The sequence below is a fragment of the Butyrivibrio sp. WCE2006 genome, from assembly GCF_000701985.1.
Classification (GTDB): Bacteria; Bacillota; Clostridia; order Lachnospirales; family Lachnospiraceae; genus Butyrivibrio.
Genome location: NZ_JNKH01000002.1, coordinates 1 through 57,671, shown reverse-complemented (window position 1 = coordinate 57,671; position 57,671 = coordinate 1). Strand labels below are relative to the sequence as shown.

Below are 57,671 nucleotides of genomic sequence, written 5' to 3'. Positions count from 1 at the left end.
ATCCTTGCTGTATGACATTACGGAAGGGTCAGTGCACTGCATCAGAATTTCAGAAGGAACCGCAACTTTTTCGCCAAACTTCTTTTTCATAATATCCGATGCATAGAATATGTAATCAGCCTGCATCAGTTCTGTCTCCCTGATATCTGCAGGATGTGAGATTGTCCAGTAAACAAGTCTTTGTCCGTCGCTTAAAGCTTTCCTGTAATATCCGTGCTTACCGCGAAGTACAATAACTGTCCTTGCAGTACTCTCCTTGTACCAGTCGTCGATTGGAAGCACATTTACCTTATATCCCAGTTTTTCCAACGCACCCTTTAAGGCATATGCAAAATGATAGTCTCCCCAGAATTTCCCATCGTCATTTCCGGGCATGGATGCACAGATGTCAATCTCGTTGTTGTCAGGCTTTGGCCTTGTTCCCTGATTTCCACCGCTCCGCCATCTGCCAGGCAGTATTGGCCTTCCGTAATTATTTGCTTTCCTTATTTCTTTATCTCTGAAAACAGAAACCAGGCAGTAATCCGCCAGATAATTATCTTTACCATATGCCTTGGACATAAGACACAGATCCGCCAGTGCAAAGTCCCAGGAATTATTCACATATAAACTGCAAAGACCGCCTATCTTTTTATAATAATCAGCCTTGATCATAATGATATTGATGGAAGGAATATCCGTCCCGGCTATACCAAAATTTTCCTCCTCTGTCTTCACATCGGCATCGAGAAGCTTACACAAAGTCCCGCGGTTTGCAGTGGAATAGGGAAGGTACTTTACTCCCTTAAATCTGATCTTCAATGCTTTTCCTTTTCTCATCTTCATTGAGTAATAGGTTGAACCACCGACGATTCCGACATTGTCATTTCTTACAAAGGCTTCTGCAAGAAAATCAAGCCAGCCATCATGTACTTCATCCACATTGTTCACAAAAACAAGGTACTCACCCCTGGCATCAGCTGCATTTTCAACTATTTCGTATTTTATATTTGTTTTGGATTTTTTTATTGATTCTTCGAATCTCTTCCTTACCCCCGGATTATCATTAGGAAGATAGACAACAGAAACAGACATACCGGAAAAATCCTGTATGCCCTTGAAATGCTCCCTGATTCTGAACCTGTCAGCACCTCTTGCCGCAGAGTTTCCTATAAACAAAAATCCTTTTTTTATCTTATTGAACATTAAAATAATCCTTTGATAATTATCAATACAGGCATAGATAATACTTTGCCCATTTGGTACAATATACTATGATTTCCCAAACAATAACAAGGATAAATTGTGTGGGAATCATTGATTTTACCTGCCTTTGCAGAAAAAATCAGAATTACTATTTTAACGAGGCAAAAATGAACGAACCAAAAATTTCAGTTATTATTCCGGTTTATAACGCCCAGAAATATATCAGAAAATGTCTGGGCAGTATTCTCAAACAGCATTTTCCTCTTGAGGTTATTTGCGTGGATGACTGTTCTACAGATTCCACTCCGGAGATTCTTAAGGAATACGCAGAAAAATATTCCAACGTCACTGTCCTTAGGAATGAAAAAAACATGTATGCAGGCCCTTCAAGAAACAGAGGTCTTGAAATCGCAAAGGGCGAGTATGTCCACTTTATGGATTCCGATGACTTTGTAGCTCCGGGTTCTTACGCCTACATGTATAAAAAAGCCAAAAAGAATTATCTGGATATGCTGAAAACCCGTTGCGTTGCCATCAATGAAAAAACAGGTTTTCCCATAAAAAAGCAGTATCGATTCCCCAGATTTAAGAAGGAGCTTTACAATACTGTACTTGATTTTCATAACAGACCTGAAGATCTGTACTGTATCAATGTTGTTCCATGGAATGGCATTTACAGACGTGAATTTCTCTTGGAGAACAATATCCGATTCAACGATCTTTTCTGTGCAAACGACCGCTCCTTTTATGTAAATGTCTGCATCATCGCCAAAAGGGTTATGATCACCAGACGCACCTTTGTCTTCCACAGAAAAAACATCGGTGACTCTCTCGTGGGAAAACGCGCCACACACTTCGATTGTGATCTTGAGTCCTTCAAAATCTGTGAAAATATGTGCAATGACAATAATGTCAACGACAAGGTTCGCTTTGAAATTCTTGAACACGAGCTTCGCAATGTCTTTGGATGGTACAAGATTTTTAATGACAAGAAAACCGTTAGCCCCGCCCACAAACAGGCAATAAATGAGCTCTTTTCCGATAGTCGAAGAAGCTACTTCGATTCCTATGGGGAAAAGAGCAAATGGTCAGTCTTTAAAAAACTTATTTAATCATAAAGCCTGTAGGCTTTCATATCATGTGTCTTCCTCTTGTCCTCAGGAGGAAGCTGCATGTAATCTCCAAACAGGTTGTGGAGATATTCGTTCCAGTATGAGCATGCTTTAAACATATGCCCTTCAAATTCCACTTCTATCCACTTCTCATAAGCTTCTCTCGGAATAGCTTCCCTTACGCCGTACAGGCCTTCAGTTACAATTCCAACATTTTTCGCTTTTTCATAGGGATAGGCGCAGCTCTCGCTTATTAGCTTATCATTATACCTGTCAGTATTTACAATATTTGCTATAAGAAAAAGAAGAGGCTTTACCAGCTTTTTGGATAAGCTCTTACCTTCAAAAGGTCTTATGTGCTTCATCTGTACATATTTTCTATAGGTAGTAACCCTCCTATACAGATCTGCAACTTCTTCCTCTTTATCCGGAAGTCCATCCACCGGAAGAAGATCAATCCACAGATTGTCGTATTCCTCTTCTCTGAAGTAGTCATTAAACACCACTGTTCGCTTATCAAGAACCTTTATAAAAGGGAATCTGGACGTGCCGTTGTCATAGCAGACTATCTTTAGCCAGTCGGGAGACTTGAGTTCATCATTTTTTACAAGCCTGCAGAGCCTGTCATATTCCGGTCTTGCCATGCAGATGTCTATGTCATCATCCCAGGGTATAAAGCCCTTGTGTCTTACTGCCCCCAGAAGGCTTCCTCCGCAGAGGTAAAAAGTAAGTCCGTTCTCATCACAAATCTTCTCAAATTCAAGAAGAATATTCAGCTGAGTATCTTTTATTTCCTGTAGGGAAAGTCGTTTCCCCTTAACATCCGATTCTCTCACTTTAACCAGTTATCCTTATCAGATTTAAGATATGCCTTGAACATCTCAAGGTCGTCCTTTGTAGTAAGCTTGATATTCTTATCAGAACCTGCTGCAAAGTATAGTTTCTCTCCCAGATCAACCATCATAGTATTGGTATAAGCACTGCCCTTAATTCCGATGCCTTTTTCAAAAGCCTCATGATATGCCCAGTCGAGCTTACCGAATTTATAAGCCTGCGGTGTTGAAACTCTTCTTAAGGTCTCTCTTGGAATATATTTTTTTGTCGTGCCCTCTTCCTCATCATTTACAACAAAGATCTGTTCATTATAAGGAAGGGATGTCACAGCATTTCCATGCTTTTTACATACTACGATTACATCGGAAAGAACCATCTCATCCACAAGAGGTCTTATTCCATCGTGAATGATTATTATATCATCATCCTCAGCCTTACCTTCAAGATTGAACACACCATTTCTAATGGATTCCTGTCCGCTCTCTCCGCCGGGAACTATCCATTTTAATTTCGTAATATTGAACTGCTTGGCATAAGCCCAAACCATATCCTGCCAGCCGTCGATACATACAAGCTCTATCGCATCAATCTGAGGATGCTTTTGAAATCCCTCCAGAGTGTACATCAGTACAGGCTTATCATACACATTGATAAACTGTTTAGGAATATCCTGCTGCATACGATGTCCTGATCCACCTGCAATTATGATTGCTATGTTAGCCATTAGGTCTCCTCCTCTTTGTGTATTGGCACGATTACTTCGTAATCCTGCCCTATCGGTCGGAACCATTCCGAATCATGACTTCGTCATGATGGTTCCTCCTCGTAAACATAATTTTTCACAAAACTTACGGTTATTTATCAAAATACAAAGCTACCGCCGAGTGAATCTCTCGGTCCTCTTCCTTGGGAATCTGCATATAGTCCGGTCCGTAAAGAATCTCCATATAGGTCTTTGTTCCCTTGGGAATCCTTACATCTAACCCTTCAAAAACTGCATTCTTTGATTGGCACATATCTTCTCTTTTGTACATTTCACCAAAATAATGCTTTCGTCCGCTGGGTATGCAGACCAGCCTGGAATCCTCCAAACCACAGTAAGAATACCAATAAATAACACATTTGGCAACTTTATCGAGGCTCAGCCATTTAAAGAGTTTTCCAAATTTCATCTTCTTTTCAAAGGCCTCTCTTAATACCTCATTGACCGAGAGATATGGCTTTAATGCCTCCCAGTCCTCCGCTGTTTTCCTGCAGGTCAGAATATATCCAAGAGCAAGACAGAGCATACCGTGTATCTTTCTTTTTACCGGATTGTCATAGGTGTTTTCCAGGATAAATATATCTATGAAAATACCTGTGTCCTTCATTGTAAGTTCATTGAAAGCCTTATAGGTAGTTCTCTTTTTCTTGATCTGAACATGGGACATTCCATAGCCTCGTCCACATTCTGGTCCGCAAAGGACATACTTATCCCCAAGCCTTTTGTGGAAAACTTCTTTTAAATGTTCAAAATCCTTCCTGGGCATGTTTAAATCAATGTCATCATCCCAGGGTATAAAGCCCTTATGTCTTATGGCTCCCAGCACGGAACCACCGCTCAGGGTATAGAATATTTTTTCCTCTTCAAAGACCTTTATGAAATCCTTAAGCATCTCCAGAAGAGTCTTCTGCAACTCCTTAAGCTGCTCATCACTTAGTTCAAAGGTCCCCGGTGCTCCCCTGAAGCCGGTCTTAAAAAAGTGTCTCCTGTCACCGGCTCCTATAGCTTTTTTATTACCCATTTATTCAAGTTCCTCTTTTATTTTATCAAAATCCACCACATCACTGTAAAAACCATCTACTCCGAGCTTGATAAATTCCTTCATCTCATCGGCACTATTTACAGTATGTGTAAACAGCGGAATTCCAGTAGCCTTGATATCAGCTACAAACTCCTCATTTATAAAAGCTTTTTTGGCAGTAAAGGCAACAAAGTCATGCTTTGATGCAGCGTCCAGAATGGCAGCCGCTGTCCGCTCCTCTTCCTCTGTTCTATAGAGCGTAAAAATAATATTGTTAAATCCAAGCTCCTCCATGACCGTTGCTTCTTCCTCATGGTAAACCTGAATTATAAATCTGTCCTTAAGGTCAGGGCAATACTCCGCGATCATCTTCGCGCCCTCTGCGTTATAGTCCTGTTTTATATCTGTTACGATATATAAGTCATCGTGGCTTCTCAAGAAATCCACAAGACTTCCAAGCCAGAGGGGTGTAAATTCGTCCTCCATCCTGCAGGAAAGTGCATCCTCCAGTGATACCGCCTCTTCCAGGGGCTCACCATCTTTATAGAGCTGCTTCCATGCATGGGCGCATACGAGCTTTTTATCCGTTGTCATCAAAAAATCCAGCTCGCAGAATTTGTTACCCTTGGAATAGCAGTTATTCAGCGCTTCCACGCTGCTGGTGTAATTTATCTGCTCACCGCCTGCCGATTCGATATATCCTCCTGCATGAACTATATGCTTTTCCGCCACAAGGTCATTTCTTATTTGGGCTGTTTCCTGCGGATTACTCAATGAAAACTCATAAAAATCATCCACCCTTGTCTTTTTATCAAACAGATGGTTGTATACAAGTCTTCTGTATTGCTCCATACGTTCATAATATGGCGAAGTACTGTCATCTGTGTTATAGAAATTCCCGTCAGCCCCAATATACCCATTGGAAGTAACTATAGGAACCTCCTTCATCACATCAAGAAGATATTTATTGTATCCACTCATCTTCATTCCTGCCGCATCCAGCATAAGTGATTGAAGGTAATTGACGCTTATTCCGTTTTTTCCGGAATAATCCGCCTCGGGTATGTCATAATTTGCCCATATAAGGAACTTCGTGTGATACAGATTCAAAAGCTCCTCTCCCTCAAGGTTATTCTTATTTCCGCCAACCAGCTTATTATAAAAACTGTTTCCCACTCCGGGTTCATGATCCCCAAAGAAAACTATAACCGTCGGCTCATCAACTTTTTCAAAGTACTTAACAAGCTTCTCCAAAGCCTTATCACTCTCGTGTATAAGATTAAGATAATCCTGAACACCCTCCATGTTCAGCTCTTCATCTGTTACTTTCACTTCATCAGGCACATTTTCCATATCATTTGAAAAAGGTCCGTGGTTCTGCATGGTCACGTTAAATATATAAAATGGTTCATCACTGTCTTTCCTTGACTTTTCATATTCCTCTATGATTCTGTCATAATCCGCATTATCAGTGATGTGCTCAGACATAGTCTCCACATCCTCAGGGAAATCCGAAGCCGAAATAAACTGATCGAAGCCCAGAGCAGGATATACGTTATTACGATTGTATCCATTCGGTTTGTAAGGATGCAATGCTATCGCCCTGCAATAATTATCAAGGAGAAGATTCCCTGTAAGGGTGGGCATAAAATCCTTGATATAAAGCTGATACGGTGTTGTTCCCGCAGGTAAAAACGCCATGGAATCATTGGATAAAAACTCGTACTCGCTGCTGGCTGTCTGGCCACCAAATACCGACACATAGCTCCATCCCTTTATGGTATTTTCCGTAAGACTGTCATAAAAAGGCATAACCGGTATGTTGGTATTTAAATCCCCCACATCCTGAAGATCAGAAAATGCCTCGTTCATAATAGCGATCACATTGGGTCTTACTTTATCATCAGATATGGAATCAGAGTTATATGTCTCCATAAGCTCTTCTATCTCTTTCGGATCATATTCTTCAGGCTTATCAACTACCATATTCCTGATGCTTCTGGCAAAAGTCAGAAGTCCGCCCTTTTGTCTGTAGGTTTTAATAGGTATCCATACATGAACTGATATACCCTGATTTTCCAAAAAATCACTAAAAGCTATTGTTCTTGCAGCAAATAAAAATACTACTACCGCTATGGCTGCAACTGAAACCCTTTTTAACAGGCCGGGCTTCTTTTCCCTTTTCACTCTGAAAAACAGAGCAAAAGCCAGCGTTGCCAAAAGGAACTGTATTGCCATGAACTGACGCATTCCCATTTCATAGCTGTAATGTCCTGCCACATTCATCGCCGTTCCTGCTGTTGCCACATCACCGGCTAGAATAGGAACCTGTCTGTATAAAACCGTGAAATAATTTGCGAGTCCAAAAGAAATAAAGAGCAGTCCGCTAATAAAAAACGAAATGCCGTAAGATAGGGTTAACGCGAAAATGAACCATACGATAAGTGCATACAGTCCATAATTGCCCAGAATAATTTTTAATCCATTCCCTGGGAAATCAAATCCTGTCTCCAGTGCAGCTTCAGTAAAATAGAAGCACAGGAGCGGATAAAGAATGAGTCCTGCTATATAAAGTGCTTTCGGTGCCTCCCGCTTCACTTTACCCGGCAAAAAGGGTGAAGAAGCCGCAAACACAAACAGAAAAGCACTTATGATAATATATCTTTTTCCTGTAAAATCAGTTATGTGCTTAAAACTAATAGCTGAAACAAATAATATAAATAATAAATAAACAATGCCGACAACAGCACTTTTTCCTGATTTTCTTTCCACTTTACAATTCCCACTAATTCCTTATGATCAAAAACTATGATCATATTTTTTATGGAAGAGCTTGGCTGCAAGGAATGCTCCTCCCTTTTTTAACCAATTAATCGTCTCTATATGTACACATGGCAGCTCCTGAATCTGGTATCTGGGAATCGCTCCTGTTGTAACCTGATAATCAAGCCACACATTAAATATGAGCTCTGCTATTCTTCCAATGTAACGCCCCTGATAAGCGCTCAAATTCTTCTCGGGATATCTGTTCTCAACCTCCGCGAGAATACTGAACAGCCACTCACAATACTTATCAAGTACATCCCTGCGCATTATAAACATGTTAAACATATGTCCTGAAGTCTGAGTCATCACTCTCTCAAATGATTCCATGTAATCAGGATAAAGGTCCTTTATGACCTTACCGGTCTCATCAAGCTGTTCCACATAATGAGTGTGCGCATAATGCGATTGAAGAGTCTCTATATAATACTTTCTCTTTTTAGGTACTATAATACAATTTTTAGCCAAAAGACGCTTAATCTCTTCACCGCCCATGATCCTGTTAAAGGGATCATCCTCTCCCCTGGTCTCGGGTGAAGCAAAATATCTTCTGTAATGAACAAGTCCAATATAATCTGCTTTAAGGTTTTTCCAGGCCCAGTACAAACCTGTAAGCTCACAGTAACTGCTGTTTTTAAGCGAAATATTATCCCCAGTATTGTCCTTTTCATAAGGTGTAGAAGCTGCCTTCTTCTGACCTGCTCCCACCTGTAAAGGCATATACACCGGATCACTTGGCATTCTATATTTTTTTGTTGTTGCTATAATGATCTTTATATCGGGCATCTGCCGTTTCCTTCTTCATACATAATCGCCAATTTCATATGAGCAAGTCACGTCGGCTTCCATGTCTCACTGAAATCTGTACTAAAATTCTATTTTACATTACATTGCCATCTTTGTCCACGAGCACCCATGAGGGCCAGTATTCATGCATAAGCTGCGGTGTGACAGGCTGGTTATTTCGCATTGTAAGCGTCCTGACAAGTTTCCTGTCAGGCCTTTTATTTAACCTTGCTCCCCAAAATGAGAACGTGGAATTGGCACATATATTCCCCATGCAATGACTCATTAACTGAATATCAAGCAGTGAGTACTTTCCTGTGTTATGATCCACGATGGTGTACCTTTTGGGATCAGAATACTTCTGCCTTGCATATTCAGGGTCATTGGTAAAAATATAAAAATGCGTATCAGGGTTAAGAGCTCTGAAGTAATCCATGGCACTCTCATAGTATCTCTCAGTAGCGATATTTCCAAAGAGCGCTGCATTTTCAGGATCGAGATAATCGCCCCTTCTTATATGGACACTTACACTGGGAACGTTTTCCATCTCATTCATAAGATCCATATTTTTTATATTGATCTCCTGATCCGGATGTGTAGGGAAAATGAACAGTTCCCTAAGTTCATCCATGATGTCGTCATAGTATTTCTGACACGCAAAATACCCTTCTATATATTTGTCCTTGAGCTCAAATATCTCCGGATGATACATACAGCTTTCCGTAAATCTTTTACTTGCAGCAGGGATCAGCTTCTCAACAGCCTTCCTGAATACACTTCTGTCTTGAAAATATGCCCGTTCCTCATCTGTGCAGACAGGCAGAGGAAGATTCTGAAAATAGGAAAGCTCAAGCTGTCTCTTAGCCAGTACTCCACTTTGATTTTTTGAATCAAACCAGGATGTATCAAGTTTTATATCTTTGTCAGCTCCGGCTCTTTTCAGCTTTCTGTATATAGCGTACTGCTGCATCTGATTTCCGAGCCCGCCGGCAATCTGTATTATAAGCATTTAGAAAAGCTCCTTTATGTATCTCACGTTTAAATCCGCACGGGATATGTATTCCGGCATTATCGTATTTAACCTGTCCCTGATGGAATCTTCATTTTCAAGTATATAGTCAAAAGCCTTCACCAGATCCTCCTCGGTAGCAAGCTTTTGTACCGGCACCACATAGTTTTCATCAGTTCCAAAAAGGTCTCTTGCAATTCCTCTCGACTTTACGGAATATCCAAGAACAAGCGTAGGCACACAGGTTGAATAGGCTGCAATCGTGGAGTGCGTTCTTGCACCTATGAAAATCCTGCAGGCGCTGATTATTCCCTTAAGCTCCTTGGCTGAGGCATCCTCCACAAGTATAACCCTTCCGGTGTCCTTAAACTCATTATAGAGCTCAGTAAGCGGCCCTCTGTCATCATTACTCTTCCACACTACATGAGGAATAAGAGCAACGCATAAATCTCTCTTATCTTCCAGAATATGTCTTATAAGATTCCTGTAGTTTTCCATGGTAATTCCGGGCTTTGACTCTTTTCCCTGAACCATGGGACTTACATTTAATCCTATAGTCTTACCTTCGACAAAGCCTTCAGGAAGCTTTTTATTTTTAACAGGAAGCATAAATGCCGGATCCGGGCATAATTTCACCTTATCCTTTGGGATTCCTCCTGCAATCATTCCATCATAGGATATGGACTCTCTTACGGTTATGAGATCAAATTTCATAAGATCATCCTTTAGCGCAGGAACCGTATCAGGTTCAACAGAGCAGCCCATAAGAACCGAGGACATGCCTTTTTCCAAAAAGGCTTCATGAGCAAGCTTTAAATCATTCACCATCTCAGGATAACAATAATTATCCCCGCCTATTGAAACTGCAATGGGTCGCTTATAGGAACCTGCCTTTTTCAGAACGTCCTTAAACTGGTACCTGAGAAATGAAACCGCATCTCCTGTGAGTTTTCTATATACATAATAATAAATATGAGGTATAAGGTCCTCTGAAATAAGTCTCTCCTGCACAATTGAGCACTGGTTCTTTGAAACCCTGTCACCCAGACCGTATTTCAAGTCCTGCTCTTTGCTGTTTGAGATTATGATCGGAGGTATGCTTTCTTCACCCCCACATACCTTGTCAAAAGCTTCCAGCGTAGCATCTGCTATGGCTTCGCAGCCATGATTTCCGCTGCCTGCATGCATATAAAATAAAAGCTGCCTATCCATATCACTCCTCCTCCCAGGCATCAGGATCTAATCCCAATACTGTCTGGAAGCCATAATATCTTGCAATCATCTGATTATTCCAGTTCTGCCAGTCCTCTGTCACATCGGATTCAAAAGCTGCTGAATACTTATTGTCAAACTGACTGTGAAGCATTGGTATCTCTGCGTCAACCGCGCCTTCTTGGGCCTTCTCCTCAAGATATGCAAAGCGCTTATTCTCATCGCGATATATTCTCGCAAGATTTGCAGCATTCTCAATATAAGTAAAGGTCATAAAGATCAGCAAAGCTGCTACACTTCCAAGCTTAAGAGTCTTCATGAGCTCAGAAACATCACCCTTTTCATCCATGGTATTTACATTTGAAAATCCCTGGACTATGGCTACTATAAGAAAAATCCCGGCGCCAAAGTACGCTCTCACCTGAGGCGTAACCGTAAGAATCAGGCTGTATGATGTGGCAAAGAATATAAAAGCAAAAAGCCACATCTCTTTTAATGCTTCAAAATTCCTTCCCTGCACCACCAGCAATATAAAAAGAACTGCAAGTACGATCAGAAGAACCATGAATTCTTCCTTTAATGTAAGAGTTATTTTCAGGAATCTCGCCGCAATTGCCAAAAGACCTGTGTTTGACTCCTCCATATACTGAACTCTTATCTTATTCCCGGGGGCAAGCACCATAAATAATAGCCCGACAAAGGTTCCGGATATGGCGGTAATTGTCCAGGGAAAAATCTTTTTATAGTACATAACAATTATCAGCATAAGCAGGAGCAGTCCACCACTTGTGTTCTCATTACACCAGCCTGCTATGATACCCAGGATGAAAAAGCCGACACTTCTGATCAAAAGGTCACTTCCGGTACTTTTCCTTCCGGAAATACTGTCTCTGTAGGCTCTCCTGTAGAGAGTGATCATTGTCATTATGATCGTTGTGGTAAAAAGGTAGTTGCAGGCACCGGTCTCCCAGAGCACGGTTTCTCCAAAGGATATGCCTGTCATCCATATAAGCAATACTGATAAAAGATAATTATTTATGTTATATCGTACATTACTATCCACATTAAGATATATAAGTAAAGTAAGTGCTGTAAAGACCGCTGCCGAAAGGAAATTAAAAAAGACTCTTCCCCCAAAGGTGTGCAGGTCTATGAACATGCAGATTCTCAGCATTATATGGGCCACAGATCTCCCGGTCCAGGTCAGATACTGATTGTGTTCCTGCCCAAAAAGTTTAAGAAAATTACCTGCCTCCTCCACTTCTCTACCATAGGACATGTCATCCATAAGTCTGGGAGTCAGCATCTCATATATCAAAATGGTAATAAAGCACATTATTACTGATAAGATGAACAGTTTTTTTCTTGTGTTTTCTTCCTTTATCATCTCTTTTTCCATTGTCCGTATAATTTTATATATAAATCAGGACTGAATCTAAAAATCGCAACTTTTATCTTATAACCTGCTGAAAGCCGGTTATAGGAGCCTTTTATCCGCAGAGCTTTGCTAATAACCTGAGAAGCACTACCTATAACCTTATCCTTCATGACTTCTGCGGATATTTTATCTATATTCTCTCTCATATTATTTGATTTAGCAAATTTAGAAACCACTAACAGCGCTGCCATTATTCTAATGACTGCAAATTTCAAACGAGCTTTATCAGAGAGCTTATACTCAATTTTATTTAATCTTTCATCAGCTATATCCCAGCATTTTATCTGGTCAAAATAGGATGGCTTAAACTCTGTCAGCATAGCACCGCTGTCATTAAAGTTATACCTATAGCCGCTTCCGGTTATCATGCTGATGCACTTTTTACTACCTGCTTTTATAAGTATATCCAGCAGGAAAAGCATATCCTCACCAATGGTAATTCCCTCAGGGAATCTGATTTTTCCATCTTCTTCCAGAAGACTTCTTATGAAAAGCTTCCCCCATACGTGTGTATCCTCACTAAGGATCCCATCTTCAATATATCTGTATCCGGAAATCAGTTCATCCGTTTTGATCTTTCCGTCCATGATGACGATGTCTGCATTATTTTGCGCAGCACTCCTTAGAAGATCAGAAATATAGCTTTCTTCAACCAGATCATCAGCGTCAACAAAAGCGATATATCTGCCGCAGGAATTCTCAATACCAAGATTCCTGGCTTTTGATACACCGCCGTTTTTTACATGAAGTACCTTTACATTCGAAAATTGTGCAGAGAGCTCATCGCAGATTCTCCCTGTAGAATCTTTAGAACCATCATCAACAATGATGACTTCAATTATATTATCGCTTTTGGTAAAGCCATTAATTACATCTTCTGATATTTTCTGAGAGCATACTGATCTGACACAGTTTTCAATATAGTCCTGTGCCTGATAAGCCGGAATTATAACGCTGACCAACGGCTCTGCCATGGCTTTATTCATTAGTGTGCCCCCATCGTCACTCTGTCAAAACCCTTTATTATCATCCGAACTCCAAGTATTACCGGCGTGATTGGATGCCTCATACATAAGTATATCAGTTTATTTCCTTTTTCAGATACGGTAACAGGCGTGTTCTTAATAATGTCTGCCACCTCTCCTTTTCCAAACACTTCCTTTACTCTACCCGTAACATCCGGAGCATTGATCCTAAGCTCACTCTTCATAACCAGAAAAAGGAGTCTTACATACTCTCTGTCCATCTGCTCCACTGCATTAGAAACTCCCTTATCCTTCATGATGTCCAGAAAAGTCTTGTATATCATTTTAATGTCAGCAAGAAGTCTCTTGTCGTGGCCATGGGACATGGACTCTCCCACCGTCCTGTAATGATAAAAATATCCGTCCTCCACTACAGTGAGTCTGTCTGCATCAAGCAGGCACGGAAGGGTAATATTCACATCCTCCGCCATACGAAGATTAAAATTCAGATAATGCAGATTATCAAGGATAAGCTCACGACTTATAAGCTTCATGCATCTGGACATTGTTACAGGTCTGTTCTCTTCACCCAGAAGTCTCTTACGTACACTGTCAAGTGCTTCGTTTTCATAAACTCCCGGCGCTAATCCCTGAGTAGCTTTTCTTTTTTCGTTCTTCTTTTCAATTATATAATTACTGCTGATGATTTCCCTGATTCCGGGCTCTTTTGACACATACTTCAAAAGCTCCTCTATCATATTGGTTTCTACCCAGTCATCACCATCAATAAAGAGGGCGTATCTGCCATTGGCAGCCTTTACGCCCTCACTCCATGCAGATATCAGGCCACCGTTTTCCTTATGGATTACCCTGATGCGCTCATCCTTTGCGGCGTACTCATCGCAGATTTCTCCGCTTCCGTCGCTGGCTCCGTCATCCACCAGGATAATTTCCATATCTCTATAGGTTTGGTTTATAACGCTCTCTATACAACCGCCAATATATTCCCGAATATTATAAACAGGAATAATAACGCTAACCTCTTTATTTGCCATGTATTCCTCTCTTAACGTGCACCTCTTCCAAAAAGTACCACGCCTACAGTCTTTAAAAGAATACTGATATCAAGTCCTAAAGACCAGTTATCAATATACTGAAGATCCAGTTTTACAACATCATCGAAATCTTCTATATCACTTCTGCCGCTGATCTGCCACATCCCTGTAAGACCGGGAGTCATGCTGATTCTTCTTCTGTAGTACTGATTGTACTTTTCAAATTCATCCTCGGTGGGTGGTCTTGTACCCACAAGACTCATATCACCCTTAAAGATATTGAGGAACTGTGGAAGCTCATCGATACTTGTCTTTCTGATAAATGCTCCCACCTTTGTAATTCTCGGATCATCCTTCATCTTAAACATCAGACCGTTCATCTCGTTCTGATCCTCAAGCTTCTGTTTAACCTCCTCAGCATCGGTCCTCATGCTTCGGAATTTATAAATCTTAAAACGTCTTCCGTTTCTGCCGATACGAACCTGTGAAAAGAATACCGGTCCCGGAGAATCAAGCTTAATGGCAAGTGCCACAAAAGGAGTAACAATTCCTGTTATGGCAAGTCCTACCAAAGATCCTACTATGTCCATGACTCTCTTTAAGATAAGTGCTCTGTATCTCTCGGTTCCATGGATGTATGAAATAACAGAATAGGTTGCAAGGTTACCAACTGAAGTACTTCCTGCAATATTGGGAAGTTCTACGCAATAATGAACAGTTACACCCATATCTCCAAAAGCAGCAATTGTATCATTCAATGCTTTCTGGCTGATGTTGGGAGTGTATATAAATATCTCATCAACAGGATATGATGTCACTGTATCGATAAGATTATCTCTGTTAGCGATTATCTTTACGCCTCTGATCTCCTCACCGGACATATCCTCATCAAGGCAGACAGCTCCTTCAATGGAATAATTGAACTCAAGTCTGTGCTGAAGATGTCTGATAGTAGGCATCATGATTTCTTTCTCGGAAACCACAAGAAGCTTTATCGCAGAATCTCCATTCTGCCAGTAGTTTTTCAGGAACAGTTTTACCAACTGATGAAAAACAAATGTCAGAATGACATTTATCACTATAAAATAAAGCATAACCAGACGGGAGAACTGCTCCGCCAGCTTAAGCACATAAGCAACAGCTATAGTTCCCAGAATAAGCACAAACTCAAATTTTGCAATGGCTGCGCCCTCCTGCCATATGGTTCGCTTTAGAAATCCTCTGTTTGAATCAATTGCGAAAGTGTAGATCGTACAGATAAGTATCATAATAACGCAGATATAGAAGTGCATTGACTTATCCTGCATGTCCCTGAAATTCCAGAAACGGAAATATGTACCGAGCACGAATGAAATGATTATGGATATTATATCTACTATCCATAATGTGTAGTTAATTAGATACTTTGCTTTTCCTTGCACTGTTCTCCTCCCATCTGTCTGACAACAGATAAACCCCGGCGATGGGAAGCAAATAATTCCTACCTATAAAAGAAGAAACAAAACTTGCTTCAACCAGAGTAAATAAACTTACAGAGATTATCATGATCATAACACCATAATCTCTCCTCTGATACAACTTGAATATCAGATAAACGATCACTATCAGAATCAATATCGCGGGTATAATCCCATACCAGTAAAAAAGCCTGACCCACCCCATATCAAAAAAGGCATTACCACTGAACTCGTCTCCCCACAAGCTCCAGGTCTGAAGTGAGCCTTTATGCGGCTTTGTATCATAATACAACGACTGTATCCTACCTGTAAGCAGTCTGTCCAGCTTATAGTAAAACGGATACTTTTTCTTCCTTGCATATCTGCTTATGGCTGCTGCCCAAACTGAAAAGCCGACACATCCTGCTATCACCACTACCCCGGAGATATACAGAAGCTTTGACCTCTTCAGCGGTTCTATCCCATAAACCAAAAATGCGATCATGATAGTAAAAACCGTAAGCGCTGTACCTGTCCGTGAATATGTCAGAAAATATATGATCACATTAAATACAAGCGCGGCTAACATTATAACATTTCTTTTGAATTTCTCAAAATCTTTTATCAGATAAATGAACAAAACAGTGATAGAAAATATCACGCTCTGAAGGGTGTTGGGATGTCCGAAGCCAAAGGCATATCTGACTTCATCCGCTCCTCTTCCAAAATCACCAATAAGCTTTACATCTCCTGCAATACCAAAAACTGATCCTGCCACTATAATGAGAGCCCCGGCAACAGTTACTGCAAAGATATACTTTAACATTTTCTTTAGATCAGCATCCTTACAGGCTATCACAAACAATGAAAATCTGAGAAGATCATTATTCCCGGTAACCCTGTAGCCTATCACACTTATTACCCCTGTGATCACTATCACTATCCATTGTTTAACTGAATAGTGCGTCAGCAATAGTGCCAGTACCGTAAATATAAAGCTTACCCTGAAAACAGGCTTTGGACTCGAAAGCGGAAATACACTTCTTTCATATATCATCAGCAAAAGTTCTATGGTAAGAGCAATATATAAAAATATATTACGTAGTCTTGTGATAAACGATTTTTCCATCAAGTGTAGTCTCCACGATCTTTTCGTCACTGACTTCATATATAAGATCACATTTCTCGATTGTATTAAGCCTATGCGCGATGATCACCATCGTCTTCTTACCATGAAAGCTGTTTATCGCCTCCATAACCGCTGCCTCTGTCTCATTATCAAGAGCACTTGTTGCCTCATCAAAAACAAGAATCTCAGGGTTGTGGTAAAGAGCTCTGGCAATTCCGATTCTCTGTCTTTGTCCGCCGGAGAGTCTTACACCGCGGTCACCGATTTTAGTATCAAGACCTTCAGGCAAAGTTCTTATGAAATCAGCGAGCTGCGCTTCCTCACATACCTGCCATATTCTGTCTTCATCAATTTCATTTGCATCTATACCGAACGCGATATTGTCTCTGATTGACTCATCTATGAGATAGATGCTCTGCGGAATATATCCTATCTGTGCAAGCCATGATTCATAATTGCTGAAAATATTTGCCCCATCACAGAGAATTTCTCCACTCTGAGTGTGTAATAATCCAAGCAGAATATCTACAACGGTTGACTTTCCTGCTCCCGATGATCCCATGATACCAACTGATTTACCCTTAGCTACTGTCATATTGGCATCTGTAAAAATATTCTTATCGGAATCAGGATAAGCAAATGTAATTCCCTTGAGTTCAATCTTGTCACGAAGCTCTAAGGCAGGACCAGCTATAGCCATCCTCTCAGCCGCCATCTTCTTGTCTGTCTTCATGGACTCAGAGAGATTGTCATAGACGAAATTAAGCGAAGGCTCTTCATATGCAATCTCCGTAATATAAGTATTTATACGGTTTGCACTGGGTATAAGCCTTACAGCTGCAACACCAAAGGCTGTAAGGTGTGTAACCAGAAGCTTAGTATCTCCGCCCCGTGCCACATAGGCAATCATAAATCCAAACACAGCAGCCATGAAAACCGTCTCTATCAAAGACCTTGGCGAATTATTAAGAACCGTGTATCTGATGTCCGTTTCTGCACCGACTTTACCTGACTCATAATAATTTCTTATGAAAAAGTCCTCACGGTTTAATACTTTAACTTCTTTAAGACCATAGATAGCCTGAATTCTCCACTTTGCAATCCTTGAAGCAATGGACTGGTTCTTTCTTCCGATTTCGTTCATAAGTGGCTTTAAAATCTTGGTAATAAGAACAGTCATGCCTCCAAGCACCACTATCATAAGCAGCGCCATCTTCCAGTTGGTATAGATAAGGAAAATACCCAAAAATGATGAGACAACCAGCTCTGTACACAAATTCAAAAGAGCCAGCATCAAAGAAAATGTTTTTGGTATATCACCATCTGTAATACGGAATACCGTAGGTATATCCGCCCCAAGATAATCCTCATAGGGTCTGTTCAAAAACTCTCTCATAACTCTGGAGATCATGTCATTGCGAGTTCTTGAGATAAAGCTGTTCTGGACATATACCAAAAATATAAGATAAATATTTTTTACTATATATATTACAATTAGCAGCGATAACATAGCACAGATCAGCTTTGCATCGGTATCAAGCCCCATCGAATCCGTCAGGCTCCTCAATATCTTTATGCTGTCTATCTTTTCGCGCACCTTACCGGGATCAAGAATAACCCCTGCCACGGGAGCAAGGATTCCGACACCCAGTGTCTCAAATAAACCGCCGATAATTATCATAAATCCTAAAATTACCAGCATTCTCTTTTGTTTTTTATCAAAAATATAATTTATTTTGGAAAAAAGACTGAGTTTCTCAGCCTTCTTCTCCTTTGGATCAGTTAAACTCATAAATATCCTTTGTAATCGATTTATTTAAAGTTAAATACCCGCGGGCATCGCAAGATGAACATGCAGGCATGTTATCCTGACTCGTTCCTTAGTATGAATCAAATGCGCGTCATACGCTCAGTATAAATATCATCCATAGGCTTGTTATTGAGCCATTTTTTAGGCACAATAACAGTCTTATCCGGTGAATCATTGATCCACGCACTCCACCAGCTATAACTTGAATTTGCAAGAATATGGTGTTTGCACAGACTCATGAGCAGCATATCAGCTGCATCCTCATTTTCTTCGCCTGTATCTACAATGCGGAATTTCTTTCCTTTGACGTTCTCCTCACACCATTCCTTATCTGCAGTGAATACATAGAAAATAGCTCCCGGATGTTCGGAAAGCATTAGATCAATTGCTCTTTTATAATAATCAGTATCACAGATTCCGCCGTAGGTCTCAATGGCACCCGGCAGCAGGTAATCTCCTCTTCTCACATGAATACTGATGGATTCTGTTTCCCTTATCTGTCTGTACAACTCCCAGCTCTCTTCCGAGGTAAATACTTCGGCCGGATTAAAAGTAAATTCTTTCCGAAGCTGTGCTATAACATTCTTATCACTGAAATACTTATCACTTTGGAAATAGCCGTTTAAATAAGCTTCCTCCATTTCAAAGATCTTAGGATCAAAGATTCCTGTCAGTTCCTCATATTCTTTGGTTTTTCTCCCAAAAATCTTTCTGCGTATCCTGCTGAACAGATCCATATATGAATCCGTGATATCGACCACCTCGGCATCAGTTGCCTTATCATAGGTGATGCCAAACATATCCTCCAAAACCGGATCTCTTTGCGGGTCATCGCGAAATCCGTAGAAATTATCAATCTTAACTTCTCTCCCCAACGCTTTCAGTTGAAGATACAGGGCATATTGAAACATCTGATTACCCAGACCGCCCATCATTCTTATAATTATCATACGTCCCCCTGATCCTTACTTTATGTAAAAATGATCAAATATAAACCGATGCTCTAAAAACTTCTGCATCCTCTTTTTTTCTCTGGGATCTGCAATCCGGCAGCTATAGATTTTATCAAAATCATCTCTGCATCTCTCGGTGTAGGAAGTTATATCCTTAAGATACTTCTTTTTGTCACCAATCTTGTCAAGCTTTGCCTCAGTATAAAAATCCAAAAGCCTCTTATACATAAGATAGTCCTGGGTATATGCAAGATCATCTCTGCCGATTCCAACAAGGTAATCCCTGACTGATTTACAGGACGGTATCCACTCGGAAAAGATGGCAAAAAAGCCTTCCTGATCCTTCACGCTGTCCTTTCTGTCTATTATATAATGATAAAGCGGAGTGTCAACGAACACGGCCTTTTTTGCGCTTCCAAGGATTTCCAGCGTGAATCGCCTGTCCTCATAGAACATCTTATTGGGAAAGCTTTTATTCACAAGAAGGCTCCTGTGATAAAGCTTGTTCCACACCATGCTTCTCACAGGCAGAACATCTGATTCCTCTATGCAGCTGGCGATCATATCATCAAGCCCAAGCAGAAATACTTTTCCTGCTCTCATATCCTCTGTAAGTGGATGAATATCAATAGCCCTGTCTTCTTTATCCTCATAATAATCACAGATAGCAAGTTTACATTCTGCAGCCAATATAGCACTCATCATGTACTCATAGATATAGCTTTCCACATAATCATCGCCATCAAGGAAAGCAATGTACTCTCCTTTCGCCAGAGCGATTGCCTGATTCCTGGCAGTCCCCGGTCCCTGGTTCGACTGGTGGACTACTCTTAATCTCTTTTCCTGAGTCATATAATAATCGCAGATTCGCGCGGTATTATCTCTTGAACCATCATCTATTATAAGTATGTCCAGGTTCGAATAAGTCTGTGCCATCACCGACTCAATACATCTGGCCATATATTTTTCAACGTTGTAGCAGGTAATTGCCACCGTAATCAGGGGCTGCTCTGCCTTAGGTATGCCATCAAAATAAAAATGACTTAAATCTTTCATATATCCACCATTTTCATATATGCAATGTGTTAAAACGGTTTTTATTTTATCAGACTATTATAATCAAAGCTATTTAATAAAACTTTTTCCGTCATTAAGTAGTCGTCTACATTTTCACTGGTAATCCTGTCAGAGGAAGTAAACATATCTGTCTCCTCATAGCCGTTTTCATATTTTATTATGGTATCCATAATAAAACTGTTTACCTCCGCATCATAGTGAGCCTGATCTCTGTATTTTGACAGATCAGTTGTAATATCCGTATGAGTCGTAAAGCTGTAAATATGAATATTATCACACTCAAGCATCTGCCTTATGGCAGCTTCCTTATAAGCAAGAATCTCATCAAGCTCTCCCGCTTCATACAGATTCCCCCAATATACCATTGAATATGGAGGAAAGAAATATAAAAATTTCGTCTCCGGATGCTTCCTTGCAAGAGATACTACATTCTGCTCAATATTGGCATCAAGTATTTTAAACGCTTCTTCCTGTCCGGTGATAAGAAGCTGGCTCTCAGGCTCTTTAAACCTCTTCTTTCCCATTAGGACATAGTCTTTACCATACTTATTGTCCTGATCAGTATAGCTGTAATCATCAAAGCTTGTATGTCCCGGTTCCTCCCCCTGAAAATATGAAGCAAGGGCAGGGAGTGCATATCTCAAAAGCACATCTTTATTCAACAGATATTTTACATCATCTATAGGATTATCGTTTGTGATCCATTCAGGATATTCGCCCATATCCTCTCTGAGCTCATCCTTATCCTTAACAAGCAGTGAATAATCAAGCGGTCTCAAAACATATCTGGGATTATGTCCACTTCTGTAAGCCACCGCCAGATTGTCATTGATTTCTTTATATGTAGCACCTGAGTAAGTGACCTTTATCGTGCTAAATCCAAGTCCTTCCTCAAACTGACTTGCTTTAAAATTCTCAGACATTGAAGTTCCCGTAATTATTGCATCATAATCAAAATGCTTTGTAATCCCGTCATTTTGGGATCTCTGATCATACAGTTTATAGAAAAACAAAGGATTTGGTGCTCTGTAATGAAAAAACGGGTCCACAAAAAACACCACCCCTCCAATAAGGAACAGGGTAAGAATAGTCATGATCAAAATTGCCTTAAACCATTTTTTTGCAGACATCGGTTAACTCCATAATATTATTTTTTCCTCAAAAGCAGAGATTGCACTACTGAGAAAATTCAATATCTTAAAAATTAAAATAAAGGAAAGTCGATATTGAGCTCATGGACACAATGCAGGCAACAAGTATAACCCATGTAAACACAAGGGATAATGCATTGGTCCTATACTTTCTTTCATAATTGTTCTCACAGCAAAGACAGATAACAAAAGCGGCCAATAGCGATAAAATGCATCCTGTCATAAGTACCGTGTGATCTGAGCTTGGAAGATGCAGGAATTCTAACACATACTTGAATTTAGGTATTCTGAATCCCTCTATCAGCTCTGATCTTACATCCAGATTAACTACGCCAAAACGTTTGATGATCTGAATAAACTGTGTTACACTCGCTCCCCTGAACATGATCCATGATACGCACAGAAATTCAAAGGTAACAAACCAGCTCACTGCTCTTATTATGCCCTTCAGGATAACTCCAAAAGGAAGCCTTCCTGCGGCATCACAGACCTTTACATATGTGCCGTGAGTAAGCTTATTGATACACTGAACTACGCCATGGGATATTCCCCACAGGATAAAGGTCCAGTTAGCACCGTGCCATATTCCACTTACCAGGAAAACTATCATCGTATTTATATAGGTTCTGAGTTTTCCTTTTCTGTTTCCTCCAAGAGGAATATAAACATATGTGGTAAGGAATCTGGTCAGTGTCAAATGCCATCTTTTCCAGAATTCAGCGATTGATATAGCCTTGAAAGGAGAATTGAAATTCATGGGAATGTCAAAATTAAACATCGCTCCAAGACCTGTTGCCATATCACTGTAACCGCTAAAATCAAAATAAAGTTGGAATGCATAAGCAGTCATTACAATTATTATCTCTGGTATTGTGAGAGCCCCCTCCCCTGCGGGAATAAGAGATGCCTGTGAATATCCAAAATCCACTGCTTTGCCAAACATATCAGCTATCAACATCTTCTTACCAAGTCCTCTGGTAAACATCATGATGCCACGGCTCAAATTCTCAAAATACGGTTTTTGTTTTTTACTGTCACGAAATTGTGGAATAAGCTCCGAATGCAGTACAATCGGCCCTGCCACAAGCTGCGGAAAATATGAAACAAACAGCGCATACTCAAGAAAAGAATAATCGTCTGTCTCTCCTCTGTACGCATCTACCACAAATGAAATCTGCTGGAATGTAAAAAAGCTTATTCCCAGTGGGAGTACTATATGTCTAAGATTAAAATCCGTCTTAAAAACTGTATTTATGTTCTGTATGAAAAAATCATAGTATTTAAAGTAAAATATCAGGCCTACATTAAAAATTATCCCCAATACCAAAAAGGGCTTCCGCTTCTTTTTCTCTTCCCCTCCGTGCAATATCATGGCTTTTGACAACAGATAATTTATTGCAATACTGCTGCAGATGATAAGAAGATAGCTTGGATTAAAATATCCATAAAACCACAATGACATTAAAAGCAGGGAAAGCATTGCCGTCTTATGTCTGCCCATTTTATGAAATAAAAAATACATTATGAGCGACAGCGGCAGAAAGCACAGTATGAAAATGTATGAATTAAATTGCATTCATTTGCTCCTAAATCAATTCTTCAAAATACTCGCGCCACATATTATTGACGCGATCAGGATTGTATTTTTCCCTGACTTCAAGTGCCGCTCCTGCCATTTGTCTGGCTTGTGGCAGATCAGCCATCAACCTGTCAAGGGCATGAAAAATATTTGCTGCCATTGTCACATCCGTATCCATAGGCATAAGAAGACCGTTTATACCATTTTCAATAAGATCTGCCGGTCCTCCGCAGGGACAATCCGTAGAAATACAGCAAAGTCCCAATGACATTGCTTCTATCAGCGCATTGGGCATACCCTCTGTTCTTGATGTCAGCACAAAGAACTCTGCTTCGCTTATCCTGTCGGCGATTCTGTCAACACTTCCCTTAAAAGTCACCTTTCCGGGTACGCCTCTTCCGGACTCATCGAGAATATCAAGACTTCCGCATAGCTTCTCAAGAACATTCCTGGTTGGTCCATCTCCATATATCATCAGCCTGTAATCAGGATACTTTTTAACCACATGTGAAAAGGCATGGATAAGGATTTTCTGATTCTTGTTCTCATCAAGTCTTCCCACCGATACTATTACCTTTTTTCTATCATCGAAAGGAACTACCTCATGATTTATAAACTCTTCGTTTATTGCATTTGGCAAAACCTTGCACTTAGGCTTAATAAATGCCCCAAAATAGTCCATGGCTCCGTTAGTCTGAACCACAACCCCTGCTGCCTTTGGAAACAGGAATTTCATAGAGGTTTTAAGACCAAATGACGGATACTCCTCTGAAGGCGTTGCTCTTACAGATACCACTACGGGAATTCCCAGTCCTGATGCAGACTGTATTGCCATCACATTATTTTTCCCAAGAAATGACAAAATAAGATCAGGCTTTAACGTCTCCCAGATATTTGTAAGTTTATCGATTCTCTTGGTAAAGTTCTGAATTCTGCTGCCCTTTTCATAAGGCATAAGCGCAGAAAAGACTCTGTTTATCCCCCCCGGTACTCCACCCTTTAAGTCAACATAACGTTCATCTTCATCGGGATTAAGCACCTTGACCGCATTTTTGCCATCATTTGCTTTCAGGACCTTCCAGGCAGCATCAGGAATATCATATTCATCATCAGAAAGGTAGGTTGTGACCAGCGTGACTCTATACCCTATACTGAAAAAATATTCAGCCAGGTTACACATCACCCTCTCTGCTCCACCTTTATTAAGTGAGCCTATGTACATTGCTATGTGCTTTTTCTTAAGACTCGCTCTTTCGTCCATATAAAACCTCATCTGTCAGTTACAAAAATCTGACTACATATATCTCTCGTACCACTGCTGGAAATTGAAAAAGCTCCAGGAAAGCTTCGAATAATTAGCGCCGGTTGCAGGACCTCCATCACCTTTTTCAAGATAATTTCTGATAAAGTGTGAAGTATATTTAGCATCAAACACTCCCTGTCTCTTAAGGAAGCTTTCATCACTGTAATCTATCAGCTTATCTCTAAGAGGCCCTCTAAGCCATGCATCCATGGGAACTCCAAATCCCTTTTTGGGTCTGTCCAGTAACTGTCTTGGTATGTAATCATAAGCAATATCCTTAAGAATATGCTTCTTATCCCCATCCATAAACTTATATTTATGTGGTATGGAAAAGCTGTATTCCATTACATCCGTATCCATGATCGGACATCTGCACTCAAGAGAATACTTCATTGATGCCCTGTCCATTTTAACTAGAATATCTCCAGGAAGATATGTATCCATATCCAGAATCATACGCCTTATCTGCCAGTCTGATATCCCGTAAGAAGATTCTATAGGATATTTGCAGGGGAAAAGGCCATCATCTCCAAAGTCACCTATCATATACTGATCATATGTAAGAATCTGATCCATGCTCTCTTTACCTGTTACAAAAGCATGTGCTGAAAGAATATAGCTGGGAGATGAAAACTGTGTCTTTGTCTCCGGATTCCTGTTATCTGCGACAACCTGTACCCTGAAGGGCATTTTCTTAAGAAGCTTCTCATTTCCTACAGGAATCTGTCCAATGCCGTTTACGATTGCCCCCGGAATATCCAGCTTTTGTGCCTGCGCTACATTTTCATAGATATTGTAGCCACAGAAAAATTCATCACCGCCATCACCTGATAATGCAACAGTAACAGACTCCCTTGCAAGCTTGCATACAAGCATGGTCGGTATTTCCGACTCATCCGCAAAGGGTTCATCATAGTATGCAGGAATGCTTTCCACAAGATCAAGCATTTCAGACTCGTCGATGTACAGCTCTGTGTGATCTGTTCCAAGATGCTTTGCAACCTGCTTTGCAAATTCTGCTTCATTATACTCAGGAACGTTAAATCCTATACTGAAGGTCTTTACCGGCTCCTTACTGTTTTCCTGGGCAAGTGCCGTTATAAGTGAGGAATCATAGCCTCCAGACAAAAAGGCCCCCAGCGGAACATCGGCTATCATTCTGTTTGCAACCGACTTTTGAAGTCGCTTTTTAAGTCCGGCCTTCGCCTCTTCATAGGAAGAAACCATATTGGCTGAATTATCCTTATAGGCTTTTTTAACATCCCAGTACTTGTATTTTGTAGTATTTCCGTTATTAAAAATAAGCATCTGCCCGGGCTCTACCTGCCACACATTCTCAAAAATACTCTCCGGAGCATTGATGTACTGCTGGTAAAGGTATCTGGGTATTATGGATTTTCTGATATTACCTGTAAATCCGGGGCATTTCATTATAGGTTTAAGCTCAGAGGCAAAAACAAGATTGTTATCCTCAAGCCAGTAATAAAGAGGCTTTTTACCTATTCTGTCGCGCACAAGATAAACATCCTGTGTTTCCCTGTCATATAGCGCAATTGAAAACATACCATGGATATGCTCCGCAAATTTAGCTCCCCATTTAAGGTATCCTGCCAGGATAACTTCTGTGTCACAGGTGGATTTAAAAGGATAATCTCTAAGCTCCTCCTTTAATTCGAGAAAGTTATATATCTCTCCGTTAAAAACGACAGAAATCCTGCCATCCTCCGTAGACATGGGCTGATGCCCAAGGGGCGAAAGATCCAGGATTGAAAGTCTTCTCTGTGCAAAGCCTATAACGTAGCCGTCTCTGCCCGGGTAAAGCTCTACTCCACTGTCATCAGGACCTCTGTGGATCATTGTGTCATTCATGACTGTGAGCTCTTCCTTGGTTATTCTGTTTCTGGATATATATCCGCAGATTCCGCACATGGGCTGCTCCTTTTCCTTTAATATTTTTATTGAAATAAGTAATGATCGTGATATTTAGTGGTCAGCGTAATATAGACTTATATAACCTCTTCCAAAAACTCTTTCCACTGCTCAAATATTGTTTCAGAGTTTGCTATATCATATACTTTGGCTGCTTCTATGCCAAAACGTTTTGCCATGTCTTTATCCTCAATAAGACGGCATATTCTGTCAGCCAGAGCATCAGCATCTCCCACCGGAACCAGAAATCCGTTTTCTCCGTCCCGTATAACTGTTCTTGGTCCTCCGGGAGGACAGTCAGTAGACACCACTGGCATTCCCATAGCCATTGCTTCCAGCAGAGAGTTGGGAAAGCCCTCGTAATCCGAGCTGTAGGCATATACCTCTCCCTTAGGTATCTCTGCATCTATGTGTTTGCAGGGCCCCATCAAAAAGATAAAATCCTCTGCATTATTATCTGCTATCTTCTTTTCCAGCTTTTCCCTGGTTCCATCCTCAGATCCGCCTCCGTATATTCTAAGGACATAATCCGGATGGCGGTCATGGACCTTCAAAAATGCATCACAGAGCATGAGCTGATTCTTAAAATCCACAAGTCTTGCGTGATGCACAACTGCCTTATCCGGTTGTTGCGGATGTGCAACTCCATGATACTTTGCATTTATAGGATTTAATATAATCCTTGAATTATCCTGCAGGTAGGGCTTAAAGAATTCTTTTTGTTCCTCAGTCTGAAACACACAGCCTGCTGCCCTTGGAAAAAGCCATTTTATCTGTATCTTATCTGAAAATGCATCATAGTTACCGACAGGATTTATTCTGACTGAAATCACCGTAGGTGTTTTGGTACTCCTGCTTGCCATAAGTGCTCTGTAATTTGCTCTGTGAGCAAATGCCACAAGAACATCCGGCTTGTACTCCTTTAGAAACGCCTTAAGATACTTCACTCTCAAAAAGAATTTGGTAATTCTGTCCTTCTTCTCATCACTCTCAAGAAGTCCCACATGGATTCTGTTTATCCTGGGATCAAGGGTGAATTCATTCTCATCATACCACTCTGTAGCAATGAAAACCTCATACCCGGATCTGGCGAACTGATTGGCCAGATTACTTACAACTCTCTCAGCTCCGCCCTGACCAAGGCTATTTAAATGAAACGCAATTCTTTTCATAATTATCTCATTCCACTGTTTTCATAATTGATTTTGCACTACCCGCACAAGCAGGATGTTATAGATTCCTGTTTTTCCTCAGAAAAACGGGAATCGTATTGGACCAGGTCCTCGCAAAGCGAGGGGCGTGTCCTGCCGAAGGCAGGATTTTTGCGGGCGATTTCCGCTTTTGCCCACAAAAAGTCATCAAATCTTCTCAAGTATTGTATAAAGATTCTTTGCATATCCCTCAGGATTATAGGAAAGTGCTCTCTCGTAGGCCTTCCTGCCATATTTTTTCATCTTTTCCTCATCTGTGATCATTTTGAGGATTCCATAGGCAAGGAGCATATCCTCCTCTGTAATATTGGATGCATCAAGATCAATGTTCTGATCCATATCAGGAACGATTATTCCGAATTCACCCTCAATTATCTTATCTGTTGATGATCCGTCAGGCGCATCGGAAATAAGCTTCTGATATTCCTTCTCATTCAGAAGAATCTCTCTTGGTCCGGTTTTGCAATCAGCAGCCACGCAGGGTTTTCCCAGTGCCATAGCTTCAAGAAGCGCATTAGGGAATCCCTCATGGTTTGAACTTAAAACGTACAGATCAGCCGCATCCACAAACGGGAAGGGATTTTTCTGAAGTCCAGGGAAAAAGACCTTCTTTCCAATTCCGAGATCATCAGCCAGTTTCCTAAGTCCGCTAAAATCACCTGTTCCTACAATCACAAGCCTTGAATCAGGATAATCCCTGGCCACGATTGAAAATGCCTTGATCAAGTGCCAGAATCCCTTGATATAATCCTGTCTTCCAACAGATACGATGGTGAAAGGACTATCCAGTGTGTTGTCAACAAGCAGTCCATTTCCAAACATATCCTTTGCTCTAAAGAGCCCTTCCTTGTCCCCGGCTTTTTCAGTAATCATGGATATATCCAGCGGATTGTAGATATAGCTGCTCTTCTCATAATTGTAATCACGCTCAAGCTCTCTCATTATTTCCTTGGAACAGGAAAGAACCTGGTCTGCCCTTTTACAAAAAAGAGTAACTTCCCTTTTATTCTCCATATCAGTAGAACATCTAAGGCCCGTAAGTACCTTAGCCCTGTTACCAGCCTTTGAAAGAACATTAACATAGTTGGCACTTGAGCCGAAGCTGTATGAAATATCAATATTATGGCTCTTCTTATAACTTCTGACCTTTCGCACTCTGCGAAGTACATTTACAACCTTGCCAAGCTTCCCAAATTTCCTGGTGGCAGGCACATTAATGTTTACCACGTCTATTCCGGATACATCATAATTGATATCTTTGTCAGAAAAAATCAGAATAGTCACCTTATAATATTTTTGCATAAGCCTGGCAGTCGCCACGCAGACTCTCTCAAATCCGCCCTGGTGAAGCATCGGCACCATAAGTAAAAGTCGTTTCATTAAAATTTCCCTGTAAGATAGAATTGTTGCATTATCTCAGCCTGGGTCCTGACATCAAAACCGGCTTTTTTTATCATTGCATTTACAGGCTCTCTGGAAGCCTCTCTGTCGCCTATAGGTATCTCTTCCTCATTCTTACTGTCACTTTCCCTGTAGTCACGGAGCATAAGATCATTTAAAATCTTTCTGGCCCAGACCGCCGGCGGCTCCTCTATGCTCATCCTGCTGACAAGAGGAGTAATATCAACCTCCGGAGTGATTGAATCAGATATAAGGCACTGAAGTCCTGCAGACTGCGCTTCAACAACTGTTCCCGGAAGTCCCTCATATCTTGAAGGGAAAAGAAAATAATCCATAGCCTGATAATACTCATTGGCATTGGTTTTGTTCCCGCAGAATATAACATGCTTATCTATGTGAAGGTCAGATGCAAGCTGCTTCATAGTGTCCATAAGCGAACCTTCGCCAAGCATCAGAAGACGTATACGCATTCCATGAAGAATGTTAAAGGAATTCGAATCATCATGGCTTAAGATTCTCAAAAACTCTGCAAACACCTTCAGAAGATACTCATGATTTTTGGCATAATGAAATCTTCCCACATGTCCTATGACAATTGCATTTGAAAGTCCAAGTTCATTCCTTATCTTGTTTCTGATCTCCTGATTATAGACAAAACGCCTCAAATCGATTGCATTGGGAATTATCCTTACCTGTCCATCGTCTGTCATGGCATCGCCAAATACTGATCTTGCGGCATTTTCCGTGCAGGCAAACCTGAGATCACATGTCCCTGCCTTAGCCAGAGGGCTTCTGATTATTCTGGTGACAACGCCCTTGATTCCCGGGTCCACACCTGCGCTTCTTGCATGAGCAATTGTAGTATTGATACCACAGCTCTTCGCAAGAGGAAGATATATCGCAGCAGTACTTGTCATATGCCCCTGCACCATCCTCCACTCACCGCGATGCTGCATAAAAAACATACGTATAGCATTCTTGTAATCCCTTGCGTTTGTTCCATGAAATTTTGGAATCGCATATATATTTCCACCGAGCTTCTTAACCGTGGCATCAAAATAGTCAGGCTCCCTGACCGCCATAAGCTCATCCGAGGTGGGACATTTTTTGCCTGTAGCTTCGGGATCCGAGTGAACCAGGAAATCAAACTGTACACGCTCTCTGTCTATATGCCTGTACAGATCCATAATCCTGCTCTCAGCCCCTCCAAGTCCCAATGTTCCAAAAACATGCAAAATTCTTATCGGTTCTGCCATCGTTACCACCTTTTATTTACGGCAATATATTTTAAACGTGCCATCAGATATTCTTTAATCCCCTGAAAAGCCGGGGCTTCCACAGGTTCCTGCATGAGCCATTCATCCCAGCTCACCACTTTGCCTGATTCGAATACCTTCTCGTAATATGCAAAATCATCCCCGTTTAATGTATTAGTATGAATTACGAAGGTAGTATATCCCTCGCTCTCATCCTTAAGCACTGAATCCTTCCTGAAAGATATAGGAAAGAAAGTCAAATCAAATCGTCTGTAGGCCTGTTTTCCAAAGCCGTCAGTAATTCTTCTGAAACCACTTTCCGCAAGCGCTTTTATGGTATTTCTGTCATAGCTGTGACTTGGAGCCATGAAAAAATCAGTGGCTATGCCATGACTGCCAAGAATGCTTTTTCCTTCAGAGATCATGCTTATCTGCTTCTCAAGACTGATACCTGCAAACTCCGACTTTTTATTAAGTGGGAACATTCCGCCCTTTTTAGTCGTATATACATGGTTAAGACCATGCATGGCAATTATCCAGCCCTCTGTCTGCAGATTCCTTATCAGATGCCAGAAATGATAATCCTTCTCCTTTATCTTATCATCACCGCTAAAGTCATCATCTGACCCATTTGAAGAGTTGTCCTCCTCTTCATCTCTGAAGGCATCCAGTTTAGGATCCTTATTTTCCGGGACAACACCAATAAGAGGCTTTATGTGATTCTCATCAAGCAGCCTCTTAAACCTTCTGAATTTTCCCATATCCATTCCCGGAGAAATGTCATCAAGTCTTATAACTATCTTCATACAACAACGCCGCCACTTTTTCGGTGGCGGCATATCCCCCTAGTCTTTGCTGTTTGACTAAATACTGTTATCATCCGATAACCACTAAACAGCATTTATATATTTTCTTATTAAAGTCTCCAATAGCTGAACTCAGCGCCATCGAAATCATCCTTATTATATATTCCCTTCACGTCAAGGAATACTCTCTTCTTATGCTCCGGGTTGTACCACTTTTTAATCTCATCAATGGTAATACCCTTGAATTCCTCATGAGCAACAGCCATGATAACTGCATCCATATCCTTAACAGCATCCATGTTATCAAAAGTGATGCCATAAAGTCTTTTTGCTTCTGCGCTGTCAGCCTCTGGATCAACCACTACAGGATCGATGCCATATTCCCTGAGCTCATTATAAATATCAATTACCTTGGTATTTCTTGTATCAGGGCAGTTCTCTTTAAATGTGAAACCAAGAATTGCCACCTTTGCATTCTTAACATTAAGATCCTGTGCTATCAGATTCTTAACGCAGGATTCTGCAATATACTTACCCATATCATCATTGATACGACGTCCTGAGAGAATTATCTGGCTGTGATAGCCAAGCTCCTCAGCCTTGTATGTAAGATAATAGGGATCAACACCTATACAATGTCCTCCTACAAGTCCGGGTCTGAATCCAAGGAAATTCCACTTGGTTCCTGCTGCCTCAAGGACACTCTTTGTATCTATTCCCATCTTATGGAAGATCATAGAAAGCTCATTCATAAATGCTATGTTGATGTCTCTCTGGCTGTTCTCGATAACCTTGGCAGCCTCGGCAACCTTGATGCTGTCAGCCTCATGAACACCTGCAAGAGCAACGAGCTTATAAACGTTTGCAACCTCCTCAAGTGTCTCCTTATCCATTCCGGAAACAATCTTAACGATGGTCTCAAGCCTGTGAACCTTATCACCGGGGTTGATACGCTCAGGTGAATAACCAACCTTGAAATCAACACCACACTTTAAGCCTGATTCCTTCTCAAGGATCGGAACGCAGATATCCTCAGTTACTCCGGGATATACTGTTGATTCATAAACAACTATTGAGCCTTTAGTCAGATTTTTACCGAGTGTTCTGCTGGCACTTTCAACAGGAGTAAGATCCGGTGTGTGGTCATCATTAACAGGTGTGGGAACTGCAACAATGTGGAATCTGCACTCCTTAAGTTTCTCGGGATCAGCAGTAAAATCTACAGTAGTTTCGCTGATTGCTGCATCTCCAACCTCTCTTGTAGGATCAACACCACTCTTATAAAGTGCAACCTTCTCTGCATTAAAGTCATAACCTACAACCTTTATCTTTTTTGCAAAGGCTACTGCGATAGGCATACCCACATATCCAAGACCTACTAATGAAAGCTTTTCTTCTCCTGCAAGGAGCTTCTCATACAAACTCATTTTTATACCTCTACTATTATATAGTGATTTAAGGGAGAAAAAATCTCCACTCACTGATGATACGAATTTCTTCGTCGTTACTTTTCGCACCTTAAAGTGCTCACAGCAACACTTCATTTCTTTAAAACTTTATAAAGACTTACTCTACAGGCAGTAATCAGGCCTGTCTAGATTTTTAGCCTTCACAACCTATTATACTATGTATGTCAACTTAGGAGCATATACCGTTAAGTTCCTTCTTATAGGCATCAATAACAAGCTGCCTGTCGAAGTTCTTCTCTATATATGATCTGCCGGCGATTCCCATCCTCTTGCGGTCCTCTTCTCCCAGAGAAAGGATTCTTCTCATGGCATTTACCAGAGAGTCAGCACTTTTTACATCAAAGGTAAAGCCGCTTTTTTCTCCGTCAAGAGCTTCTATACAGCCATGAATGTTGGTGCATAAAATCGGTCGTCCGCAGGCTGCAGCTTCAAGAAGCACATTTGACATTCCCTCATGGTAGGAAGGATGAACTATTATGTGGCTCTTTGCCATCACCGGCTCGACAGAATCAAGATGTCCAAAGTAATGAAGGATTCCTTTATCCTCAAGGGCTTTTATGCGGGGTTCATAGATGTCTCTCTCATCCTCCTCGAACTCTCCCACCAGATCAAAGCATACATTCTCATACTCGGAGCTGATTTTTTCAGCAGCTTCCAGGTATTCCTCTATACCCTTATCCTTCATCATCCTAATAACCGCAAGGAAGTGGATTCCTTCCGACTCATCGGGATATTCGTGAAAAGGATGGTCTGTCAGATTAACTCCGGAACCGGGAAGAAGTCCGCTGTTCTTAAGAGCAACTCCTCTTTCCTGCATGAAGTGTCTGTTTCTCTCATTTTGAAAAAAGACTTTTCTTGCTCCCTTTGTGGCTCCTCTGTAAAGCCCTATCAGAACCTTGCTCATGACTCCGCCATTCTCAATGGCTGTTCCAAGACCGGTAATGTTGGTTATATATGGAGTACCGGTAAGCTTACATGCCATACCGCCATATATATTAGGCTTTATTGTATAAGTAAGAACTGCCCCGGGTTTTTCTCTCCTTATCATATCCCTGTATCCGATCAAGAGTGCAAGGTCCTTTAAAGGATTACTACCATGCCTCTCAAGCGGAGTCTCTATAAGCCTTGTACAGTATTCCTCTAGCTTATAACAGTTTTCATCAGGCGGCACTGAGATAAGGACCTCATGTCCTGCATCTAAGAAGGATTTTAAAAGTTCCTTTCGAAAAAGCCACAGCCCATTGGCATAATTTGACAGTATCAGTATTTTCATTGCATTTCCTTCATTCTGCCTTCAAGCTCAGAAAGCTTCTCAATCACCACACTGTCGTACATGAGCATGCAGATATCTTCTTCATACTCTCCGATAACAGGCTCGTTTGCCTTCTTCTCTACTACGTTCTTATATATCAGTGCAGGGAAATCAACTCCCGCTCCATAGGCATGAAGATATGCTCCGCCAAAGCGGGGATTAATCTCGGAAAGATAATACTGCCCGTCCTTATAGAACAGATCCATATCAAGAGGACCATTGAACTTAAATACTTTCATGGCATTTTTAACAAAGTCAAAAAGAGCCTCATCCTTGAAGGATATCGTCTTATTAGCTCCTCCGATGGTGGTTGAGATCTTCTTCTTGGAAAAAATAGCCACAGGTTCATGTGTGAAGGTATCAACATAAACATCTGCATCCATATCCTTACCATCCATGAACTGCTGGATTATAAGTTCAGGATTTCTGGCAGTGAGCTCCTCTAAAAGTTCAAGGCTCTCAACCTTTCTGGCTCCGACACTTCCACTGCCTGTTCTGGGCTTTACAAATACAGGGAAATCTATCTCTTTTCTGTCGTAGCTTTTCTTAAAATCAGAGAATGATCCAAAGGTCAGAACCGTAGGAATTCCTTTCTCTGTCAGATATTTAAACATCTCATATTTATCAAAGCACAGATCAGCTGTCTCCTTATAAGGTGCAAGAACCTCTACTCCTATGGCATCAAATTCAGCTCTATGCTCAGCAAGTATGGATATTTCAGGATCGATAAGTGTGGTTATGGCATCTATCTCTTCCTTTTTACATATCTCAAGTATGGTAGGAACATATCTTATATCATTTATAAGCGGAACTCTGTATACCACATCTGCAAAGGCAGGCGCAGGCGCATAGGGACTGTTATCCGTAACTACTATCTTAATCTTATCACCCAGTGTCTGTCTGAAATCCTTAAGTAATTCGCAGCGTCTTCCCACGCTGGTAAATAAAATATTCATTATTGGTTCACCTCGTTCTTTTCAGGAGTGCCTGTAAAGGCCTCCATAGTAGCATCTGTTTTGCTGTTTACATCATCATGCTTAAAGACAACAGCAACAGTCATAAATACTATTTTTAAATCCATCAGAAAGGACATGTGATCAACATAGTATACGTCCTTCTCAAACCTGTCCTCCCAGCTAAGAAGATTCCTTCCGTTCACCTGAGCCCATCCGGTAAGTCCCGGACGAACCTCGTGGCGTCTCTTCTGCTCTGAATTATATAAAGGAAGATATTTTACAAGAAGCGGTCTTGGTCCCACAAAGCTCATATCACCCTTAAGTATGTTTATAAACTCAGGAAGCTCATCAAGACTTGTGGCGCGAAGTTTTTTCCCGAACTCAGGAAGCCTGTCTTCATCAGGTAAGAGATTGCCGTTCTCGTCCTTTTTATCTGTCATGGATCTGAATTTATACAGGTTAAACACCTTCTCATCCTTTCCCGGACGGGGCTGCCTGAATATCACAGGACTCCCCAGCTTAACCCTGACCAGTATCGCAAGTATAAGATAAAGCCAGCTAAAGCATATCAGTACCGTAAGTGAAAGGATTATATCTATTATTCTTTTTATGCACAGGGCATAGATTCCCTGCCTTCTTTTTTTATTATTCATTTTTATCATCCATAATTGCCAATTATTATTCCAATATTGTATTATAACCTATAGAAGTTTTATTTCAAATAATCGTTTTGCAGGGAGTTTTAATAAAATGAAGTTAGATTTAAGAAGAGGCAGCATCAGGCTTGTAGTAGTACTTTTAGCTGCTTTTTTGATGGCATTAAATATCCAGACCTTCGTTAACGCAGGAGGTCTTTATCCCGGGGGAGCTCAGGGCCTTACCATCATCATCCAGCGTATTGCCCTTAAGTTTTTCGACATTAGAATCCCCTATACGCCCATTAACATCATACTGAATATAATTCCCATCTATATTGGTTTTCGTTATATCGGTAAAAAATTCACTTTATATTCCATGATAATGGTTGTATTCAACGGCTTTTTTGTTGACCTTATTCCCAGCCATGTCATAACCCACGATCCGCTTTTGATATCCGTATTTGGCGGTATCATCGCAGGTGTTTCACTTTCAATCTGCCTTAAGGTTGATGCTACAAGCGGTGGTACTGATTTTATCTCCATATTCCTTTCACAGAGAAAGGGTATCGACGCCTTCCCGATAATCCTTGCCGGCAACTGCATCATCCTTACTGTTGCAGGTATACTCTTTGGTTGGGACAAAGCTTTATATTCAATCATCTTCCAGTATGTATCCACACAGGTTCTTCATATTATGTACAGAACCTATCAGCAGCAGACACTGTTCATTATCACCGACAAGCCTGCAGAAGTATGTGAGATCATCTACAGAATCAGTAACCACGGAGCTACCCTCATGCACGGCGAAGGTTCCTTTGAGCACAACAACAAGATGGTTGTTTACTCCGTAGTCAGTGCCTCCGATATAAGGAAACTGATCCCTGCTATTAAGGAAGTTGACGATGGCGCTTTCATAAACTCCATCAGAACCGACAGGGTTCAGGGTAACTTCTACTTAAAGCCCAGAGACTGATCCATATAGTACTTAAAATGATTATTGTCAGGTAACACTCATAAATGCTTTAGCTATGCAAAAATCCCACACCATGTCACATGCGGTGTGGGATTTTTTATTCATTATTTATTTGGATGCAAGTTCAAGAGCTTCATCAATATGTGCCGCAAAGTTCTCACGGCCGACCTTGTCCACAAATCCATCCTTTTCCATGGTTCTCATGGGCTGCTCGTTAACATGTGAGAATATGAGGCGAACACCTTTCTTCTTGCAGTCCTCATAGAGCATCTCCAAAGATCTCATAGCTGTTGCATCGAGGGCTGGTACGCTTCTCATTCTTATTACAAGGCTCTTTGTAAATTCCTTGGTGGTTATGTTTGCCAGAGCATCAGCATCACCAAAGAACATAGGTCCTGATATCTCATATACACGGACATGCTTAGGTACTACTCTGAGATCAATGCTGTCCGGATCCTCTTTAGTCACATCTGTGTCATCAGGATCTACATAAGTCCAGCTTCGAACTGAAGACTCCTCGCTCATTCTCTTCATGAAAAGTAGACATGCGAGAACCATTCCAACTTCAATAGCAACAACAAGATCAAATACAACTGTAAGAACAAAAGTTGTAACAAGTACGATTATGTCACTCTTGGGAGCTGTCTTACACAGATGTGTAAAGGGTCTCCACTGGCACATATTGTAGGCAACCTGGAACAGGATTGCTGCAATTGTAGGCATCGGTATAAGAGCCGCATAGGGCATCAGAACCACCAGTACCAACAAAAGTACTATAGAATGAACAATACCGGCGATAGGTGTTCTACCACCATTCTTGATATTTGCAGCTGTTCTTGCGATAGCACCTGTTGCAGGAATACCACCGAATAAAACAGAACCGATGTTACCACAGCCCTGTGCTATAAGCTCCATATTGGATCTGTGATGTGAACCGATCATTCCATCTGCAACAACTGCTGAAAGAAGTGATTCTATCGCAGCAAGTATTGCAATAGTAAAGCCATTTGAAAAAGATCCTCTTATAAGCTTCCAGCTGAATACCGGAGCGTGGAATTTAGGAAGTCCACCGTTTATTGTATAAAGATCTCCTATGGTATTAACCTTAAGACCAAGTCCCTTGACCATCAGGATACCTACGATTACCGCAATAAGTGATGCAGGAATCTTCTCGAAAAACTTAGGCCATATAATAAGCACTGCAAGGCACACAAGACCAACAATTAGTGCCTGATAATTTAAGGTAGATATATTGTTGATAATGGCTTCTACTTTCTCAGTAGTTTCGATAGTCACTGTTCCCTTGGGATATGTAAGTCCCAGGAAGTCCTTTATCTGTCCCACAAGAATAGTAACTGCAATACCTGCAGTAAAGCCTGTTGTGATTGTATAGGGAATAAACTTGATAAGAGTTCCGAGTCTTAAAAGACCCATTACTATAAGAAGAATTCCGGCTATTATGGTTGCCATCATCAGGCCTTCCATTCCGTCCTTAGCCACAATGCCTGCTACAATTGTAGCAAATGCTGCCGTAGGACCGGCTATCTGAACTCTGCTGCCACCCAGGAATGAAATGATGAATCCTGCCACGATTGCCGTATAAAGACCTTCCTCAGGTCCAACACCGGAAGCCAGCGCCAGAGCAATCGATAGCGGAAGTGCAATGATTGCAACAATAATACCGGAAATCACATCAGTAGTGAATTGCTTCGCCGAATACTGCTTTATCACAGAGAAAAGCATCGGCTTAATTTTGTCCTTTTTCATAATCTAAAATCTCCCATAAATGCCCGGATCATGTGCCTGCATGTTCATCTTCATCAAATCATAAAGAATATATCAGTACACTACTTCACCGGATGATTACTTAAAACAGACAAAATTATATCACAATTTTTTTGTTATAAAAATTTATTATTTGTATAAATCCAAAAGATTATTGAGCTCTTCCTTGTACGCTTTTACCACAGAGGCGGGAGCAGATATTTTTATGGATGGCCCAAGACCAAACAACCACCCAAAGAACTGCTCACTGACAGCAACCTCAACTCTCACATCAGACCACCCCTTCTTTTTGGCAGGTTTTATCATTATTTCTTTTCCGAACCTGTCCAGAAGAACTCCGATCATCTCATCCTTTATTGTCAAAGTCACATTCGTGGCTTCACCGCCAAACATACCAAAAGCCCTGTTGGTGTATTCAGCCAGATCAAAGGCCTTAAAATGCTCTTTTCCCTCTCTCTTATCATCCAGAATTTCTATTTTATTCATCTTATCTACGCGGTAGTGCTTAATAATTCCAGCATCAGAGTCATAAGCGATGAGATAATAATTTTCATCATTCCAGGTAAGACGCCAGGGACTTATTACATAAGCCTCTTTTTTTCTTGGAACAAGTTTTTTGTCTGTATTCCAGGTCATGTAATTAAATTTTATCTTTCTGTTTTGTGAAATAGCGTTGTGAATCTCATCGACAGTATAATAGATGCTCTCGTTCATGGTTTTTATGCGTCCACTCACGGAAAGCTGTCGCTCAAGCTGAATAGCTTCATAATTACTTGCAAGAGTAGTCAGTTTTTTTATCAAAGCATTGGATTTTTTCTCGGTTATAAACTTAAAGGACTGTATGGCATCCACCAGAAGCTTTAATTCAGCCAGTTCAAATCTTCTGCTTCCGATATGATAGCAAAAATTTTTCCCTGTTTTTTCACCTACCACATCAAGCCCGATATCATTCAGGGCATCTATATCAGTGTAAATGCTTTTTCTGTCAGCACTAACCCCGTATTTTTCCAATTCCTTCAGAATTTCCGGCATGGTAAGACCATGATCATCGTCAGTCTCCTCAAGCAGGATTTTCGAAAGATAGTACAGTTTAAGCTTCTGATTTGTCCCTTTAGGCATTGCAGACCTCCCCTATAAACGCTGACTTATATCTGACCCGGACCGGCCGGATACTGATATAGCCGGCTCTTATAATCAATTCTCTTTATATAGTAAACTTTTAAATGATTTTAAGCAATAATTATCATTTGGCAAAATATGCCTAGCGCCACCGGTATAAATCCGATGGCGCCTGATAATTTAAACTATCTGCAGTAATAAATCATGTGCTGTCCCATACTGACAGTTTTCCACATAATCCCATAACTCAAAAGTCTGACCAATATGTGAGATTATAAAAGGTGTGCTCTTAATTCCTCACCGCTCTTATCTGAAAGATATGCCGGAGGGATGTCAAGCATGGTTCTGCAGCCTGTCTGACCTTCCTTGTTCATGCGAAGTGCTGCTCTTGCTGCTGCAACAAGTACGCTTGTTGTGAATTCCGGATTGGAATCAAGCTTTAAGCTATACTCAATAACATGGTTGTGCTCTTTATCTGCACCTGTCTTACCTGTTCTGAATACAAATCCGCCGTGAGCCATTCCGCTGTGGTTCTTAAGAAGCTCCTCTTCGCTGATGAAATGTACAGTTGTATCATAATCAGCAAAGTAGTTGGGCATCTCCTTGATTTCCTTTTCTACCTTTGCTGCATCTGCGCCATCCTCAAGAACAACGAAGCACTCTCTTGTGTGCTTGTCACGGGTTGTAAGCTCAGGATTCTTGCCACTTCTTACTGCTTCAAGTGCGCTCTCAACAGGGATTGTATACTGCTTTGCATTCTTTACGCCCTCGATACGTCTGATCGCATCTGAGTGGCCCTGAGAAACGCCCTTGCCCCAGAATGTATAATCATTTCCATCGGGAAGGATCGCATTTGAGTAAACTCTTGCAAGAGAGAACATTCCGGGATCCCAACCACAGGAAATAACTGCAACTTTTCCTGCTTCCTTTGCAGATGCATCAACATTTGCAAAATGCTCCGGAATTCTTGCGTGTGTATCAAAACTATCTACTACATTAAACAGCTTTGCGTACTGAGGTGTCTGAACAGGAAGATCTGTAGCACTACCGCCGCAGAGAATCATAACATCAATCTTGTCCTTCCAGTCTTCAACATCATTTACAGAAACAACAGGAACGCCCTGGGTCTTTATTGATAATGATGAAGGATCTCTTCTTGTGAAAACAGCTACGAGCTCCATATCAGGAGCTGCCTTTACTGCAAGTTCAACGCCTTTACCAAGATTTCCATAGCCTAATATACCGATTCTAGTACTCATTTTTCCTCCTTTTGTTGCCTATGGCTAATAAGCCAATGCAATTCGAACTCTTATAAAGCGCATTATACGCTCATTAGTATGTAAAAATCTACAACAAATTTTAACGATTTAATTCGCTAAATTATTTTTAAATTTAAGAATACAGATTTTTTCCATAATATAAGCCTTCTGCAATTTGACCCAAGGGGAGGAACTGCCTACGGAGAATCCCATAGGTCAGTCCAATGCTTCATCGTTGCTTTTACATTACCCAAAGTAGCAGAAGGCCTATTATTTTTGATACCAGAATCTCTTTTTCCAGAAACCTGGGAATTTTTATCTTATATCATATACGCTTCTTAGTCTGAGCTTTGATGTATCGCCTGAAATCACGTCCACAGTAACTTCTCCTGCATTCATATCAAAGTAATTGTCAGACAGGATAAGATCCTCATTTTCATTTAAGATTTCCACGCCGCGGGCATAAGCATCAGCCTTAACAGTAATCTTGCCATCATGAACAGTTGCGGACAGATTCGGATTCTGGAACTTGAAGTACTTCGGCATTGTGAATATGACTGTTCCTGATGAAACAACTTTTCCATCAATCTCTGCTTCGTAGCTCACATACTGCGAGAATCTGTCAGCATCGGCAAAATCAACCTTCTTAGTCCATGTACTTGAAAGGGCAGGAACGAGTATGTTCTTATCAGCACCTGCAGATCCGGGATTTCCTCCCTCTCTTTCGCTATCAAACTCAGCAATACCTTCCCTTAATACTTTTCCGGAAGCATCTCTTAAAGCCCATGTTACCTTAGCGGTAATATCACTTCTGGTCTCATTTGCCACATTGAAAATTGCTTCCTGCTTAACTTCTCTCGGCAGCCAGTTAAGAGGAACTCCGCAGGTCATCTCACCCTCTTCCTGACAGGAAACCATTATCGGAGCAAAGAATCTCTTTTCAGCATAGTGCAGTGCTTTAAGTCTTCCCTGATAGTCTATACTTGACCAGGATGCAACAGGCCAGCAGTCATTAAGCTGCCATACCACGGCACCCATACATCTCCCTCTGTTTCTTCTGAAATGCTCTACGCCGTAGCGGATGGCATCTGCCTGGAGCATCTGTGAAGCATAGATGACTGTGGAAAAATCATTGGGATAAAGGTATGTCTGCTGCATATAATTAAGTATCTTGCCGTTGGCAGCACCATTCCTCTGATGCCTTTCCATAATATATGAAAATACATTCTTATCTGCAGGATCATCAGTGAAGGACTCTACAGTCTTCTCCGCAGGGAAGGACTGGAATCCAAACTCTGACAGGAATCTGAAATAATATTTCCTGTATTCAGAGAATGGCTGATTTTCGTGCCATACTGCCCAGTAATGAACATCCCCGCGATTTTCATCGTTTGGTTCATCAAAGCATCCGCCTGAAGAAGGAGATGCCGGCCAGTAGTACACATCAGGAGCAAATTCCTTCATCATATTAGGAATAAGGTATTCAAACATTATTGTATAATCGCGCTTTTCTGAGGGCTTTGAAACCCACAGACCGTAATTTACAAACATCTCCATCTCATTATTTCCGCACATGAGTCCCAAAGATGCATGATGCCTTATTCTCTTTAAATTATCCTCGAATTCAGCTGTAATATTGTCCTCAAAATCAGGTGTCAGATCATAAACACCGCAGGCGAACATAAAGTCTTCCCAGACAAGTATTCCGTACTCATCGCAGATATCAAAGAACCAGTCATCAGGATAATATCCGCCGCCCCATACTCTGATGGAGTTGTAATTTGCAAATACTGCTTTATCAAGAAGCTTTCTTGTAACCTCAGGATTAACTCTTCCAAGAAGATGATCTTCAGGGATATAATCCGCACCCATGGCAAATACCTTAACACCGTTTACCACGAAGCAGAATTCATTGCCCCATTCATCCTTCTTTGTGCTCACTGTACAGGTACGAAGGCCTATTTTCCTCTCCCATACATCAAGAGCATTGCCACTCTCATCCTTTAAAGTCACCTGAACATTGTAAAGAGGCTGCTTTCCATAACCATTTGGCCACCAAAGCTGCGGATTCTCGATTGTGATTTCATCAGGAATCTCATCCTTATATTCAGTAACGCTTCCGTCAGGAGCTGTAATCTTAATATCAACATTTAATTCAAAATCATCCTTATCCTCGCAGGAGCATGAGTATTCTTCAGCTACGTCGATGATCTCAAATTCAAAATCAAGTCCTACAGTTCCGCTCTCTTTTCCGTCCTTATCAATCTTAACATTCTCATGATTCTGTCTTATCAAAACAGAATCAATTCTTGCCTTGTTAAAGCAGATAAGTGATACAGGTCTGTATATTCCTGCATCCGGAAGATGTGCCCCCCAGTCCCATCCGAACATGCAATGAGCCTTTCTAAGATGAACAAAGCCCTGCATCGCATCTTCGCTTCCTTTTGTGGGAGCTTTTTCATATGCATCTTTTATATATCTTGTGGGTGAATTGAAATAAACCCTGAGCTCGTTCTCATCCTCAAGCTCTTCCTTTATATCAAACTCCCAGATTCTGTGCATATTATAGGTACTGCCCAGTTTTTTTCCGTTTAAATAAATATCCGTGAGCGTATCAAGACCATCAAAATGAAGAATTACATTGTCCGATGAATCTGCTTCTGCAGGCTTTTTAAAATTGCAGACATATTCATAGTCATCATCCATAAGCTTGAGCGCCTTGTCCTCATTATCCTTCCAGAAAGGATCCTCCATCTCACCTTCTCTTAAAAGGTCAGTATAGACGGTGCCGGGGACAACTGCGTTTATCATCTTTGTATCCCCTGCCTTGTGCATTTTCCAATTCTTGTCTAAAAAAATCGTACTCTTCATAAACATTTCTCCTCGTTGTGTATTGGCACGATTACTTCGTAATCCTGCCCTATCGGTCGGAACCATTCCGAATCATGACTTCGTCATGATGGTTCCTCCTCGTAGCTATACCTAATTGTATCTTCAAAAATGCTTTGCCAAACAATCTCCATTAAGCTGGAAACACCTCGCAAAATACTCTGTTCAAATATAAATGGTACCACTTTATTGTGCAAAAATGGTACCATTTCATTAAAAACAATTCTAATATTATTTTACTGATTTTCTCCGTTTCAGGAACCTACAACCGTATCAAGATCCCACTTTTCATAGATCTTGGGAACATCACTGATAAGTCTCTTTGTATATGCAGCCTGAGGATTGAGAATAACATCCTCGGCAGATCCGGATTCAACAAATTTACCATGCTCCATGATGTAAACCTTATCGGAAATATAATAAGCAAGTCCGATGTCATGAGTGATGAAAATGATCGTCATGTTGATCTCATCACGAAGCTTTAAGAGCATATCAAGAATTGTTGCTCTTGAGCAGGCATCGATCATAGATGTAGGCTCATCGGCCATAAGGATCTTCGGCTTTAAGAGGAAAATGCGGGCTATCATAAGTCTCTGCATCTGTCCGCCGGAAAGCTCGAAAGGATATTTGTTGGTAAGCTCTGCATACTTAAGGTTAACGAAGCTGCAGGCCTCTGTCTTCATCTGTATCTTCTGCTCTTCAGGAAGGTTCTTGAAACCTCTCATGTTAAGACAGTCATCAAGTACCGCATCAATCTTGTAGAAGATGTTATAGGATGAAAAAGGATCCTGGAAGATGGGCTGAATATTTTTCCAATACTCTTTCTTCTTCGCATTTGTGCTGATATCACGGGGCTTTCCCTGATAATCTATTGTTCCTTCCGTTGTACTGATAAGTCCAAGGAGCATCTTTGAAAGAGTTGTCTTTCCGCTTCCTGACTCACCAACTATAGAAACGATCTCACCCTCATTGAAATCAAAATCTACATGATCAACAGCTACTTTTTGTGTTTTACCAATACCAAATACTTTTGTTAATCCTCGTCCTGAGAGGCAAGGCTTCGGTGCAGGCTTATTTGCATTAGTCGAATTCTGTTTCTGGCTCTGGTTTTGATTCGTTGCCATTAGCATATACCTCCCTAAGTTTTCTTACTGACATCAGGCAGCGGTAGCATCTGCCGTTCTCAAATTCCTTTACATCAGGTGCCATAGCAGTACATGTAGGTACTGCATATTTACATCTGGGTGCAAATCTGCATCCCTTAGGCGGATTCTTTAAGTTCGGAGGTGTTCCCGGAAGTGCTGTCAGATTATGGGCTTTCATACCTTCCTCAGGAACGATGATGGATCCCATAAGCCCCTTTGCATAAGGATGAATCGGATCAAATACCATCTGTTTTGCTGTTCCGAGTTCTACAAACTGTCCGGCATACATTACTGCGATATCATCAGTTACATTGTACAAAAGCGGAAGCTCATGTGTAATAAAAATCATGGACTTAATGAAGCCTTTTTCCATAAGCTGTCTCATCATTCTGATAACCATCTTCTGTGATGTAACATCAAGAGCTGATGAGGGCTCATCCGCAATCAGTACTTTAGGTGAAAGAATTGTGGAAATGGCAATAACTGTACGTTGTTTCATACCACCTGAAAGCTCTACAGCATGCTTTTCAAGTACATCCTCCGGAAGACCAAGCTCTGCAAAACGCTCTCTTGCCATATCGTAAATTTCTTTTTTCGTCATCTTGATTCCATGAGCGTGAATAACGTCCTCAACAAAACGAATGATCTTCTGAGTAGGATTCAGCGCATTCATGGCTGCCTGAGGGATGTAAGCAATCTCGTTACCAAGAATCTTTCTACGAACATCATCAGGCTTCATATTTGAAATTGTCTGGCCGTCTACTATAATATCTCCACTTATATAATGAAGGGGAGCAAAATAGTAACCCATAAGTGAAAGTGCAAGTGTTGATTTACCGCATCCGGATTCTCCGGCTATCCCAAGTGATTTTCCTTCTTCTACCTTAAGAGAAACACCATCAACCGCATACACGTCCTCATGGAATCTGGTTATATATTTTGTTTTGAGGTCTCTTACCTCAAGCATTACTTTTCCCATACTTAACCTTTTCCTTTACTGTTCTTAGATCAAATGAAAATGATCTGTTTTCCATGACTTTCCGAACGATAATAAGAAAAAAACGTTCGGAATCCTATAATTACGTCTTAGCATCAATCACGGAGCTGCGGGTTGAATACCTGATCCATTCCTGTGTTCATAAGGTTTAGTGAGAATGAAATCAGTGCTATAAGAATTACTACAGGGAAGTATGCCCACCATGAACCGTTAAGGTGTGCAGAGTACTGCATAGCCCACTGCATCATAAGTCCCAAAGTAGCAGTCTTTGTTGTTGCAGGTCCAAGTCCTATCATTGAAAGCTGTGCTTCTGCAAGGATTCCTGATGAAATCTGAAGAATCATAGCCATAACAACATAGGAAGCAATGTAAGGAAGAATATCGGTAAAGATAATTCTGAACATGCTGTGTCCTGACAATTTTGATAAGTTAACATGGTCTCTGTTTCTAAGAGAAATAACCTGAGATCTTACAGATCTTGTGGTCCAGGGCCATGAAGTAAGTCCGATGATAACACCTACCATCACTATACCTCTCGCCTTATCACCTACGGAGTAGGATATAAGAATCAGGATTACGAAGGAAGGAATTACTGTAAACAGGTTTGTTATGAAAATAATGATGTTATCAGCAAGTCCGCCCATATATCCTGCAAGAAGTCCAAGCAAAAGTCCGATGGCTGTTGCAATAAGTCCTGCTAGAAGACCAATCTTTAAGGATGATTTTGTAGCTGCAACCAGCTCTGTAAGTACATCACGTCCAAAGTTATCAGTTCCAAGAATGAATGTCTTTGTTGTTACATCTTTAATATTTACATAATCTGTATCTTTAATTATTTTGCTCTGCTTAAGATTACCCTCTTCATCCTTTTCAGCTACGATAACACCTGAGTCCTTCATGGCTGCTGTGATCTGATTATCAAGTCTCTTAAGAGCTTTTCTCTTAGCTGTTGTAAGTCCCTTATACTTTGTATTGGGATCATAATTTGCTTTCCAAAGTGCTACAAGACCTTCTGCATCTGTTACGTCAATCTCAGATTCTGCAACACCGGCCTGCTTTATAAGGAAATTCTGAATGTTGGCTCTGGTATCGATATCGAGAACCATTTCAAGCTTTGAAAACTGCTTTGGAATCTGCAGATTATAGGATTTCTCCAGTGCTGATTCCTCAACTGATACGTAAGTACCGGGTTTGAAGAAGTTACCCTGTCCTATCATCTGAAGCGGATCAGCCGTCACAAAAATAGGATAGATAAGTACTGTGAGAAGTATAAACATAAAGATTACAAAACCAAACAGAAACTTTCCGGAATGGAAAATTTGTTTTATTGTATTTTTCATTTTTCATTCCCTCCTTAATCTATCTGGTTAGCTTTAACTCGAGGATCAATAACACCATATAGGAGTTCTACCGCAAGGTTAGCTATAAGTACCATTATTGTGATAATGAGTGTACATGCTGAAAGCAGCGGATAATCCTGACCGTTTACAGCTGAAAGAAGTGTCATGCCAAGTCCCGGATATGAGAAAATCATCTCTGCCACGAGAGCACCACCCATCATAGTTCCAAGTGAAAGTGCAAGACCTGTTATCTGAGGAAGCATTGCATTTCTGAACACGTATCCTACGATCTTTTTATCCTTGATTCCAAGGAATCTTGAATACTTAACATAGTCTGCATTTAATTCATATATTGACATTGATCGCATACCGATTGCCTGACCACCAATCGTGATAAGAACGATTGACCAGAAAGGAAGCTGGTAATGCGCGATAATCGACTTAATAAATGTCCAGCTCATATTTGGAATAAGATCATATCCATAGCCGCCTGATGAGGGAGCTATTTTAAGTCTGATCGCAAACAGATAAAGAAGAACTGTTGCCATTCCAAATGCAGGAATATTACCAATAAATAAGAAAATAGGAAGGATTACCTTATCAAAAGCACCTTTGATATAAGCGGCAATCGCACCAAGAACGTTACCAAGGATCCATCCAACTATAATTGCCGGAAGCTGGAGGCATATTGTCCACCATACTGCGCTTGCTATTATATCGGAAACAGGTCTTGGATACTGGCTGAAGGAAACACCAAAATCACCTTTCAATGCATTTCCAAGCCACATAAAGAATTGTTTGTACATCGGTTCGTTAATACCGAACTTATTTGCATAATCATTTAAAACCTTCTGTATAGCCGTTGAATCCGTCATACCGCTTACTGCCTTAGATGCTATAGCGGAAACAGGATTTCCGGGCATCAGGCGCGGGAGAACAAAATTAAGGATTACGGCAAAAACAAGTGTAAGAAAATACCAGAACAATTTCTTACCATAATATTTTTTATACCCTTTCAATTAAAAGACCTCCCTTCTGCATTCATACGCCATTTTTTGGTATAAAAAGGCTGCCGTAAGCGTTTTTGCCACTAACGGCAGCCCCAGTTTACCTAAAATCAATATTTAATTCATCATTACTCAACAAGTTCAAGATCGTAAAGAGCTGCAATACCATAACCATCTGTGCAGTCTGTCGGAGGAATATTTCTTCCATCATCAGCTGCAGGGAAGTTTGTCCATACAGACTCGTTTACAGCGTAGAACAACTGAGGACGATACATAAGAGCAACTGCAGGGCACTCATCAAGAAGGATTCTTGAAAGCTCTGTATAGTACTCTTTAAGCTTTGCTTCATCAGTCTCTGTAGGAATAGCTTCGAGGATCTTTTCAGCATCATCGTTCATGTAGTGACCAAAGTTACCACTCCAGTTAGAAGCAAGCTTTGCATACTCTTCTGAGAAGTAGAACATTCCCTTTGAGTAAGGGTTCATAACACCAGCGCCGGGTGCTGACCACATGCAGATATCAAAGTTGCAGGTTGTCATATCATCATAGAATGAAGAAGCTTCAGGGAAATATGTCTGGATATCAATACCAATCTTCTCGCCTGCTGCTGCAACGATTTCCATTGATGCATTCCAGTCTGACCATCCTGTAGGGCACTCAGCCTTGAAAGAAAGGTTCTCACCGTTATACTCACGGATTCCATCGCCATCTGTATCCTTGATGCCAGCTTCATCGAGGAGTGCATTTGCACCGTCAACATCAGCGTTCTTCCACTGAAGATCTGCGATAGCATCAAAGTCAACATACTTTCTCTCACCATCTGTAGGTCCAACTACTGATCTGGGATACTCATCAAATGTAGGTGACTGACCAGACATAGCTGATGCAATGATCTGCTCATAGTCAACTGCCATAGCGATTGCACGACGTACTTCCTTCTGATCAAGACCAGGTCTCTCTACGTTAAAGAACATTGAAGGAATAGCTTCGCACTGTCCATAAGGAGCTTCATCAAGCCATGTAGAAATCGGAAGATCATCCTCTAACCACATATTCTGAACATCTGTGATGAACTGCTGGCAAACATCAACTTCGCCCTGTGAAAGAGCAACCTGTCCTGCTGCGTTGTCCTTATAAATTGTATGAGCGATGTACTTCGGAACGGGAAGTTTGCCCCACATGGAAGCTGCCTGTCCCCAATAATTATCGTCTCTCTGAAGAACAGCCTTCTGATCGTTAGAAATGTAAGGAGCATAAGGTCCTGTATGTACAAGATCTTCCATTGTATCCTGTTTAACCTTATCAGCATCCTCGCCGTTTCTCTCTTCTACAGTCTGCAGATATGCTTTCTGCAGCATGTACATTGTATTAAGGATTGATGTAACCTTAAGAGGGTTAACAGCTTTGCCGTCTGCAACCTTAGCCTTTACAACTACTGTTGTATCATCGGTAGCCTCTACGGAATCAATATATGTAGAGAAGTCAGAACCCTGTGAAGACTGATACTTAACATGAGTAGCATATGTGTAAGCAACATCCTCTGCAGTAAATGCAGAACCATCACTCCACTTAGCATCGGGATTAAGTGTTATAGTAAGTTCTGTCTGGTCATCATTCCAGCTGTACTCAGATCCAAGAAGAGGATAGAGCTTTCCATCAAGAGGATTGAACATGAACAATGTCTCATATACAAGTTCACGTGCAACATCATTTGCGGAAAGTGCAAGACCATTGTTTGAGTTAGCTGACATAGGATTCCAGTCATTGATTGTTCCCCATTGCTGACCTGCTTCATACAGAGTCTCGTTTCTGGGTGTTGACTCGCCGTCTGCAGCAGCCGTATCATCAGCGGCTTCTTCGGTTTCCTCTTCAGCGGCTTCTTCCTCAGTAGCTTCTTCAGTTGTTTCTTCTTCTGCTGCTGCTTCTTCAGTTGTTTCTTCTGCTGCAGGAGCTTCCTCAGTTGCTGTAGAAGTCTCCTCTGTTGCTGCAGGAGTCTCTGTTGTTGTTGTGCCACTGTTTGATCCACCGCCACATCCAGCTAACATGGAAAGTGATAATGCGGATACGCACAGAAGTGACATAACCTTCTGTAAGTTTTTCTTCATAACTTACCTCCCTTTCATTTTTGTTTTGAGTTCTCACTCACATTTTGATAATAGAATTTTAATATTTTGTTCATATTCGTTTATATCAAAAATTCCACATCCATAAAAAAATTTCCACTTTTGTTCATTTTTTACACTTAAACGTTATATAATCTAGACTCTATTGTGATTATTTACAACGAATTGTTGCCACTATTACAAATATTGCTCGAATAAATTGTATTTTCTTCTAATTTAATGTAAAATTTTCTTAGTCGTTTTATGACTTAATTTTTATGAATTTGGGAGCTTAGAGGATAGTTTTGAGGGGACAGGGTAAGTTTTTTATGCAGACAAACACTTCGCTTATAAAGTGGAAACTGGAGAGCTATTACGAGGAGAAGAAAATTCCTATCTGGTTTTTTGACCAGAATTTTGATGTTGCATACACAAATTTCTCTACTGCTGCCATCCTGAACCTCTTCGAATGCATAAGACCGCTTGCAAGAAATTTCGTACTGGCGCATTCTATAGAAGGCTATCATCTTAATCTTGATAATCCCTATGTCATGTATTTCGAATTCACCTATTCTGTCGGCAAACACGTTAATTACACGATGATATTAGGTCCTGTTCTGACTGTCAGCCCAACTGAAAGTATCTGGCCTGAGCTGGGATTTACAGGGAATCTTTTTGCTGAGCAGAAAAGAATTCTCTCAAGAGCCTTACCTGTTATGGGAATTTCTGACTTCAAACTTGAGATTACCAATTTTCTTAAGCAAGTCATTGAAATTACGCCTCCATCCTTTGAATCCGATAATCTCAGCACAGTCATAAATAAATATTCTTCAGTAGATGATGAAATTAGTGCTGCTGAATCTGAACTGGCTTCTTTTGATGCTTCAATTATTGATGAAATCTGCAGACTGGAAGATTTGTTCCAGATCTATATAACAAACGGTAATACTTATCAGCTATATTCTTTATTTAAAGATGAGCATGCCATTTCTGTCATATTTCCAAATAAGGCATCAGTTGGAAGCTGCAGAATAAAAGCTGCCGAGCTTCTGACACTGGCAAGAATAGCTTCTCATGACAGCGGCAATGACAGTGCATCATGCTACACAAGATATAATAAGTATTCCGCACAGTTATTAAACGCTAAAAGCTTTGAAAGCATTTCGAAAATCGTAGAGAAATGCGCTATTGAATTTGCGCGCAACTCTCATGATATGAACAAATACACAAATGAAGCATATTCTCCTATGACTAACAAATGCATCCAGCGAATCATCGAAAGACTCCCCGACAAAGTCTGTCTGGATGAGCTCGCCAAGGAGCTTCACATATCTGCCAAGTATCTCTCTGCCCTGTTTAATAAAGAAACAGGCTCATCAATTACTGATTTTATGCAGGATCTTCGTGTCAACGAAGCCAAACACCTCTTAGCCAATACAGAACTATCCTACCTGGAAATAAGTACTCTTCTCAACTTCAGTTCACAGAGCTACTTTAACTGCATATTCAAAAAGAAGACGGATCTGACTCCAAAAGAATTCAGAGAGCGGGCAGCCCAAAGGAGAGTATTAAGTAATTAGTCGATTTTCTTTCTATAAATATTGATACTATTTTGATATAAAATTACCCCCGAGATCAAAATGATTCGGGGGTATTTCAAATCAGATCATTTTAGTGCTTTCTTCATTTCCTCAATAACTATCTTCAAAGCTTTGATTCTTGCATATTTCTTATCTACAGATTCCAGAATATGCCATGGAGCAAAGATGGTACTGGTCTTTGCAATCATCTCATTGACTGCAGCCTCATACTGATCCCACTTTTCGCGGTTTCGCCAGTCTTCATCCGTAATCTTCCACTGCTTCTCCGGCGTGTTTTGTCTTTCAGTAAATCTCGCAAGCTGGGTGTCCTTATCAATCTGAACCCAGAACTTTACTATAACTGCGCCCCAGTCATACAGTTCCTTCTCGAATTCATTTATCTCGTTATAAGCTCTCTGCCATTCATTTTCTGTGCAGAATCCTTCCAGAGGCTCAACCATAACCCTGCCATACCAGGTTCTGTCAAATATTGTGATATGTCCGGTTTTAGGAAGTCTTGTCCAAAATCTCCACAGATAATGCCTTGCTTTTTCATGAGGCTCAGGGGCTGCAATCGGTTCAACCACATAATCCCTTGGATCCAGGGCAGCTGTTATCCTTTTGATATTTCCGCCCTTACCAGCTGCATCCCATCCCTCATAAGCGATAATTACAGGAACTCTCTTTCTGTATGCTTTTTTACCAAGTTCCTTAAGTTCCTTTTGAAGAGTCTTAAGTTCTATCTTGTACTCCTCATCTGTCAGGAATTTATCATTGAGCTGAATATCCGCAAGCTTTTGTACCTTCTCCATAGGGAATGTATTCTGTAATATAGGAACATTAAGCGAGTGATTTTTCAATGCTACATCTATTCCCTGATTAAGGAATTGCAAAACCTGAAGCTCAGCATATTTTCTGTCTGTAGCATCGATTATATACCAGGGTGTTCTTGACTGATTGGTGTCACCTAAATATCTGTCATATACTTCCAGGATATCATCATAGTGCCTGTTCTGCTTTATATCAGCATCAGTGACGCGCCAGCTTGTATTTTTATTCTTAAGAAGACTATCCAGACGCTTCTTTTGTTCTTTCCTGGAAATATTCATAAAGAACTTTATTACAAGATATCCGTTATCACACAATTGCCTCTCGATGACATTTACAGATCTTACTCTGCTTACATAGGTCTCCTCATCTATGGTGCCCTGCAAAACACCATCGATTATCTCTTCCATCCAGCAGGTATCAAAAAACCTGAATTTACCCGCCTCAGGAATTTCTTTTATATATCTGTACAGGAAAGGATATCTTTTCTCTTCCTCACTGGGTTCCTGATCAAGAGTAGCGACTTTAAAAAATCGAGGGTCAATATTCCTGATAACCTTGCCGATCACAGCACCTTTACCTGCAGCATTCCACCCTTCAAACATAACCATTACAGGAAGACCGGCTTCTTTTATCTTCATCTGAGATGCAAAAAGCTTGCCGCGCTCTTCCTTCAGCTTTGCTTTCAAATCTTCTTCCTCAGGTATCTCAGTTACAATAAAATCTTTAAGCATATGCCCCTCCTATATAATAAGAATTTTGCCTGCAAAAAAACACCGTATATGCTAATGATAGCACACACGGTGTCTCCTATATACTGTTTAGAAAAGTTTAATATTCCGTTTTACGCATTGTCTGCCTCTGCCTCGACGTTGTTATTGAAGCTTACTCCGCGATTGATGTCTCCCTTATAGTTCTCACCAAAGCTATAATCATTTCCGGGAAGAATTGCATTAAGAACAATTCCGAATATTGCAGCAAGTGCTAATGATGTGAGAGTTACTGAGGTTGATCCGATTGTAAATGTAAATCCGTCTGAAAAACCAAGTCCTGTTACCAGAATAACTGCCGCCACAATAAGATTTCTTGACTTTGTAAAGTCAACCTTATTCTCTACCACGTTTCTTACACCGATAGCAGAGATCATTCCATAAAGCACGAAGCTGATACCTCCGATGATGGCTGTTGGCATTGTGCCTATCACATCTGTGATCTTGGGAATAAAGCTTATGATGATGGCATAAACTGCTGCAAGTCTTACAACCTTTGGATCATAAACCTTGGACAGTTCAAGAACTCCTGTATTTTCACCATAGGTTGTATTCGCAGGACCGCCAAACATTCCTGCAAGAGCTGTGGCAAGGCCGTCACCCCAAAGTGTTCTGTGAAGTCCCGGATCCTCAAGGAAATTGTTGCCTGTAGTAGCTGATATAGCTGAAATATCACCAACATGTTCCATCATGGTAGCCATAGCGATCGGCGCCATAACAAGTATTGCTGTCAGATCAAACTTGGCAATGACGAAGGGCTGAACACCTACCCAGCTTGCTGAAGCTATAGGTGCAAAATCCAAAATTGCGCTTCCATCCACATTTGTCATTCCTGCAAGATGCATTACAACTGCTACCACATATGAGATAACAACACCCATCAGTATAGGAATGATCTTCCACATTCCCTTACCCCATATGTTAAAGATGATAACAATTGAAAGAGCTATGATCGCAAGAATCGGATTAACAGCTGCATTGCTGACAGCTGACGGTGCGAGGGATAAACCTATACAGATTATTATAGGACCTGTTACCACAGGCGGAAGGAAATGCATTACCTTCCTCACCCCTACAAGCTTAATAAACAATGAAAGAACCAGGTACAAAAGGCCTGCCACTACAATTCCTCCACAGGCATAGGGAAGCTTTTCCCCATAGGTCATGTCCGCAAAGATTCCTGTCTTAAGCTCTGCAACCGTTGCAAAGCCTCCAAGAAACGCAAAGGAAGAACCCAGAAAAGCCGGCACCTTAAGTTTTGCAAACAGGTGGAACAAAATCGTACCTACACCTGCAAAGAATAAGGTTACCTGAACCGAAAGTCCCTCTCCGTGAAAATAGCTGTTAACAAGTATCGGCACCAGAATCGTAGCACCAAACATTGCAAACATGTGCTGCAGACCCAAAATAGCCATCTTGCGCCAGCCAAGTACAGATGCGTCATAAATAACTTTACCTTTTTCTCCCATATCTTCTCCTCCTATATGATTACATAAAAAAAGCTCCAAGGGGTTATCGCCCTTGAAGCCCTAATGATTATAGCACGCACATTATCTTATTAAAAGAAAAATTTGTAGCCATATTAATATTCATGATGTAGTTATCATCATATTCATCAGAAGGTTATAAATCCAAGAACTGATGCAATCGAGCTGATTAAGATTATAACAACAAATATAGGACACAGATACTTAATCATAAAGGAAAATACTTTTTTTCTTTTGAAAAGATGATTCCCATATACTACCTCTTCCTCAACCTTATCGATAGTCATGTAGAAAACAACTAAGATGCATGTTGCAAAAGCTGCTATCGGCATCATCACTGAATTTGTCAAAAAGTCAAAGAAATCAAGGAACTGCATACCTATGATTTTTACATTTTCCAAAGGTCCGTTTCCAAGAGATGAAAGGCTTCCCAAAATGACCATTATTACAGCCATTATCACAGTACCCTTCCTTCTTCTCCATTTAAATTCATCAGCGAATGTAGAAACTGCACTCTCTGTAAGAGCTATCGCACTGGTCAATGCAGCAAAAAGGACAAGTGCAAAGAATAGAATTCCCACGATTCTGCCAAATCCCATGCTGGCAAAAATCTGAGGCATAGTTATAAACATGAGAGAAGGTCCTGCATGCAGTGTATCAGGATCTCCACCGGAAAAAGCAAATACTGCAGGAATAATCATAAGACTTGCAAGTATAGCTATCGCTGTATCAAAAAACTCAACCTGTCTTGTAGCGGCTTCGATGCTTACTTCCTTCTTTATATAAGAACCGAAAGTTATAAGAATACCCATAGCAATAGATAAAGAGTAGAACATTTGTCCCATGGCAGAAACCACTGTCATCCAGGAAAAATGTTGAAAATCCGGAACCAGCATATACTTCACACCTGCAAGTGCACCTGGGCGTGTCACGGAATATACGCTTATGATTATTGCCAGCACAACCAGAATGGGCATCATAATTCTTGAAACTTTTTCAATACCATTCTCCACACCCATAAAAATAACAACCAGCACCATCAACATGAAAACTATAAACCAAAATTCAGATGCGGTGCCATCTGAGATAAATCCGGTAAAGAAAGAAGCGTCTGCTATATCTTTCACAGGACTGGTCAGATATGCGTATAAATACTTACATACCCATCCTCCAATAACCGAATAATAGGGAACAATAAGGATGGGAATAACAGCATTTATCCATCCACCAATCTTCATACCCATTGAATCGTTACCCAATTTAGAAAACGCACCAACGGGACTTTTTCTGGTAAAACGTCCTATAGCTGTCTCTGCTATGATCATTGTGTATCCAAAAGTAAGCGCCAGAAGGATATATACAACAAGGAAAATTCCTCCACCATACTTTGCACAAAGATATGGAAATCTCCATATATTACCAAGTCCTACTGATGCTCCGGCAGCAGCAAGAACATATCCTATCTTGCCTGAAAATGAACTTCTATTATCTTGTCCCAAAATATAAACCTCCGAAAAATAAATTCACTACATTATATCAAAAAAATATAAAAATGGATTTTAATTTTTATCTTTCAATAATCACGCAGGAACATTTTAGTTGATTTTAAATACTTTTCTACGCTATCATTATTTATGGGGGAATAAAAAATGTATCTGAACAAAACACGTCATTATCTCTCAAAATCAATTCTGATGGTTGCAGTAATAAAGATTCTTGTGACTTTGTTCATAGCTCTGTTCAGATTTTTCATGCGCAAATCTCAAAACCTGAGTCCGGATATGCTAAATAACGCCTACTGGTCAGTCCAGTTTATCGGCTCTATTGTAAAAATTTTTTCCATTGCCATTATTTTTTATCACGCATGGAATCAGATGAATCATGATATCAGAGTTATCCCAAAGGAAGACAGAGAAGCTATGCGAATTTTACAGCTTGAATACTTCAAGAACAATCTTCCATCCCTCACAGCATCATCAATAAGTAAACTCCTTCAGCTTTGGAGCGTTATTTTCATTGGTTCAGAGATGCTCTATCTTTTCACGTCTATTATGTATAGACGTTTTATAAGCATTCTCACAGGTGCACTATCAATAAATCCTCAGGATTCACAGGAAATACTTATTCTTCTTTATAATATGACCCACGGATTTAAGTATCTGGAGATTCTGACTTCCCTTGTCCTTGGTGTCGTCACTACGGGAATATTTCTAAAGGATAATTACCTTAAACTCATGTCTATTACAATAGTTGTAATTTTCATACTTGCCTTTGGTCTTTTTCAGATGCAGACGGTTCTTTTTATGGGAAAAGCCATAGGAATTGTCTGGACATCCGTGATTTATCATCTGGCCGAAACAGCCGGTCTTGCAGGATTTTCCATATACCTGTCGGTACAGTACAAGGGACTTTAGAGCTGAGACTGATCAAAATTAACCTGAATTATTCACGGCTTAATTACAAAGCCGCATAGTTACTGCATTTAAACTGCATATTGCTTTCACCCAATAAGTGAAGCCTTAGGGGTATTAATAAAGCCCCGATTCTGTTACAATTTTAGGTGTCGAATCCAAAAACATAACAAAAAAGAGGCTTCATATGTCTAGTTTAGATTACACAACCTTAGAAAGCAATAAGCGTTTTAAATTAAATTTTGACGGAGGTGATTTATCCTCCGATGCTGGTCTTCTCCTAATAAAGGAATTCATCAGCAAACTGCACTTTGACAAGCTGATTGACAGCATATTTCACACCAATGATTCTTCAAGCCG

At 40.7% G+C, this 57,671-nt stretch carries 45 protein-coding genes (1 of these 45 running past the window's edge); 5 read left to right on the top strand and 40 right to left on the bottom strand.

Annotation, left to right across the window (positions count from 1 at the left end):
* Positions 1–1,185, bottom strand: the 5' portion of a protein-coding gene (locus T501_RS02190) for a glycosyltransferase (protein ID WP_044913024.1). 531 nt of this gene lie to the left of the window's left edge; 1,185 of the gene's 1,716 nt are visible here — the first part of the coding sequence; its start codon is at positions 1,183–1,185; the stop codon falls past the left edge of the window.
* A 167-nt stretch (positions 1,186–1,352) separates the two neighbouring features.
* Here T501_RS02190 and T501_RS19795 point away from each other — a divergent pair, with 167 nt between their 5' ends.
* Positions 1,353–2,297, top strand: coding sequence for a glycosyltransferase family 2 protein (locus T501_RS19795; protein ID WP_196814180.1), 945 nt, complete (start codon positions 1,353–1,355; stop codon positions 2,295–2,297).
* Here T501_RS19795 and T501_RS02180 read toward each other — a convergent pair.
* The 27 genes from T501_RS02180 to T501_RS02050 form a co-directional block, all read right to left on the bottom strand.
* Positions 2,294–3,133: a LicD family protein gene (locus T501_RS02180; protein WP_026509847.1), complete on the bottom strand. Its 840-nt coding sequence runs from the start codon at positions 3,131–3,133 to the stop codon at positions 2,294–2,296. The two genes, T501_RS19795 and T501_RS02180, sit on opposite strands and share 4 nt — an antisense overlap.
* Positions 3,130–3,855, bottom strand: a complete 726-nt coding sequence (locus T501_RS02175; protein ID WP_026509846.1) for an IspD/TarI family cytidylyltransferase — start codon at positions 3,853–3,855, stop codon at positions 3,130–3,132. Before T501_RS02175 ends, T501_RS02180 begins: the two co-directional genes overlap by 4 nt.
* A 130-nt stretch (positions 3,856–3,985) precedes the next feature.
* Positions 3,986–4,915, bottom strand: a complete 930-nt coding sequence (locus T501_RS02170) for a LicD family protein (RefSeq protein ID WP_050008070.1) — start codon at positions 4,913–4,915, stop codon at positions 3,986–3,988.
* Complete coding sequence (locus T501_RS19790; protein ID WP_050008069.1) at positions 4,916–7,687, bottom strand: sulfatase-like hydrolase/transferase; 2,772 nt, start codon at positions 7,685–7,687, stop codon at positions 4,916–4,918.
* Positions 7,688–7,714: 27 nt separating this feature from the next.
* Complete coding sequence (locus T501_RS02160) at positions 7,715–8,524, bottom strand: DUF4422 domain-containing protein (RefSeq protein ID WP_026509844.1); 810 nt, start codon at positions 8,522–8,524, stop codon at positions 7,715–7,717.
* A 94-nt stretch (positions 8,525–8,618) separates the two neighbouring features.
* Positions 8,619–9,533 carry an alpha-1,2-fucosyltransferase gene (locus T501_RS02155; protein WP_044913020.1) on the bottom strand — a complete coding sequence of 305 codons (915 nt, stop codon included), beginning with the start codon at positions 9,531–9,533 and terminating at the stop codon, positions 8,619–8,621.
* Positions 9,534–10,745 carry a polysaccharide pyruvyl transferase family protein gene (locus T501_RS02150; RefSeq protein ID WP_044913018.1) on the bottom strand — a complete coding sequence of 404 codons (1,212 nt, stop codon included), beginning with the start codon at positions 10,743–10,745 and terminating at the stop codon, positions 9,534–9,536.
* A gap of 1 nt (position 10,746) precedes the next feature.
* Positions 10,747–12,144 carry a DUF3329 domain-containing protein gene (locus T501_RS02145; protein WP_155994767.1) on the bottom strand — a complete coding sequence of 466 codons (1,398 nt, stop codon included), beginning with the start codon at positions 12,142–12,144 and terminating at the stop codon, positions 10,747–10,749.
* A complete protein-coding gene (locus T501_RS02140; RefSeq protein ID WP_044913014.1) occupies positions 12,129–13,169 on the bottom strand; it encodes a glycosyltransferase family 2 protein in 1,041 nt (346 codons plus the stop codon). The genes T501_RS02145 and T501_RS02140 overlap by 16 nt, the downstream gene beginning before the upstream one ends.
* Positions 13,169–14,203, bottom strand: a complete 1,035-nt coding sequence (locus T501_RS02135) for a glycosyltransferase family 2 protein (RefSeq protein ID WP_026509840.1) — start codon at positions 14,201–14,203, stop codon at positions 13,169–13,171. The genes T501_RS02140 and T501_RS02135 overlap by 1 nt, the downstream gene beginning before the upstream one ends.
* Before the next feature lie 11 nt (positions 14,204–14,214).
* Entirely contained in the window at positions 14,215–15,624 is a 1,410-nt protein-coding gene (locus T501_RS02130; protein ID WP_026509839.1) for a sugar transferase, read from the bottom strand.
* Positions 15,596–16,768, bottom strand: a complete 1,173-nt coding sequence (locus T501_RS02125) for a hypothetical protein (protein ID WP_026509838.1) — start codon at positions 16,766–16,768, stop codon at positions 15,596–15,598. Before T501_RS02125 ends, T501_RS02130 begins: the two co-directional genes overlap by 29 nt.
* Positions 16,737–18,560 (bottom strand): ABC transporter ATP-binding protein, encoded by a 1,824-nt coding sequence (locus T501_RS02120; RefSeq protein WP_044913011.1) that lies wholly within the window; start codon positions 18,558–18,560, stop codon positions 16,737–16,739. Before T501_RS02120 ends, T501_RS02125 begins: the two co-directional genes overlap by 32 nt.
* 98 nt (positions 18,561–18,658) lie before the next feature.
* A complete protein-coding gene (locus T501_RS02115; RefSeq protein ID WP_049945697.1) occupies positions 18,659–19,528 on the bottom strand; it encodes an alpha-1,2-fucosyltransferase in 870 nt (289 codons plus the stop codon).
* A 15-nt stretch (positions 19,529–19,543) separates the two neighbouring features.
* The gene (locus T501_RS02110) at positions 19,544–20,587 is read right to left on the bottom strand and encodes a glycosyltransferase family 2 protein (RefSeq protein WP_044913009.1); all 1,044 of its coding nucleotides are present in this window, start codon (positions 20,585–20,587) and stop codon (positions 19,544–19,546) included.
* A 41-nt stretch (positions 20,588–20,628) separates the two neighbouring features.
* On the bottom strand, positions 20,629–21,738 hold the full coding sequence (locus T501_RS02105) for a hypothetical protein (RefSeq protein WP_044913007.1): 1,110 nt from the start codon (positions 21,736–21,738) through the stop codon (positions 20,629–20,631).
* 67 nt (positions 21,739–21,805) lie between these two features.
* Positions 21,806–23,221: an MBOAT family O-acyltransferase gene (locus tag T501_RS02100; RefSeq protein ID WP_442856331.1), complete on the bottom strand. Its 1,416-nt coding sequence runs from the start codon at positions 23,219–23,221 to the stop codon at positions 21,806–21,808.
* 124 nt (positions 23,222–23,345) lie between these two features.
* Positions 23,346–24,599 carry a glycosyltransferase gene (locus tag T501_RS02095; protein WP_050008067.1) on the bottom strand — a complete coding sequence of 418 codons (1,254 nt, stop codon included), beginning with the start codon at positions 24,597–24,599 and terminating at the stop codon, positions 23,346–23,348.
* 33 nt (positions 24,600–24,632) lie between these two features.
* A complete protein-coding gene (asnB, locus tag T501_RS02090) occupies positions 24,633–26,570 on the bottom strand; it encodes an asparagine synthase (glutamine-hydrolyzing) (RefSeq protein WP_044913001.1) in 1,938 nt (645 codons plus the stop codon).
* 77 nt (positions 26,571–26,647) lie between these two features.
* On the bottom strand, positions 26,648–27,742 hold the full coding sequence (locus tag T501_RS02085) for a glycosyltransferase family 4 protein (RefSeq protein WP_026509830.1): 1,095 nt from the start codon (positions 27,740–27,742) through the stop codon (positions 26,648–26,650).
* 186 nt (positions 27,743–27,928) lie between these two features.
* Entirely contained in the window at positions 27,929–29,161 is a 1,233-nt protein-coding gene (locus T501_RS02080; RefSeq protein ID WP_044912998.1) for a glycosyltransferase, read from the bottom strand.
* Positions 29,161–30,438: a glycosyltransferase gene (locus T501_RS02075; RefSeq protein WP_044912996.1), complete on the bottom strand. Its 1,278-nt coding sequence runs from the start codon at positions 30,436–30,438 to the stop codon at positions 29,161–29,163. Before T501_RS02075 ends, T501_RS02080 begins: the two co-directional genes overlap by 1 nt.
* Positions 30,439–30,440: 2 nt before the next feature.
* The gene (locus T501_RS02070; RefSeq protein ID WP_044912994.1) at positions 30,441–31,244 is read right to left on the bottom strand and encodes a DUF2334 domain-containing protein; all 804 of its coding nucleotides are present in this window, start codon (positions 31,242–31,244) and stop codon (positions 30,441–30,443) included.
* 110 nt (positions 31,245–31,354) lie between these two features.
* Entirely contained in the window at positions 31,355–32,671 is a 1,317-nt protein-coding gene (locus tag T501_RS02065) for a nucleotide sugar dehydrogenase (RefSeq protein ID WP_044912992.1), read from the bottom strand.
* Between the two features lie 211 nt (positions 32,672–32,882).
* Complete coding sequence (locus T501_RS02060; protein ID WP_044912990.1) at positions 32,883–33,986, bottom strand: glycosyltransferase family 4 protein; 1,104 nt, start codon at positions 33,984–33,986, stop codon at positions 32,883–32,885.
* A complete protein-coding gene (locus tag T501_RS02055; RefSeq protein ID WP_196814179.1) occupies positions 33,983–34,981 on the bottom strand; it encodes an ATP-grasp domain-containing protein in 999 nt (332 codons plus the stop codon). Before T501_RS02055 ends, T501_RS02060 begins: the two co-directional genes overlap by 4 nt.
* On the bottom strand, positions 34,981–35,634 hold the full coding sequence (locus tag T501_RS02050; protein WP_304412761.1) for a sugar transferase: 654 nt from the start codon (positions 35,632–35,634) through the stop codon (positions 34,981–34,983). Before T501_RS02050 ends, T501_RS02055 begins: the two co-directional genes overlap by 1 nt.
* Positions 35,635–35,731: 97 nt before the next feature.
* On the opposite strand from T501_RS02050, the gene T501_RS02045 reads away from it, so the two are divergent.
* A complete protein-coding gene (locus T501_RS02045; protein WP_044912988.1) occupies positions 35,732–36,592 on the top strand; it encodes a YitT family protein in 861 nt (286 codons plus the stop codon).
* Between the two features lie 108 nt (positions 36,593–36,700).
* On the opposite strand, the gene T501_RS02040 is transcribed toward T501_RS02045, so the two are convergent.
* The 9 genes from T501_RS02040 to T501_RS02000 form a co-directional block, all read right to left on the bottom strand.
* The gene (locus T501_RS02040; protein WP_026509821.1) at positions 36,701–38,359 is read right to left on the bottom strand and encodes a SulP family inorganic anion transporter; all 1,659 of its coding nucleotides are present in this window, start codon (positions 38,357–38,359) and stop codon (positions 36,701–36,703) included.
* A gap of 147 nt (positions 38,360–38,506) precedes the next feature.
* Positions 38,507–39,496, bottom strand: a complete 990-nt coding sequence (locus T501_RS02035; RefSeq protein ID WP_044912986.1) for a helix-turn-helix transcriptional regulator — start codon at positions 39,494–39,496, stop codon at positions 38,507–38,509.
* A gap of 272 nt (positions 39,497–39,768) precedes the next feature.
* Positions 39,769–40,755 (bottom strand): diaminopimelate dehydrogenase, encoded by a 987-nt coding sequence (locus tag T501_RS02030; protein WP_044912985.1) that lies wholly within the window; start codon positions 40,753–40,755, stop codon positions 39,769–39,771.
* A 315-nt stretch (positions 40,756–41,070) separates the two neighbouring features.
* The gene (locus tag T501_RS02025) at positions 41,071–43,626 is read right to left on the bottom strand and encodes a beta-mannosidase (RefSeq protein WP_081843006.1); all 2,556 of its coding nucleotides are present in this window, start codon (positions 43,624–43,626) and stop codon (positions 41,071–41,073) included.
* A gap of 272 nt (positions 43,627–43,898) precedes the next feature.
* Complete coding sequence (locus T501_RS02020) at positions 43,899–44,768, bottom strand: ABC transporter ATP-binding protein (RefSeq protein WP_081843005.1); 870 nt, start codon at positions 44,766–44,768, stop codon at positions 43,899–43,901.
* A complete protein-coding gene (locus tag T501_RS02015) occupies positions 44,725–45,768 on the bottom strand; it encodes an ABC transporter ATP-binding protein (RefSeq protein ID WP_026509817.1) in 1,044 nt (347 codons plus the stop codon). Before T501_RS02015 ends, T501_RS02020 begins: the two co-directional genes overlap by 44 nt.
* Positions 45,769–45,881: 113 nt before the next feature.
* Positions 45,882–47,126, bottom strand: a complete 1,245-nt coding sequence (locus T501_RS02010; RefSeq protein ID WP_026509816.1) for an ABC transporter permease — start codon at positions 47,124–47,126, stop codon at positions 45,882–45,884.
* Positions 47,127–47,140: 14 nt separating this feature from the next.
* Positions 47,141–48,145: an ABC transporter permease gene (locus tag T501_RS02005; RefSeq protein ID WP_044912980.1), complete on the bottom strand. Its 1,005-nt coding sequence runs from the start codon at positions 48,143–48,145 to the stop codon at positions 47,141–47,143.
* Between the two features lie 116 nt (positions 48,146–48,261).
* Positions 48,262–50,238, bottom strand: a complete 1,977-nt coding sequence (locus tag T501_RS02000) for an ABC transporter substrate-binding protein (protein ID WP_044912979.1) — start codon at positions 50,236–50,238, stop codon at positions 48,262–48,264.
* 326 nt (positions 50,239–50,564) lie between these two features.
* Between T501_RS02000 and T501_RS19785 the strand changes: the two genes are divergently transcribed.
* The gene (locus T501_RS19785) at positions 50,565–51,815 is read left to right on the top strand and encodes a helix-turn-helix domain-containing protein (protein ID WP_155994766.1); all 1,251 of its coding nucleotides are present in this window, start codon (positions 50,565–50,567) and stop codon (positions 51,813–51,815) included.
* An 86-nt stretch (positions 51,816–51,901) separates the two neighbouring features.
* Here the strand turns inward: T501_RS19785 and pap are convergent, their stop codons facing one another.
* The 3 genes from pap to T501_RS01980 all read right to left on the bottom strand — a co-directional run bounded on the left by pap (position 51,902) and on the right by T501_RS01980 (position 56,402).
* Positions 51,902–53,377 (bottom strand): polyphosphate:AMP phosphotransferase, encoded by a 1,476-nt coding sequence (gene pap / locus T501_RS01990; RefSeq protein WP_044912978.1) that lies wholly within the window; start codon positions 53,375–53,377, stop codon positions 51,902–51,904.
* Between the two features lie 110 nt (positions 53,378–53,487).
* Positions 53,488–54,882: a uracil-xanthine permease family protein gene (locus tag T501_RS01985; RefSeq protein ID WP_044912977.1), complete on the bottom strand. Its 1,395-nt coding sequence runs from the start codon at positions 54,880–54,882 to the stop codon at positions 53,488–53,490.
* Positions 54,883–55,028: 146 nt separating this feature from the next.
* Positions 55,029–56,402 carry a sodium-dependent transporter gene (locus T501_RS01980; RefSeq protein ID WP_044912976.1) on the bottom strand — a complete coding sequence of 458 codons (1,374 nt, stop codon included), beginning with the start codon at positions 56,400–56,402 and terminating at the stop codon, positions 55,029–55,031.
* A 147-nt stretch (positions 56,403–56,549) separates the two neighbouring features.
* Here T501_RS01980 and T501_RS01975 point away from each other — a divergent pair, with 147 nt between their 5' ends.
* Positions 56,550–57,314 (top strand): hypothetical protein, encoded by a 765-nt coding sequence (locus tag T501_RS01975; protein ID WP_044912975.1) that lies wholly within the window; start codon positions 56,550–56,552, stop codon positions 57,312–57,314.
* 184 nt (positions 57,315–57,498) lie between these two features.
* On the top strand, positions 57,499–57,671 hold a 173-nt coding region (locus T501_RS21185), incomplete at its 3' end, for a transposase (protein ID WP_044912974.1).

Bases quoted from the DNA above. Each gene is read 5' to 3' on its own strand.
- T501_RS19795 (WP_196814180.1), top strand. From the start codon at position 1,353: ATGAACGAACCAAAAATTTCAGTTATTATTCCGGTTTATAACGCCCAG.
- T501_RS02175 (WP_026509846.1), bottom strand. From the start codon at position 3,855: ATGGCTAACATAGCAATCATAATTGCAGGTGGATCAGGACATCGTATG.
- T501_RS02170 (WP_050008070.1), bottom strand. From the start codon at position 4,915: ATGGGTAATAAAAAAGCTATAGGAGCCGGTGACAGGAGACACTTTTTT.
- T501_RS02160 (WP_026509844.1), bottom strand. From the start codon at position 8,524: ATGCCCGATATAAAGATCATTATAGCAACAACAAAAAAATATAGAATG.
- T501_RS02155 (WP_044913020.1), bottom strand. From the start codon at position 9,533: ATGCTTATAATACAGATTGCCGGCGGGCTCGGAAATCAGATGCAGCAG.
- T501_RS02150 (WP_044913018.1), bottom strand. From the start codon at position 10,745: ATGGATAGGCAGCTTTTATTTTATATGCATGCAGGCAGCGGAAATCAT.
- T501_RS02145 (WP_155994767.1), bottom strand. From the start codon at position 12,144: ATGGAAAAAGAGATGATAAAGGAAGAAAACACAAGAAAAAAACTGTTC.
- T501_RS02140 (WP_044913014.1), bottom strand. From the start codon at position 13,169: ATGAATAAAGCCATGGCAGAGCCGTTGGTCAGCGTTATAATTCCGGCT.
- T501_RS02135 (WP_026509840.1), bottom strand. From the start codon at position 14,203: ATGGCAAATAAAGAGGTTAGCGTTATTATTCCTGTTTATAATATTCGG.
- T501_RS02125 (WP_026509838.1), bottom strand. From the start codon at position 16,768: ATGGAAAAATCGTTTATCACAAGACTACGTAATATATTTTTATATATT.
- T501_RS02120 (WP_044913011.1), bottom strand. From the start codon at position 18,560: ATGAGTTTAACTGATCCAAAGGAGAAGAAGGCTGAGAAACTCAGTCTT.
- T501_RS02115 (WP_049945697.1), bottom strand. From the start codon at position 19,528: ATGATAATTATAAGAATGATGGGCGGTCTGGGTAATCAGATGTTTCAA.
- T501_RS02110 (WP_044913009.1), bottom strand. From the start codon at position 20,587: ATGAAAGATTTAAGTCATTTTTATTTTGATGGCATACCTAAGGCAGAG.
- T501_RS02105 (WP_044913007.1), bottom strand. From the start codon at position 21,738: ATGTCTGCAAAAAAATGGTTTAAGGCAATTTTGATCATGACTATTCTT.
- T501_RS02100 (WP_442856331.1), bottom strand. From the start codon at position 23,221: ATGTCATTGTGGTTTTATGGATATTTTAATCCAAGCTATCTTCTTATC.
- T501_RS02095 (WP_050008067.1), bottom strand. From the start codon at position 24,599: ATGGACGAAAGAGCGAGTCTTAAGAAAAAGCACATAGCAATGTACATA.
- asnB (WP_044913001.1), bottom strand. From the start codon at position 26,570: ATGTGCGGAATCTGCGGATATATATCCAGAAACAGAATAACCAAGGAA.
- T501_RS02085 (WP_026509830.1), bottom strand. From the start codon at position 27,742: ATGAAAAGAATTGCGTTTCATTTAAATAGCCTTGGTCAGGGCGGAGCT.
- T501_RS02080 (WP_044912998.1), bottom strand. From the start codon at position 29,161: ATGAAACGACTTTTACTTATGGTGCCGATGCTTCACCAGGGCGGATTT.
- T501_RS02075 (WP_044912996.1), bottom strand. From the start codon at position 30,438: ATGGCAGAACCGATAAGAATTTTGCATGTTTTTGGAACATTGGGACTT.
- T501_RS02070 (WP_044912994.1), bottom strand. From the start codon at position 31,244: ATGAAGATAGTTATAAGACTTGATGACATTTCTCCGGGAATGGATATG.
- T501_RS02065 (WP_044912992.1), bottom strand. From the start codon at position 32,671: ATGAGTTTGTATGAGAAGCTCCTTGCAGGAGAAGAAAAGCTTTCATTA.
- T501_RS02060 (WP_044912990.1), bottom strand. From the start codon at position 33,986: ATGAAAATACTGATACTGTCAAATTATGCCAATGGGCTGTGGCTTTTT.
- T501_RS02055 (WP_196814179.1), bottom strand. From the start codon at position 34,981: ATGAATATTTTATTTACCAGCGTGGGAAGACGCTGCGAATTACTTAAG.
- T501_RS02050 (WP_304412761.1), bottom strand. From the start codon at position 35,634: ATGAATAATAAAAAAAGAAGGCAGGGAATCTATGCCCTGTGCATAAAA.
- T501_RS02045 (WP_044912988.1), top strand. From the start codon at position 35,732: ATGAAGTTAGATTTAAGAAGAGGCAGCATCAGGCTTGTAGTAGTACTT.
- T501_RS02040 (WP_026509821.1), bottom strand. From the start codon at position 38,359: ATGAAAAAGGACAAAATTAAGCCGATGCTTTTCTCTGTGATAAAGCAG.
- T501_RS02035 (WP_044912986.1), bottom strand. From the start codon at position 39,496: ATGCCTAAAGGGACAAATCAGAAGCTTAAACTGTACTATCTTTCGAAA.
- T501_RS02030 (WP_044912985.1), bottom strand. From the start codon at position 40,755: ATGAGTACTAGAATCGGTATATTAGGCTATGGAAATCTTGGTAAAGGC.
- T501_RS02025 (WP_081843006.1), bottom strand. From the start codon at position 43,626: ATGAAGAGTACGATTTTTTTAGACAAGAATTGGAAAATGCACAAGGCA.
- T501_RS02020 (WP_081843005.1), bottom strand. From the start codon at position 44,768: ATGGCAACGAATCAAAACCAGAGCCAGAAACAGAATTCGACTAATGCA.
- T501_RS02015 (WP_026509817.1), bottom strand. From the start codon at position 45,768: ATGGGAAAAGTAATGCTTGAGGTAAGAGACCTCAAAACAAAATATATA.
- T501_RS02010 (WP_026509816.1), bottom strand. From the start codon at position 47,126: ATGAAAAATACAATAAAACAAATTTTCCATTCCGGAAAGTTTCTGTTT.
- T501_RS02000 (WP_044912979.1), bottom strand. From the start codon at position 50,238: ATGAAGAAAAACTTACAGAAGGTTATGTCACTTCTGTGCGTATCCGCA.
- T501_RS19785 (WP_155994766.1), top strand. From the start codon at position 50,565: ATGCAGACAAACACTTCGCTTATAAAGTGGAAACTGGAGAGCTATTAC.
- pap (WP_044912978.1), bottom strand. From the start codon at position 53,377: ATGCTTAAAGATTTTATTGTAACTGAGATACCTGAGGAAGAAGATTTG.
- T501_RS01985 (WP_044912977.1), bottom strand. From the start codon at position 54,882: ATGGGAGAAAAAGGTAAAGTTATTTATGACGCATCTGTACTTGGCTGG.
- T501_RS01975 (WP_044912975.1), top strand. From the start codon at position 56,550: ATGTATCTGAACAAAACACGTCATTATCTCTCAAAATCAATTCTGATG.